At 48.0% G+C, this 52,394-nt stretch carries 54 protein-coding genes, 3 tRNA genes, 1 pseudogene, 3 riboswitches and 1 other annotated feature; of the genes and pseudogenes, 36 read left to right on the top strand and 22 right to left on the bottom strand.

All coding sequences use genetic code 11. The annotated features are described in order from the left end of the window. Positions 1 to 245 (bottom strand): transposase family protein (locus BLU12_RS09075; RefSeq protein ID WP_143270394.1); only part of this gene is annotated, 245 nt, incomplete at its 3' end. 321 nt (positions 246 to 566) lie between these two features. On the opposite strand from BLU12_RS09075, the gene BLU12_RS09070 reads away from it, so the two are divergent. The 11 genes from BLU12_RS09070 to pssA all read left to right on the top strand — a co-directional run bounded on the left by BLU12_RS09070 (position 567) and on the right by pssA (position 12,688). Beyond that, on the top strand, positions 567 to 1,676 hold the full coding sequence (locus BLU12_RS09070) for an ABC transporter ATP-binding protein (protein WP_091462240.1): 1,110 nt from the start codon (positions 567 to 569) through the stop codon (positions 1,674 to 1,676). A 14-nt stretch (positions 1,677 to 1,690) separates the two neighbouring features. Beyond that, positions 1,691 to 2,359, top strand: coding sequence for an ABC transporter permease (locus tag BLU12_RS09065; RefSeq protein WP_234945597.1), 669 nt, complete (start codon positions 1,691 to 1,693; stop codon positions 2,357 to 2,359). 14 nt (positions 2,360 to 2,373) lie between these two features. After that, a complete protein-coding gene (locus BLU12_RS09060; protein WP_234945596.1) occupies positions 2,374 to 3,291 on the top strand; it encodes a glycine betaine ABC transporter substrate-binding protein in 918 nt (305 codons plus the stop codon). A gap of 103 nt (positions 3,292 to 3,394) precedes the next feature. Beyond that, a riboswitch (cobalamin riboswitch) is annotated at positions 3,395 to 3,555 on the top strand. Between the two features lie 108 nt (positions 3,556 to 3,663). Continuing rightward, on the top strand, positions 3,664 to 5,523 hold the full coding sequence (locus tag BLU12_RS09055; RefSeq protein WP_091462237.1) for a TonB-dependent receptor plug domain-containing protein: 1,860 nt from the start codon (positions 3,664 to 3,666) through the stop codon (positions 5,521 to 5,523). A gap of 187 nt (positions 5,524 to 5,710) precedes the next feature. Then, positions 5,711 to 6,385 (top strand): L-serine ammonia-lyase, iron-sulfur-dependent subunit beta, encoded by a 675-nt coding sequence (gene sdaAB, locus BLU12_RS09050; protein ID WP_091462235.1) that lies wholly within the window; start codon positions 5,711 to 5,713, stop codon positions 6,383 to 6,385. Then, entirely contained in the window at positions 6,382 to 7,266 is an 885-nt protein-coding gene (sdaAA, locus tag BLU12_RS09045) for an L-serine ammonia-lyase, iron-sulfur-dependent, subunit alpha (RefSeq protein ID WP_091462234.1), read from the top strand. Before sdaAB ends, sdaAA begins: the two co-directional genes overlap by 4 nt. Before the next feature lie 54 nt (positions 7,267 to 7,320). Further along, on the top strand, positions 7,321 to 8,103 hold the full coding sequence (locus BLU12_RS09040) for an ATP-binding protein (RefSeq protein ID WP_091462232.1): 783 nt from the start codon (positions 7,321 to 7,323) through the stop codon (positions 8,101 to 8,103). Positions 8,104 to 8,211: 108 nt separating this feature from the next. After that, entirely contained in the window at positions 8,212 to 8,742 is a 531-nt protein-coding gene (locus BLU12_RS09035; protein ID WP_200778746.1) for a nitroreductase family protein, read from the top strand. Positions 8,743 to 8,867: 125 nt separating this feature from the next. Then, the gene (gyrA, locus tag BLU12_RS09030; protein WP_091462229.1) at positions 8,868 to 11,306 is read left to right on the top strand and encodes a DNA gyrase subunit A; all 2,439 of its coding nucleotides are present in this window, start codon (positions 8,868 to 8,870) and stop codon (positions 11,304 to 11,306) included. 1 nt (position 11,307) lies between these two features. Further along, the gene (locus BLU12_RS09025) at positions 11,308 to 11,964 is read left to right on the top strand and encodes a phosphatidylserine decarboxylase (RefSeq protein ID WP_091462227.1); all 657 of its coding nucleotides are present in this window, start codon (positions 11,308 to 11,310) and stop codon (positions 11,962 to 11,964) included. A 7-nt stretch (positions 11,965 to 11,971) separates the two neighbouring features. Then, the gene (gene pssA / locus BLU12_RS09020; RefSeq protein WP_091462244.1) at positions 11,972 to 12,688 is read left to right on the top strand and encodes a CDP-diacylglycerol--serine O-phosphatidyltransferase; all 717 of its coding nucleotides are present in this window, start codon (positions 11,972 to 11,974) and stop codon (positions 12,686 to 12,688) included. Positions 12,689 to 12,738: 50 nt separating this feature from the next. Here pssA and BLU12_RS09015 read toward each other — a convergent pair whose 3' ends face one another. The 13 genes from BLU12_RS09015 to BLU12_RS08955 form a co-directional block, all read right to left on the bottom strand. After that, positions 12,739 to 14,022 carry a dicarboxylate/amino acid:cation symporter gene (locus BLU12_RS09015; RefSeq protein ID WP_091462225.1) on the bottom strand — a complete coding sequence of 428 codons (1,284 nt, stop codon included), beginning with the start codon at positions 14,020 to 14,022 and terminating at the stop codon, positions 12,739 to 12,741. Positions 14,023 to 14,210: 188 nt separating this feature from the next. After that, entirely contained in the window at positions 14,211 to 15,002 is a 792-nt protein-coding gene (locus BLU12_RS09010; RefSeq protein WP_159428522.1) for an energy transducer TonB, read from the bottom strand. Beyond that, entirely contained in the window at positions 15,002 to 15,397 is a 396-nt protein-coding gene (locus tag BLU12_RS09005) for an ExbD/TolR family protein (RefSeq protein ID WP_009201772.1), read from the bottom strand. Before BLU12_RS09005 ends, BLU12_RS09010 begins: the two co-directional genes overlap by 1 nt. Further along, a complete protein-coding gene (locus tag BLU12_RS09000; RefSeq protein WP_091462221.1) occupies positions 15,394 to 16,281 on the bottom strand; it encodes an ABC transporter substrate-binding protein in 888 nt (295 codons plus the stop codon). The genes BLU12_RS09005 and BLU12_RS09000 overlap by 4 nt, the downstream gene beginning before the upstream one ends. Continuing rightward, positions 16,274 to 16,903, bottom strand: coding sequence for a MotA/TolQ/ExbB proton channel family protein (locus BLU12_RS08995; RefSeq protein ID WP_327020384.1), 630 nt, complete (start codon positions 16,901 to 16,903; stop codon positions 16,274 to 16,276). The genes BLU12_RS09000 and BLU12_RS08995 overlap by 8 nt, the downstream gene beginning before the upstream one ends. Before the next feature lie 42 nt (positions 16,904 to 16,945). Beyond that, the gene (thiW, locus tag BLU12_RS08990) at positions 16,946 to 17,458 is read right to left on the bottom strand and encodes an energy coupling factor transporter S component ThiW (RefSeq protein ID WP_057940785.1); all 513 of its coding nucleotides are present in this window, start codon (positions 17,456 to 17,458) and stop codon (positions 16,946 to 16,948) included. A gap of 30 nt (positions 17,459 to 17,488) precedes the next feature. Next, complete coding sequence (locus BLU12_RS08985; RefSeq protein ID WP_091462220.1) at positions 17,489 to 18,415, bottom strand: ABC transporter substrate-binding protein; 927 nt, start codon at positions 18,413 to 18,415, stop codon at positions 17,489 to 17,491. Positions 18,416 to 18,485: 70 nt separating this feature from the next. Continuing rightward, complete coding sequence (locus tag BLU12_RS08980) at positions 18,486 to 19,229, bottom strand: ABC transporter permease (protein ID WP_091462218.1); 744 nt, start codon at positions 19,227 to 19,229, stop codon at positions 18,486 to 18,488. Beyond that, the gene (locus BLU12_RS08975; protein ID WP_234945595.1) at positions 19,222 to 19,965 is read right to left on the bottom strand and encodes an ABC transporter ATP-binding protein; all 744 of its coding nucleotides are present in this window, start codon (positions 19,963 to 19,965) and stop codon (positions 19,222 to 19,224) included. The genes BLU12_RS08980 and BLU12_RS08975 overlap by 8 nt, the downstream gene beginning before the upstream one ends. A gap of 66 nt (positions 19,966 to 20,031) precedes the next feature. Beyond that, positions 20,032 to 20,141: riboswitch (TPP riboswitch) on the bottom strand. A gap of 72 nt (positions 20,142 to 20,213) precedes the next feature. After that, positions 20,214 to 21,308, bottom strand: coding sequence for an ABC transporter ATP-binding protein (locus BLU12_RS08970; protein ID WP_091462215.1), 1,095 nt, complete (start codon positions 21,306 to 21,308; stop codon positions 20,214 to 20,216). Continuing rightward, positions 21,305 to 21,934, bottom strand: coding sequence for a molybdate ABC transporter permease subunit (modB, locus tag BLU12_RS08965; protein ID WP_091462213.1), 630 nt, complete (start codon positions 21,932 to 21,934; stop codon positions 21,305 to 21,307). The genes BLU12_RS08970 and modB overlap by 4 nt, the downstream gene beginning before the upstream one ends. Continuing rightward, the gene (gene modA, locus BLU12_RS08960; protein WP_091462211.1) at positions 21,931 to 22,692 is read right to left on the bottom strand and encodes a molybdate ABC transporter substrate-binding protein; all 762 of its coding nucleotides are present in this window, start codon (positions 22,690 to 22,692) and stop codon (positions 21,931 to 21,933) included. The genes modB and modA overlap by 4 nt, the downstream gene beginning before the upstream one ends. A gap of 120 nt (positions 22,693 to 22,812) precedes the next feature. After that, on the bottom strand, positions 22,813 to 24,003 hold the full coding sequence (locus tag BLU12_RS08955; RefSeq protein WP_091462210.1) for a coenzyme F420-0:L-glutamate ligase: 1,191 nt from the start codon (positions 24,001 to 24,003) through the stop codon (positions 22,813 to 22,815). 234 nt (positions 24,004 to 24,237) lie between these two features. On the opposite strand from BLU12_RS08955, the gene BLU12_RS08950 reads away from it, so the two are divergent. The 5 genes from BLU12_RS08950 to BLU12_RS08930 all read left to right on the top strand — a co-directional run bounded on the left by BLU12_RS08950 (position 24,238) and on the right by BLU12_RS08930 (position 29,030). Then, positions 24,238 to 26,244, top strand: a complete 2,007-nt coding sequence (locus BLU12_RS08950) for an FAD-dependent oxidoreductase (RefSeq protein WP_091462207.1) — start codon at positions 24,238 to 24,240, stop codon at positions 26,242 to 26,244. A gap of 13 nt (positions 26,245 to 26,257) precedes the next feature. Then, positions 26,258 to 26,809: a hypothetical protein gene (locus BLU12_RS08945; protein ID WP_091462205.1), complete on the top strand. Its 552-nt coding sequence runs from the start codon at positions 26,258 to 26,260 to the stop codon at positions 26,807 to 26,809. Positions 26,810 to 27,203: 394 nt separating this feature from the next. After that, entirely contained in the window at positions 27,204 to 28,082 is an 879-nt protein-coding gene (locus tag BLU12_RS08940; protein WP_091462203.1) for a lysophospholipid acyltransferase family protein, read from the top strand. Then, the gene (locus BLU12_RS08935; protein ID WP_091462200.1) at positions 28,082 to 28,555 is read left to right on the top strand and encodes a pre-16S rRNA-processing nuclease YqgF; all 474 of its coding nucleotides are present in this window, start codon (positions 28,082 to 28,084) and stop codon (positions 28,553 to 28,555) included. The genes BLU12_RS08940 and BLU12_RS08935 overlap by 1 nt, the downstream gene beginning before the upstream one ends. Further along, the gene (locus BLU12_RS08930) at positions 28,545 to 29,030 is read left to right on the top strand and encodes a chemotaxis protein CheX (protein ID WP_091462199.1); all 486 of its coding nucleotides are present in this window, start codon (positions 28,545 to 28,547) and stop codon (positions 29,028 to 29,030) included. The genes BLU12_RS08935 and BLU12_RS08930 overlap by 11 nt, the downstream gene beginning before the upstream one ends. Positions 29,031 to 29,049: 19 nt before the next feature. On the opposite strand, the gene BLU12_RS08925 is transcribed toward BLU12_RS08930, so the two are convergent. Next, on the bottom strand, positions 29,050 to 29,598 hold the full coding sequence (locus BLU12_RS08925) for a chromate transporter (RefSeq protein ID WP_091462197.1): 549 nt from the start codon (positions 29,596 to 29,598) through the stop codon (positions 29,050 to 29,052). Further along, complete coding sequence (locus BLU12_RS08920) at positions 29,591 to 30,124, bottom strand: chromate transporter (RefSeq protein ID WP_009201753.1); 534 nt, start codon at positions 30,122 to 30,124, stop codon at positions 29,591 to 29,593. The genes BLU12_RS08925 and BLU12_RS08920 overlap by 8 nt, the downstream gene beginning before the upstream one ends. A 142-nt stretch (positions 30,125 to 30,266) precedes the next feature. Here BLU12_RS08920 and BLU12_RS08915 point away from each other — a divergent pair, with 142 nt between their 5' ends. Continuing rightward, positions 30,267 to 31,304, top strand: coding sequence for a hypothetical protein (locus BLU12_RS08915; protein ID WP_111089572.1), 1,038 nt, complete (start codon positions 30,267 to 30,269; stop codon positions 31,302 to 31,304). On the opposite strand, the gene cuyB is transcribed toward BLU12_RS08915, so the two are convergent. Both cuyB and BLU12_RS08905 read right to left on the bottom strand, forming a co-directional pair. Further along, the gene (gene cuyB / locus BLU12_RS08910; RefSeq protein WP_091462195.1) at positions 31,301 to 32,053 is read right to left on the bottom strand and encodes a cysteate racemase; all 753 of its coding nucleotides are present in this window, start codon (positions 32,051 to 32,053) and stop codon (positions 31,301 to 31,303) included. The genes BLU12_RS08915 and cuyB overlap by 4 nt on opposite strands. A gap of 59 nt (positions 32,054 to 32,112) precedes the next feature. Further along, positions 32,113 to 32,847: an SDR family NAD(P)-dependent oxidoreductase gene (locus BLU12_RS08905; protein WP_091462193.1), complete on the bottom strand. Its 735-nt coding sequence runs from the start codon at positions 32,845 to 32,847 to the stop codon at positions 32,113 to 32,115. Between the two features lie 103 nt (positions 32,848 to 32,950). Between BLU12_RS08905 and BLU12_RS08900 the strand changes: the two genes are divergently transcribed. From BLU12_RS08900 to BLU12_RS08875, 6 genes are all read left to right on the top strand, one after another. Then, positions 32,951 to 35,029 carry a patatin-like phospholipase family protein gene (locus BLU12_RS08900; RefSeq protein ID WP_091462192.1) on the top strand — a complete coding sequence of 693 codons (2,079 nt, stop codon included), beginning with the start codon at positions 32,951 to 32,953 and terminating at the stop codon, positions 35,027 to 35,029. Between the two features lie 87 nt (positions 35,030 to 35,116). Next, positions 35,117 to 35,202 (top strand) — tRNA-Tyr (locus BLU12_RS08895). A gap of 4 nt (positions 35,203 to 35,206) precedes the next feature. After that, positions 35,207 to 35,282: transfer RNA gene (locus tag BLU12_RS08890), tRNA-Thr, on the top strand. 174 nt (positions 35,283 to 35,456) lie between these two features. Beyond that, a complete protein-coding gene (tuf, locus tag BLU12_RS08885) occupies positions 35,457 to 36,662 on the top strand; it encodes an elongation factor Tu (RefSeq protein WP_091462190.1) in 1,206 nt (401 codons plus the stop codon). A gap of 30 nt (positions 36,663 to 36,692) precedes the next feature. Then, entirely contained in the window at positions 36,693 to 36,842 is a 150-nt protein-coding gene (gene rpmG / locus BLU12_RS08880) for a 50S ribosomal protein L33 (RefSeq protein ID WP_009201747.1), read from the top strand. Positions 36,843 to 36,863: 21 nt separating this feature from the next. Beyond that, positions 36,864 to 36,940, top strand: a tRNA-Trp gene (locus tag BLU12_RS08875). Positions 36,941 to 37,085: 145 nt separating this feature from the next. Here BLU12_RS08875 and BLU12_RS08870 read toward each other — a convergent pair. Together BLU12_RS08870 and BLU12_RS08865 are read right to left on the bottom strand one after the other, a co-directional pair. Then, positions 37,086 to 37,871 carry a hypothetical protein gene (locus BLU12_RS08870; RefSeq protein ID WP_091462187.1) on the bottom strand — a complete coding sequence of 262 codons (786 nt, stop codon included), beginning with the start codon at positions 37,869 to 37,871 and terminating at the stop codon, positions 37,086 to 37,088. 6 nt (positions 37,872 to 37,877) lie between these two features. After that, positions 37,878 to 39,158 carry an alkaline phosphatase family protein gene (locus tag BLU12_RS08865; RefSeq protein WP_159428521.1) on the bottom strand — a complete coding sequence of 427 codons (1,281 nt, stop codon included), beginning with the start codon at positions 39,156 to 39,158 and terminating at the stop codon, positions 37,878 to 37,880. Positions 39,159 to 39,491: 333 nt separating this feature from the next. Here BLU12_RS08865 and secE point away from each other — a divergent pair, with 333 nt between their 5' ends. The 7 genes from secE (at position 39,492) to nfi (ending at position 43,506) form a co-directional block, all read left to right on the top strand. Then, positions 39,492 to 39,674: a preprotein translocase subunit SecE gene (gene secE / locus BLU12_RS08860; protein WP_009201744.1), complete on the top strand. Its 183-nt coding sequence runs from the start codon at positions 39,492 to 39,494 to the stop codon at positions 39,672 to 39,674. 132 nt (positions 39,675 to 39,806) lie between these two features. After that, entirely contained in the window at positions 39,807 to 40,349 is a 543-nt protein-coding gene (nusG, locus tag BLU12_RS08855; RefSeq protein ID WP_009201743.1) for a transcription termination/antitermination protein NusG, read from the top strand. A gap of 32 nt (positions 40,350 to 40,381) precedes the next feature. Further along, complete coding sequence (rplK, locus tag BLU12_RS08850; RefSeq protein ID WP_091462183.1) at positions 40,382 to 40,807, top strand: 50S ribosomal protein L11; 426 nt, start codon at positions 40,382 to 40,384, stop codon at positions 40,805 to 40,807. A 52-nt stretch (positions 40,808 to 40,859) separates the two neighbouring features. Further along, positions 40,860 to 41,570 carry a 50S ribosomal protein L1 gene (gene rplA / locus BLU12_RS08845; RefSeq protein WP_009201741.1) on the top strand — a complete coding sequence of 237 codons (711 nt, stop codon included), beginning with the start codon at positions 40,860 to 40,862 and terminating at the stop codon, positions 41,568 to 41,570. A 79-nt stretch (positions 41,571 to 41,649) separates the two neighbouring features. Further along, positions 41,650 to 41,793, top strand: a sequence feature (ribosomal protein L10 leader region). Between the two features lie 14 nt (positions 41,794 to 41,807). Next, a complete protein-coding gene (rplJ, locus tag BLU12_RS08840) occupies positions 41,808 to 42,341 on the top strand; it encodes a 50S ribosomal protein L10 (protein WP_200778745.1) in 534 nt (177 codons plus the stop codon). A gap of 48 nt (positions 42,342 to 42,389) precedes the next feature. Further along, positions 42,390 to 42,773, top strand: a complete 384-nt coding sequence (gene rplL, locus BLU12_RS08835; protein ID WP_009201739.1) for a 50S ribosomal protein L7/L12 — start codon at positions 42,390 to 42,392, stop codon at positions 42,771 to 42,773. A gap of 55 nt (positions 42,774 to 42,828) precedes the next feature. Further along, positions 42,829 to 43,506 carry a deoxyribonuclease V gene (gene nfi / locus BLU12_RS08830; protein ID WP_234945598.1) on the top strand — a complete coding sequence of 226 codons (678 nt, stop codon included), beginning with the start codon at positions 42,829 to 42,831 and terminating at the stop codon, positions 43,504 to 43,506. On the opposite strand, the gene dcd is transcribed toward nfi, so the two are convergent. Further along, positions 43,503 to 44,099 (bottom strand): dCTP deaminase, encoded by a 597-nt coding sequence (gene dcd, locus BLU12_RS08825; RefSeq protein ID WP_009201737.1) that lies wholly within the window; start codon positions 44,097 to 44,099, stop codon positions 43,503 to 43,505. The genes nfi and dcd overlap by 4 nt on opposite strands. Before the next feature lie 23 nt (positions 44,100 to 44,122). Next, positions 44,123 to 45,001 carry a hypothetical protein gene (locus tag BLU12_RS08820; protein ID WP_234945594.1) on the bottom strand — a complete coding sequence of 293 codons (879 nt, stop codon included), beginning with the start codon at positions 44,999 to 45,001 and terminating at the stop codon, positions 44,123 to 44,125. Between the two features lie 93 nt (positions 45,002 to 45,094). Between BLU12_RS08820 and BLU12_RS08815 the strand changes: the two genes are divergently transcribed. The 6 genes and pseudogenes from BLU12_RS08815 to BLU12_RS09910 form a co-directional block, all read left to right on the top strand. Next, positions 45,095 to 47,503, top strand: a complete 2,409-nt coding sequence (locus tag BLU12_RS08815) for a homocysteine S-methyltransferase family protein (RefSeq protein WP_234945593.1) — start codon at positions 45,095 to 45,097, stop codon at positions 47,501 to 47,503. Between the two features lie 15 nt (positions 47,504 to 47,518). Next, positions 47,519 to 48,433: a methylenetetrahydrofolate reductase [NAD(P)H] gene (gene metF / locus BLU12_RS08810; protein WP_091462170.1), complete on the top strand. Its 915-nt coding sequence runs from the start codon at positions 47,519 to 47,521 to the stop codon at positions 48,431 to 48,433. Further along, a complete protein-coding gene (locus tag BLU12_RS08805) occupies positions 48,430 to 49,272 on the top strand; it encodes an amidohydrolase family protein (protein ID WP_091462169.1) in 843 nt (280 codons plus the stop codon). Before metF ends, BLU12_RS08805 begins: the two co-directional genes overlap by 4 nt. Before the next feature lie 60 nt (positions 49,273 to 49,332). Further along, positions 49,333 to 49,440, top strand: a riboswitch (SAM riboswitch). A 75-nt stretch (positions 49,441 to 49,515) separates the two neighbouring features. Then, on the top strand, positions 49,516 to 50,799 hold the full coding sequence (locus BLU12_RS08800; RefSeq protein WP_091462166.1) for an O-acetylhomoserine aminocarboxypropyltransferase/cysteine synthase family protein: 1,284 nt from the start codon (positions 49,516 to 49,518) through the stop codon (positions 50,797 to 50,799). Positions 50,800 to 50,824: 25 nt separating this feature from the next. Next, complete coding sequence (metX, locus tag BLU12_RS08795) at positions 50,825 to 51,928, top strand: homoserine O-acetyltransferase MetX (RefSeq protein ID WP_091462165.1); 1,104 nt, start codon at positions 50,825 to 50,827, stop codon at positions 51,926 to 51,928. A 293-nt stretch (positions 51,929 to 52,221) separates the two neighbouring features. Continuing rightward, a pseudogene (locus tag BLU12_RS09910) lies at positions 52,222 to 52,394 on the top strand (ISLre2 family transposase); the annotation flags it as partial.

Genomic DNA, 52,394 nt, shown 5'->3' with positions numbered 1-52,394 from the left:
CTCTGCCTGCCATGTATCTCAAGATATACTTTCTTTCCGTTGATTAACGTGTGCAGCACCTTCCTTGGTTTGGCTTTGCCGTGCCTGTAGAAATCTTTTGAGTTACACTCGGGACAAACTGCTGTCCTGTCGGGTCTAACTTGCACCTCAATCACAAAAGCATCCTCTTCTTCACGCGTATCCGATATCTTGAAGCCTTTAAGTCCGAGCATTTTGGTGATATTATTATTATGGCCATTGGCCATGGTGGTAAGAGCCTCCTTTCTTAATGGGTTTGGTTGGTTCTTACCACCATTATATTTTCAAAGCCAAATTCCACACTAAAGATTATAGAGCCCGCGGTCCAAACCCCGATATCTTTGACAAAGAGGCCTTTTTACGTATATATTTAAACTGACGTAAAAGTCGGAAGACGCCTCCTTTACTAGACAAATCACTGCGCAAGGCATATCTGTTTAATTGAAATTTATTGGGAAGAGAGTTTAAGATTCGAAATTAAAATCTTGCTTAAAAAGCACTTCTGTGCCTGAACTTATGTTTTGTCATTTCGGGAGTGTGATATCGATTTGATTAAATTCGAGAAGGTCACCAAAAAGTATGGGAATACGGAAGTTTTAAAGGAAATCGACCTTGAAATGCGCAAGGGCGAGATAACCATTCTTATAGGCCCAAGCGGCTGCGGCAAGACTACTACATTGAAGATGATAAACAGGCTGATAGAGCCCACAAGCGGAAAAATTTTTATAAACGGAGAGGACATAGGAAAGCTGAGTCCCATCGAGCTGAGAAGGAATATCGGATATGTGATACAGCAGATAGGACTCTTTCCTCACATGACCGTTGCCGAAAACGTCGGCTTGGTGCCCTACTTGAAGAAATGGCCAAAGGACAAAAGAATGAAAAGAGTGGAAGAGCTGCTCGAGCTTGTGGGATTGCCCCCCAGGGACTATATGAACAGATATCCCAGCGAACTCTCGGGAGGGCAGCAACAGCGCGTTGGCGTAGCGAGGGCTTTGGCTTCTGATCCTGAAATCATCCTAATGGACGAGCCTTTTAGCGCCTTGGACCCGATTACCAGAGAACAGCTCCAGGAGGAACTGTTCAACCTGCAACAGGAGCTTCAAAAAACCATTGTATTCGTTACACATGACATTGACGAAGCTCTTAAATTAGGGGATCGGATATGCATAATGAGAGATGGCATAGTTTTACAATTCGATGCTCCGGAGGTCTTGTTGAAAAATCCGGCTCACGGATTCGTCGAAGAGTTCATAGGAAAAAAGAGATTGATGCGCGCTCCTGATCTCATGACCGCAGAAGACGTCATGATAAAAGATCCCGTGAAGGCCCATCCCAGGAGGACGCTTGCCCAGGCAGTGGAGATAATGAAAAGCCATGCAGTAAACAGCATATTGGTTGTAGATGAAAGCGACAAACTTCTGGGTATCGTTACTGCTGGAGATATTGGGGAACATTTTGGCGAGAAGAAGTATTTAGATGCAATATATACCAAAGATGTAATTTCTGTTCGTCCAAATGAATCTTTATCATATATAATTAAGCTTATGGCCGAAAAAAATATAGGTTTTGTCCCGGTAACGGATGACAATGGTATTTTGGTAGGTTTAATAACGAGAAGTTCGTTGATAAACATATTTAGCGAAAGATATTTTTAAAAGGCGTGATGGGAATGAGTATTTTCAGTCAATATATCAGTTTCATGCTTGAAAGACAGGATCAAATTCTGGAATTGACAACCCAACACCTATATCTGACGTTCATCGCGGTCTTTTTCGCCGTTTTAGTCGCCGTTCCGCTGGGTATAACGATAACGAGGTTCGAGAAAGCTGCGGGCATAGTCGTCGGGATTGCCAACGCTGTGCAGGCTTTGCCGAGTTTGGCGCTGTTGGGTTTTTTAATTCCCATACTTGGGATAGGATCCAAGCCGTCCATAGTGATGATCTTCTTGTATTCGCTCCTTCCTATAATAAAGAACACCTACACGGGATTGATAAATGTGGATAGGGCCATTCTGGAAGCCGGCAGGGGCATGGGAATGACGAACTGGCAACTGATGAAGATGGTGCAGCTTCCGTTGGCCTTGCCTGTGATAATGGCAGGTATTAGAATATCGGCCGTCACTGCGGTAGGACTTACGACGATAGCCGCTTTGGTCGGGGCTGGAGGATTGGGTCAGCTGATCTATCGAGGAATTTCGATGGTCAACAACAGGATGATCATTGCCGGCGCAGTTCCGGCGATGGTTTTAACTCTGGTTATAGATTTTTTGTTAAATATTTTAGAAAAATTAGTAACGCCTAAGGGAATTAGGAGAAAAGTAAAAAAAGTAAAACGGTAAAGGAGGAGATGTATATGAGAAAGTTGGCCCTTGCAATTTTTGTGATCCTTTTTGCGATATCGCAAGTTTTTTCTTTTAGCAGCACGAGCTATGGAGCCGGTGAGTCAGCAGGGAAGGTTGTAGTTGGTTCCAAGAATTATACCGAGCAAATGGTAGTGGGGCATATGGTCGCTGAATTGATCGAGGCGCATACCGATTTGAAAGTCGAAAGAAAGCTGCATTTAGGGGGAACCAACGTCTGTTTTGAGGCCTTGAAGAGGGGTAGCGCTAATAACGGTATAGATATTTACGTGGAATACACGGGGACCGGATTGGTCAATATACTCCAGATGGAATCGAAGACTGATCCTCAGGAAGTGTATGAAATCGTAAAGAAAGAATTTGAGGACAGATGGAACTTGATATGGCTGGAACCGTGGGGATTCAACAATACCTATACCTTGGCAGTGAAGGAGGAGTTCGCCAAGGAAAATGGCATTGAAACTTTCTCCGACCTCGGCAAATTGGCCGATGAGCTCGTATTCGGGTGTACCATGGAGTTCGCCGAACGCCCCGACGGATACCCGGGATTTATAAAGGCCTACGGATATTCCTTCAAAGAAGTAAAGGCCATGGACCCGGGTCTCATGTACTCGGCAATAGACAACGATCTGGTTCAGGTCATAAGCGCCTTTGCTACCGATGGGTTGCTTGTGGCCCATAAGCTAAAGATATTGAAAGATGACAAAAAATTCTTTCCGCCCTATTTTGCTGCGCCCCTTGTCAACGGAGAGGTTTTAAATCGATATCCGCAGATAGGAGATGTCCTTAACAGGCTTGCCAATTCGATAACCGACGAGGACATGCAGCAGTTGAATTACATGGTAGACGGTGAGGGCAGGGACGTTGCCGAGGTGGCCAGGAGCTTCTTGAAGGAGAGAGGCTATATATAAGCTACATATAATCGGAAATATGTTGTTTGCCTGCACCAGCAACGAAAACCGGACCCCTGTTGATTTTTATAGGGGCAAGGGGTAAGATAGCAGACGAAAAAAAGAACAACACGATCGTTTCGGTGACGGGAAACCGGTGAAAATCCGGTGCGGCCCCGCCGCTGTAACCCTGACGAAATCGCATATTGCCACTGCCTTTTGGTGGGAAGGCGCGATAGTAGGATGAGGGGAAGCCAGAAGACCGGCCGAAGACGATGAGATGCTTGCATCATGCGGTGGCGTGATCTGGCAGGGAAAAGGGGTAACCTGTCTTACGTGGCAGGTTGCCCCTTTTGCTTTATATTACTAATATGTTGATTGGAGGGTAGATCTATGAAGTTGTTATTGAGTTTTTCAAAGGTCATCATGTTTTTAAGCTTTCTTTATCTGTGGTCTTTTTTAGGCGGGGAGGTTTTGGCTCAGGAAGGCCCCGTGACGGTTGCCCCGGAGCTTGTCACGGGAAGCAGGTTGGCAGAGTCGCTAGATGAGGTTCCGCAGGCAACATATGTGATCACAGCAGAGGAGATCGAAAGAAGCAGAGCTAAGACTTTAAGCGAGGTATTGGATAAGATCCCAGGCATATCCACTTTAAGGAAAAATTCGTGGGCACAAGATGATTCGTTGAGGATGAGGGGCGTTGCAACGGAAGTATTAATACTGGTCGATGGTGTTCCATATTACAACGCAAGCTATGGAGCAGATATGTTCAATGTTGACTTAAGGTCCATCCCCTTGGAATCGGTCGAACGGGTCGAAGTTATAAAAGGTGCCGGATCTGCACTTTACGGTTCAATGGCTGCAGCGGGTGTAATTAACATCATCACCAAGACGCCTGATAAGTACAAGACGTCAATCATAGCCGAAGGCGGCAGCAACGACTGGCGCAGGTATTCCGTCTCGGCAGGGATTAAAGGCGACGTCTTTGATGTCGGGATTCGCTACAATCACAGAGAAGAAGGCGAAGTGCCCATCAGGTATTATAATGATGAAGTTTATAAAGCGCTTGACTATGACGAAGATTCGGCGAGCATTGCACTTTCTTGGGGGAACTGGCGTTTTGGCGCCGATTTCGGCTCATACGATTCAAAATGGGAACCTTATAAAGATGCAGTTGATAGATATGAAGATGATTATAAAAGATTTTATCTGAAATATGCCGATCTAAAAAATGAAGTAATAGCTTATGCTCATTTAATTGACAGAAAGTATAAAGGAAGTGATGATAGTAATAATTATGACGGAGATATTTGGGGATTAGAGTTTACTCAAAGGACTTCAATGGGAGATATCCCGCTTGCCTGGGGAGTTGCCTATCGCTTTGAAGATCTGTCGGTTGATGATTTAGTAATTTACGATAATTCTTTCAAGGCCGAACGGCACAACATTGCTCCCTTCGTTCAATTTTCGTTTTTGTTGGGCGACACATTTATGGATATAGGTTTGAGATATGAGAATTGGGATGTCGACAACGGTAAAGACGAGTCTGAGTTCGCACCCAAGATCTCATTTTATCGCCAGGATGCTAGTGGAAAGTTATGGTATTTAACCGCGGGCAGGTCCTTTGCGATGCCAAGTTTGTACCAGTTATATTCAAAATCTTCTTGGCACGATCCAAATCCTAATTTATTACCAGAAAAAGGCTGGGCTTACGATTTTGGGATTAAAGACCCAGTCAGCAAGTGGAATATAAACTTATTTTATCTGGAGATGGACGACAAAATTAAATGGGAAACGATTGATTCTGAAAATTTCAGGGGAAGATACAATAACCTAGCAGAATTTCGTTCCTGGGGCATCGAAGGGCAACTCGAAAAACCATTCACCACTAACCTAAGTTGGATTAATGGAATGACCTGGCAAAAGGCGGAAGAAAAACAAACTTCAAGTGACCCTTGGAGGAAGGGTGGCACTCCTCAATTGGAGCTTTACAGCGAGCTTAATTACGACAACGGCCCCTGGTTTGGCAGCTTGAGCGCCCACTATTACGGAAAACGCGAGAAAGACAATCTTAGTGGCGATGATAGAGCCGATGATGATTTCGTTACTGTCGATGCTATTTTGGCTTACGATATGGAAAACTATAAAATAACTCTGGCTGCTTACAACATATTCGATGAAGAGTACATTATTGACACTTCAGGATACATCGGCCCAGAAAGAAGGGTATATCTGACCTTTGAACATCTCTTTTAATGGATCTTTGAATGGAATTTTTCCCTAACGGCAGGAAATATTGAAGTTTAGCAAAGGACCGCCCTGGTGCGGTCCTTTGCCTTCGATGTAGTTGTTGGTCCGGTAGGGTTTTAGCTCTTTAATTTTTATGATAAAATTCACAATACGGAATAGGGGTTGAACAGTATTTAAGCGGAAGGTGAAAAATATGGCGTTGTTGGACATAATAGGACCTGTAATGGTTGGGCCTTCTTCGAGCCATACGGCGGGTGCGGCCAAGCTGGGCAGGCTTGCCAGAAGAGCATGGAACGAAGAGGTCAATAAAGTCGACATATTTTTAAGAGGCAGTTTTGCCTCCACATATTGGGGACACGGCACTGATAAAGCGCTGATCGGCGGGCTTCTCGGATTTATGCCCGATGACGAAAGGATAAGAGATGCCCTTGAGATCGCCCGACAGAGGGGATTGGAATATCGCTTTTTTGCCGAATCCATCGATGGAGCCCATCCCAATTCTGTAAGGTTCGTCATATATAAAGAAGACAGGGCAATGGAATTGGTGGGAGCTTCCCTGGGCGGTGGCGTGATAGAGCTTCAGGAGATAGATGGCTTTTCCATCTCCTTAAGTGGAGATTTGGCTGCTATAATAACCTTTCATAGAGATCAGCCGGGAGTAGTTGCTGCCGTTGCAGGCGTAATGGCAGAAAAGGGCCTTAATATAGCTACAATGCGGTTGCATCGACAGGGGCGCGGAGGCAAGGCTGCAATGGTAATAGAAATTGACGGCGAATTGAAAGAGAACACGAAAGATGAGATCTTAAATTCCCATTCGGCCTTGATGCGCGTGATCTTTATCCCCTCTCCGGAGAGTGATGTCAGATGAGGTCTTTCGAAGAGATACTGAAACTTTGTGAAGTCGACCTTGAATTCCACGAAGCCGTAGTGGAACTGGAAAGTCGTGAAAGCGGAAAGAGCGAGGATCTCATATACACAAATATGTCGCACATGCTCGATGCTATGGAACAATCGGTAAATTCAGCGATAAATGCGGATTTCAAAGGACGTATGATGGAAGATGAGGCACGCAGGTTCGAACGGTACATTGCTCAAAGGGATGTTCCCCTTTCAGGCAAATTCATAGCCAAGGCCTCTCGCATAGCGCTTTCCGTGTCTCAGTACAACGCGAATATGGGGCGCATAGTGGCTGCTCCTACTGCCGGAAGCTGCGGTATATTGCCAGGCTTGTTATTTGCCTATCGAGATTTGTATGGGCCTTCCAGAGATATGCTGATAAAAGCCCTGATCGTTGCAGGCGGTGTTGGCGAGGTCATTCAGAAGAGAGCCACCCTGGCAGGGGCGGAGGGCGGCTGTCAGGCAGAGTGCGGCGCTGCTGCAGCCATGGGATCGGCAGCTTTGGTTTATCTTGAGGGAGGAAGTCCTGAGGCCTCGGCTCATGCTGCAGTTTTGACGATTAAATCCTTGATGGGTTTGGTGTGCGATCCCGTGGCGGGGTTGGTGGAGGTGCCTTGTATAAAAAGAAACGGCACTTTGGTTTCCCTGGCATCGCTTTGTGCCGACATGGCCTTGGCCGGGATCAGGTCCGTAATCCCCCCCGACGAGGTCATCGATGCAATGCGGAGAGTTGGGAGGGCTTTGCCGGAAAGCTTAAAGGAGACTTCTAAGGGAGGGTTGGCGGCAACGCCGAAGGGCAGGGAATTAGAGAAGAAGATATTCAGTGAAGTTCCGCCCATGGCCGAAATTTAAAGAAAATTTGATCGAGCCCGGAGATAAAAGAGAAACGGGGGTGTCACTTCAATCATGACGAAGGTTTTTATATGCGGTCGCGGTGGGAGCGGGAAGAGCACGATAACCGCAATGTTTGCCAAATTTTTGGCCTCGGAAGGGATGCGAGTGTTGGTAATAGATGCCGACGAAAGCAACCGCAGCCTCTATAGGATGCTTGGGCTCAGTGCCCCCAAGAGCACGTTGATGGACGATCTGGGAGGAAGGGTTGCCGTAAAAAAAGTCGTCTTCGACAACAAAAAGGGTGGGTTCGACGAGGATGCCAAGATCCACGTTGACGATTTGCCGCGAACCTGCGTTAGCAGGAGGGACGATTATGCCTTTTTGGCCATAGGCAAAATTCGCCAACCCGACGAGGGATGCGCCTGTCCCATGGGAGCGCTGGAGAAGGGGTTTCTTGCGAGGCTGCATGCTCCCGGATGGTGGATTTTGGTGGACTGCGAGGCAGGCATAGAGCATATTGGGCGCGGCATCTGGCGAAGCGCCGATATTTTTCTTGTAGTTCTTGAGCCCTCCCACGAATCATTGGAAATGGTCAAGTTTATGAGCGATTTGGCAAAGGAAGTGGATCGTCCGATGGTGGCGGTTGTCAATATGGCCGATGATGATGTAATTGAAAACGTCAAGGCATCACTTGAGTCCATAGGGGTAGAAGCCGCAGCATTTTTTCCTCGAGACAAAAGGGTTGCCGCCTCTAACTTGAAAGGCGATACCGTTCCTTTGCTTCCGGAATTTGCGCCTTTTCTGCGATCTTGTTTCGAGGCGATATCGGAAAAGGCCAATGCAATTAGATACTGAGACTGTTGCTTTGCCTTGAAAGTTGATTCTTAAAAAAAGTGCAGTATAATTATCATCTGTTGTAGCTCATTCGAGGATCGACAAAATTTTGTTCAGGAGGTGTTTACGATGTCTTTGCGAGAGGATCGCGCTATAAAGGTAATATTGGACAGAAGGAGCATAAGGAAGTTTCAAAAGGATAGAAAGGTTGAACCGGAAAAATTGGAGATAATTTTGGAATGCGCACAGGCAGCCCCTACGGCGGGAGGTACGAGGCCCTGGCATTTTGTCGTCGTGGACGAAAGATCGTTGCTCGATGCATTGGCTGAGGCTCATCCTTACGGAAAGATGCTTCATGAAGCGGGATTTGCCGTCGTCGTCTGTGGCGATCCTTCCATCAGCGATTTTGCAAAACGGTATTGGGAGGAGGATTGTTCAGCTGCTATGCAAAACATCCTGCTGGCATCTCAGGCATTGGGGCTTGGATCGGTGTGGCTTGGCGTCAATAACTCCCCTGGTCGTCCCGAAGCTATAAGGAAGGTTTTGGGGATACCTCAACATATCAACGTGTTAGGCATAGCTGCCATAGGATATCCTGCAGAAAGCAAGGAACCCCATAGCGGTTACGACAACCAGAGGGTTCATCACAACAAATGGTAAAATACCATTCCTCGAGGTAAAAAAGGTAAAAATATGTTAAAATATGATTCATAAGCGACGGACTTTTAGCTACGCCGTCGCTTCTTTGTTGTTGACAGTCTCATCTTTTCGTTGGAGGTATCGAAATGGCAGAAAGCAGCAATATAGGTAAAGTGCTTAGATTACCGATAGAAGAAGAAATAAAGCTGAGTTATCTCGATTATGCCATGAGCGTAATCGTGGGCAGGGCTTTGCCCGATGCGAAGGATGGCCTGAAACCCGTGCAGCGAAGGATACTTTACGCGATGATGGAACTGGGCTTGAGGTCAAACCAACCCTACAGAAAATCGGCCAGGATCGTCGGAGAGACCATGGGAAAATATCATCCCCATGGAGACGCGGCCATATACGATGCCATGGTCAGAATGGCCCAAGATTTTTCCATGCGCTATCCACTGGTGGACGGACAGGGCAACTTCGGTTCGATAGATGGCGATCCCCCCGCGGCTATGCGTTATACTGAAGCCAGGCTTTCTCCACTGGGAGAAGAGATGCTGAGAGACATAAACGAAGACACGGTAGACTGGGGCCCGAACTTCGACGAAACCTTGCAGGAACCGCTCGTCTTGCCGTCGCTGCTTCCAAATCTTCTGGTCAATGGCAGCTCGGGAATTGCCGTAGGCATGGCTACAAACATCCCTCCCCATAATTTATCGGAAGTGGTGGATGCCCTCTGCCTTTTGATAGACAGAGGAGAGGATGTCGAGCTCGGAGACATAATTGAAGTCATGCCGGGGCCTGATTTCCCGACGGGAGGAACGATAACCGGAAGGGAAGGCATCATAAACGCTTACAGGACGGGAAGGGGCAAGATCGTCTTGCGCGGAAGAGTCTCCATCGAGCAGATGAAGCGCGGAAAGACGAGCCTGATAGTGACAGAGATCCCATATATGGTCAACAAAGTCACGCTAATCGAAATAATAGCAAGGGGCGTACAGGAGGGCTATCTGACCGGTATAGCTGACCTAAGAGACGAATCGGACAGAGACGGAATAAGGGTCGTCATAGAACTTCAAAGAGATGCAGATCCCCATTTGGTTTTGAAGCAGCTTTACAGCAGAACGCCTCTTCAAACCACCTTTGGCGTCATTAACCTGGCCCTTGTGGACGGGGTGCCGAGGGAGCTCGGATTAATAGAACTTCTCAAAATATTTCTGGATCACAGGAGAGATGTCGTTCGTCGCAGAACAAATTATCGCCTCAGGAAGGCGGAGGAAAGGGCCCATATAGTGGAGGGACTGGTAAAGGCCCTGGATATGATAGACGAGATTATTGCTCTTATCAAAAGATCCAAGGATGCTCAGGAAGCAAGGGTAGGGCTCATGGATAATTTTGGCTTCACGGAATTACAGGCACAGGCAATACTCGACATGAGATTGCAGCGTCTTACCAACCTGGAACGGAGCAAATTGGAAGAAGAGTTGAGACATCTTCTTAAGGATATAGAGATGTACCACTCTATCCTTGAAAATCCCAGTGTGTTGGATTCTGTAGTCAAAGAGGAGCTGACGGAGCTTAAGAGACAATACGGCGATATCAGGAAGACCGAAATTGTAGACGAATTAGTCGAAGTGGCAGACGACGAACTGATACCTGAGGAGGATATAGTCGTAGTTTTGAGCAAGGACGGTTATTTAAGGCGCGCCTCTTTAGGAGACTATCATCTGCAGGGACGGGGCGGCAAAGGCATCAAAGGGTTAAAACAAAAAGATGATGAAGTGGAGATGTTCGCTGCTACTACAACTCATCATGACATATTCCTTTTCACGAGCAAGGGGCGCGTCTTTGCCATAAAGGGATATTTGCTCCCCGAACCGAAAAACGGGAAAGGCAAACATGTGAGCTCCTTTTTTACCCTGGAGGAAAATGAGCGCGTTGTGGCAATAAAAGAGGATACGATGCACGGAGCCAGGTTCGTATTCTTTGCGACCGAGAGGGGAATTGCCAAGAGGCTCGATGTTAGGGAATTGGCCAACCTGACCCGTGCCGGCCGGCGGGTCATTACCTTGGACGACGGAGATTTTATAGCCAGGGTACGGTTTACATCCGGCGAAGACGAGCTTTTGTTCGTTTCTGCCCAGGGCCAGGCACTGAGGACGAGCGAGCAGGAATTTCGTCCAATGGGCCGACAGGCCAGGGGCGTGCGCGCCATACGGCTGTCGGAAAGCGATGTATTGGTTGGATGCGAACCCCTGCAGGAGGGAATGGCGATATTGTTTATTAGCGAAAAGGGCGTTGGCAAGCGCACTTCCTTCGACGAATTTCCTCTGCATCACCGAGGTGGCTCGGGGGTGAGAGCTATGCGGCTGTCGAACCGCACGGGATCGCTTGTAGGCGCCTGGAGCGTGACTGAAGATGATGAGGTCATGATAGTTACCAGCAAAGGGCGTGTGACGCGGATAGCGGTTAAGAATGTTCCCGTGCTTTCCCGAACGGCGACGGGAAGTATTTTGGTAAGGCTTGACCAAGGTGATAGCGTGGCAGATATTACGATAGTTCGAGACGATGCTATGGAGGAAGTCTAGCATGAAGATAGCTTCAGAGGGGGTAGTCCCGATCGCAGCAGCTGTTTTTATGGCCTGCGGCGCTTGGCTTATATCTCCTGTCTTGGGAGGTTTCATGGGGTTGTGTGCGTTATTTTTGGCGTGGTTTTACAGGGAGCCCCATGTCGAAGTTCCAAGTGACCCCTTAGCCTTTGTAAGTCCAGCGGATGGGAAGGTCGTAGAGGTTGAAAGCACTGACATTCCCTTCGTCGGTAATTCTATCAAGATAGGCATATTCATGACGGTGGCCGACGTGCACGTGAATCGCATTCCCTATGAAGGGAAGATATCCTTTTTGAAGTATCGGAAGGGTAAACATTTGGTGGCCTTTGCTCCCAAGTCCTCGGAGATCAACGAAAGGTTATATACCGGTCTCGAGACAAAACATGGTAATGTTTTGCTTGTGCAGATTGCAGGCTTGCTGGCAAGGAGAATAGCGTGTAGAGTGAAGGTGGATCAATTCATGGCCAAGGGACAAGCCTATGGCATGATAAAATTTGGTTCAAAAGTCGATGTTTATCTTCCGCCTTGCGTAAAGCCAATCGTAAAGATTGGCGATAGGGTCAAGGCCGGAAGCAGCGTTATAGGCATGGTTTTAGAGGATGAAGGGAGTGATATCGTTGAACAGAAAAGTTCATAGAAAGAGAATGTTAAAAAAACCCATCTCTCTGCGCAAATTGTTTCCCAACATGATCACGAGCGGAAATATTTTATGTGGCATCATGTCATTGATTTTGGTGTTTCATGATCACCTGATGCCGGCCGCCTGGTTGATCCTCATGGCCGCATTTTTCGATTTGATGGACGGAAAGGTGGCAAGGTCGTTGGGAGGAGACAGCGCGTTTGGGATGGAATTTGACAGCTTGGCCGATGTGGTCAGCTTCGGAGTTGTGCCCGGCCTGATTTTTTATGTCTCATATTTATACCCGTCAAGCGGTATCCTGGGCGCCCTTGGAACTGCCTTTTTCGTATTGTGCGGGGCACTGCGGTTAGCCAGATTTAATGTGGTACATACAAGCGGAAGTTTTCAGGGGCTTCCAATCCCTGCTGCGGGTTTGTTTTTGACCTCCTTCGTTATTTCGGGCGTGATCTTGCCCTCCCTCGGGGCTGCAATAATAGCAACGGGGACCGGGGCCCTGATGATCTCGAACATATCCTACTCAAGCTTGAAGCAGTTGAGCAGGGATAACATAAATGTTTTCAGGCTCCTGTTTTTGCTTAGTTGTTTTATAAGCCTTTCGATATTGCTGAAGGAAAAGTCTCCTTTGGCTTACATGCTGATATACGTCTGCAGCGGTCCTGTAGGGATCGATTGGGGTAAGTGGCTTTCTTTGAAGGGAGACGAAGTTACGGACCATCGATAAATAAACAAATAAGAGGGAGATTCTTTTCTCCCTCTTATTATTTGTTGAGCTTAAGACCATTTAGATATATCCAGGTCACCTTCGCTTTTTGCGACGACGCTCGTTCCAACGAGGTCTCCCGTTACGTTAATACAGGTCCTTCCCATGTCAAATATGGCGTCAACACCCAATATCATTGCGTAAGCAGCAGCTACGGGCGTTCCGGGTTCTACGGGCAAACCTACGGAATTTAACACCAAAAGCAGCATAATAGCACCTGCACCCGGCACTCCGGCTGTGCCTATGGAGGCAAGCAGGGCTGTTACTATTACTATCAACTGATCCGAAAGGGGCAATTGATGACCAACGGCAAAAGCTATAAAGAGAGCGCAAACTCCCTGATAAATAGACGTACCGTCCATATTGATGGTGGCTCCAAGGGGGAGCGTAAAGGAGTAGGTGCCTTTGGATATGCCCATATTTTCAGCGCAGGCCATGGATACCGGCAATGTTCCGCTACTGCTTCTCGTTACAAAGGCTGTTATAATGGCTTCCTTTGCGTGAGCCAGAAACTTGCTGAGGCGCAATCCAAAAAACCGGAGTATTAGCCCGTAAACTACCGCTACGTGGACTACAATAGCTAGATATTCCGCGCCCACTGCCGTCGCTAAGGGTCCTATGACCCTCGGGCCCTCCTTCGCCAGGACTACAGCTACTAAAGCAAACACGCCAATGGGAGCGTATTCCATTATCCCCCTTACGATCTTGTACATTACCTCTGCAGCTCCGTTGGCGAAATTATATACGATGTTAGCCGATGTTCTGAGCTCTTCCTTTTCGCTTTCCCGTAACAGGGAAAGGCCTATTCCAAAAAGCAGGGCGAAGAAGATTATGGGCAACACATCTCCCTTGGACAAGGCCTCGACGGGATTTGTCGGCACTATGTTCAAGAAAGTATTCACCAGGGAAGGTCTTTTCAGTTCAAATCCTCCCGCTTCGGCGCCCGCCAAATCTAACCCCAGACCCGGTTTAAACAAGTTGGCGAAGATCAAGCCTATGGCAACGGCAAAGACTGTGGTTATCAAATAATAGATGATTATTTTTATTCCTACCCTGCCCAGGCGATAGGGGCTTATGCTCGCCGTTCCGACGATAAGGCTAAAGAGTATTACTGGAACGACTATCATTTTAAGGAGTCTAATGAATAAATCCCCGAAGGGTTGCACCCAAAGTATCTTGTCCTTAAGAAGCAATCCTGCCGCTATACCTAATATGAGTCCCAGCAATATTCGAATGAGCAAATTCGATCCAAAGTACCAACCCATAAAGCCCCTCTTTTTTTCTCCCTCTGACATAAGATCACCCTCCCTCTATTGAAGTGGATTTTATGGATTGTTTTAATTATACTGCATGTTGCCTGATCTTGCTGTTACATTTCGATAAAAATTTCTTTTTATCGAAAAAACTAGCGGTTATTGATTTAAAATAAAAACTATTTTAATAATCTATGAATGAGGAACAGTTCGATCGATTTGTCTGGTACTTAGGGATTTAACTTGAAGACGACCGGCACTAGAACCTCTTTTTCTTCCGAAGATTTAAATATCCACTGCTTGACGGCCTTTAGGGCGCTTTCATCGAGCAAATCAAAACCGCTGGAACGATGTATCCTGGCTTCCTTTACCTTGCCGTCGGAAGAAAGTCGCACATATACGATGACAGTTCCCTCTTCCCCTCGTCTTCTGGATATAAGAGGATAGATGGGTTTGACGCTTCGAAGGATGTCAAGTTCGCTGGCCACTGCAATAGGTTGTTGGGGATTGTCGGAAAAAGTTGAAGGGATTTCGGGTTGGCCTTTAAGGTCTTCTTGAAGTGGCGAAGGTTGAGAATTGCTGCCGTCACTTTCCCTTGGGAGGGGCTTTGCCACCTCTGCAGGCGATGCAGTCGAGTCTGCGGCCTTTACGTCGATATTCTCTGGAGAACGTTCCTTTGCCGGAGCCTTCTTTTCTTTTTCAGCCAAAGGCTTCTTGGACGCAGGTTTCTTTGTTAGCTTTGTAGTCCCTTTGTCTTCCTTTGCTTTGTCTTCCTTTGCCTTGTAGTCCTTCGTCTCTGCGGGCTTGTCAGGCAAGGAAGGTTTTGTTGGGCCAGGATCTTTATCCTCTGCAATCCTTGAGGTCTTTTCGGCCTCGTTCGTATTTGCAAGCCTGATGGCAATGACACTATCCGTCCTTTGTGGCAGAGCTTGAGGCTTTGGGATTTCCAGGTGCCAGAAAAGTGCCAAATGAATTAAAAAACTTAAGGTCAATGGTCCTATCCATTTCCCGATATTGCCCATCATGGGGTCCCCTTGTCGCCTCCTCCCACCGCAAGGGATATTTCGTCGATTCCTCCTTCTTTAAGGGCGTTCAATACACGGACAATGGCTTCGTAGGGCGTCCTTTTGTCCCCTGCAAGGAGGATCGGCCTGCCTTTGCTTACCACTTCTCTTGCAAGGTCTACCGCTTCCGGGATTTCTGCCTTTTCGTCGTTGACAAAGATTTCTCCATTTTGATCGACGTTTATAACGAGAGGCGTCTGAGACACCGGCTGACCAGTACCCTCAGGTAACGATACAGTAATGCTTCCCTGGACGAAGGCTGCCGTCAGGACGAAAAAAATTATCAATTGGAACACCACGTCCACCAAAGGCGTCAGTTCTATTTCCGGGGAAGATCTCCTTTTCGATCTCATTTAAGCTCTCCCTCCCGGAGGCCCAGCTTCAGGGCTTTTAAAAGAATGTCCGCGCTTTCAAGCACTCTGGGTCCAGGATGAAGGAGGACCTCGGCTTCCAGGGAGACAACGCCCCCTTCCTTTGCCTTTATCGGGAGGCCCTCTATCGTTTTTATGAAGTCTTCAACAGTCGTGGACATTCCTATTTTTGATCTGACCAGAAATATAACATCGGGATCGTAGGAAAGAAGCTCCTCCCTGCTTATGGCGGGGAAGGAATATTCTTTGCTTTCGGCAGCATTTTTTATGCCTATAGCTTTCATGATGTCTCCTATGTAGCTCCACCCGCCGGCGACAATAAGAGGATCGTGCCATACGACCACCAACATCGATGCCTCTTTTTGCGATTTATTTGTCGTATGGCGTCTTTTGTCCGTTAATCCCCTTTCGATGTCCTTCCACACTTCTTCGGCCCTATCGGTTCTCCCTACCTTTTTTGCTATCTCGAAAAATGCCTCTTTTACGTCATCCAGTCTGTGGTGTAGTGTGAGTTCCAAGGTATCTATTCCAAAGCTTTCAATGTGTTCCAGCAAATCGTGGTGAAAATTCCTCTCTCCTATGACCAGGTCCGGCTTGAGGTAGAGGATCTTCTCGAGGGAAGGGTCGACGCTGCCTCCGACGCTGTTTACGGACGATACCTCCGGGGGATAGGTGTCGTAATCCGTAACCCCTACCACGCGATCGAAATAATCCAGTGCATAAAGCGACTCCGTTATACTGGGAGAGAGAGAGACTATCCTTTTGTAGCCCTCCTTTGCGTCAGCCTCTGCATGAGGAGTCAATGTCTGTATTGATAAGATACACAGGAAGAACAAAAAAAACGAAATTTTTTTGACGTCAATCATGTTCTGTCCTTCCTCTTAACATCTTTTCCCGCAAAATGAAATCGGATCCCCTCCAAAGGGACTCCTCGAGAGCATCGATTTTGGAGGAAAACCAGGAATAGCACAAGACGGCAGGTATCGCTACCGCAAGGCCCGCGACGGTTGTCAGCAGGGCTTCCCATATGCCTGAGGCAAGCAGGGCCATATTGGTGGGGCCCTCCGATTCGGCGACGGAGCGGAAGACGTCGACAATTCCCAGCACGGTGCCTAAAAGCCCCAATAAAGGCGTTACTCTGGCCACCGTGGAAAGAAGGGTTAATCCCTTTTCCCATCTGTAAAGCTCATGGCGAACCTCTTGTTCCAGCAACATCTTCAATGCCTCTGGCGGCGCCAGCCAGTGATCTATAGCTGCCCTAAAAAGACGGTGCAAGGAGCTCTCCTTTTCGCGTACCAAAGAAGCAGCTGCCTCGGCATCTCCCTTGTACAGAAGTTCCCCCAATTTGCGTTCCAATAATTCCGGGTTCGTCCAAGACTTGGCGTAAAACCAAATCCGCTCCAATACCACGGCAAGCCCGACGATAGAGACTGCCAGGATGGCGTACATGCTGGGACCGCCCATCTTTATGACGTCGATGAATTCCAAAGATTACCACCTCTGCGTTCTCGTATATAGAGAAGGTTAGCATTACGTAAGCGTTTTGCCAATGTTTTTTTGAAACCATCTCGTCCTGTCCAAAGCGACGAGGAGAGCGAAGCCCAACAGTGAACCCGGAACGCTGCTTAAGAGAAAAGCCGGCATCACTAACCATAAAGTAGCTTCTTTGCCGATCGATGGGGCTAAGATGTAGACGCTTAAAATCGCTCCGATGATGCCGGTACCGACGGGCTCTGTTAAAGCTGCGTACAGTTTCTTGTCCTTGAAGACCTTTGCCGTTATGCCAACTACCAAAGCGCCGGGTATGCTCCCAGGAAAGGCAAAAAGGGTCCCCGTACCCAAAGCGTTTCGTATTATGCTCGTAGTCAACGCTGCGCCTCCTGCCCACCAGGGGCCGAGAAGCACTCCCGCTATGGCATTTATGGCATGCTGAAAGGGGAAACAGCGTGTCGGACCGACGGGAATGCTCAATCCCGAAAGGAGAACGGCCATTGCGGCGAACAAGGCCGCTAAAATTAGATTTCTTAGCGCGGTCTTTGTCATTTTACATTCCTGCTTTCTTCTCCAGAATCTTTAATCCTTCCACAGGAGAGGCTCCACATCTACGGGGCGCTCGATGAGGCCGACTTTATGCGCAAAGTCGGCAAAGGTCCTCCAGCGTTCTGCATCCAAAATTTGGCTTTCAGCATAGAAGGGCAGTGTCTTCTCGAAGGCCAGCTTTTCGAGCTTCTCATCGGATTCCGGGACGGCCTTCAAGTATACCGCAAGTGCCTCCTTCGGATTTTTTAAGGTGTATTCAGTTGCTCTTGAAAGGGCTTTTCTGATGGATCTTATAGCTTCCGGATTTTTCTTTGCGAAAGTGGGGTTGGCAACGACGACCAATTCGTCATAATCGGGAAAGCCGTGTTCTTCCAGGGCAAAATAACCGGGTTTGTAGCCTTTTAATTCCAGTTCCACCACTTCGTAGTTTCTAAAGCCGCCCATGACTGAGTCAACTCTTCCCGATACGAGGGAAGGCACAATAGCAAATTCTACGTGCACCAGGTCGTAATCTGTCACTTCGTTGAGCTCGCAAAATGCCTTAGCCAACACGTCCTCCATTCCGGCAACAGTATATCCCATGGGTTTGCCATTCAAATCCTGCGGTTTATTGATGCCGCGTCCTTCGATATACAATACTGTGGAAAGAGGATGGCCAATAAGTCTGCCCACGACAAGCAGGGGTATTCCCTCCGATGCAGCTACCAATGCCTGCGGTTCGTAGCTTATGCCCAATTCCGCTCTGCCTGCTGCTGCAAGCTTGAGAGCATCGGCGCTTTCGGATGGGGGTATTATCTTTACCTCTAAGCCCTCTTCGTCGAAATATCCTTTCTGTTGTGCGACATATAGCGGAATGTGGTCCACGTTGGGAAACCAGTCCAGGATCAGGGTAATTTCCTTTCCCATCGCCGGGACCGCAAGAGCCAGGATCAACAAAAATGTCAAACACATCCGTTTCATTTTTACAACCTCCTATTCATGAATAATTATGTATTTACAGTTACCCAATGGAGCTTATGTCTCGAATCAGTCATTCCTTGTTGTTGAGCCAGAAGAGAAAGCGTTTCTCCAATCTGCTGACCAACAGCCAAAGCCCCATGCCCATTAAACTTAGCCAAACCAGTGCGGCGAAAAGCATATCGGTCCGCAACCTTGCGTTCATTTGAATCATCAAATATCCTAACCCCCTTTGAGCTCCCACCCATTCTCCCAGAACCGCTCCGATGGTGGCCACTGCCACTGCAACCTTAAGTCCTGAAAAAAAGGACGGCAGAGCAGCGGGCCAGTAGAGAAGCCTCATCTTTTTTCGGAAGGGGGCATCGAGGAGGTCGAAGATGATCTCCAGATCGGAATCGACCTGTTTAAAGCCAGAATATGTGGAGACCGTAAGGGGGAAAAAGATCACTATCGTTGCCATGACTATTTTGCTCAAAAGACCATAACCGAACCAAACGACCAAAAGAGGTGCCACGGCAAACACGGGGATCGCCTGAGAGGCGACCAGGAATGGCGTTAAGGCGGCATCTATGGAGGGATGTTTGAACATGATTATCGAAAGCGGCAGTGAGATGGCAAGGCTTAAACATAAGCCCAGGCCAATCTCCAGGGCTGTTACGAGGGCATGGCCGGCTAAAAGAGGAGTCTGCAATAAAGTTGTCTGTAGGACGATTGTGGGAGGGGGAAGTATGAATTTGGGTACGTCGAGAAGGCGTACCACAAGTTCCCATATGACCAAGATGGAGGTCATCAAAAGAAAGGGAGCCTTCCTATGCATCTACCAGCTCACCTCTCAGTATGGAGAATATTTCCTCTTCCATAGCGGCCAACTTTGGCCCCAGGCTTTGCCTGGGTTTAGGCATATCTCTCATGTCTATTTCTTTGATGATTCCTGTGGGCAGATGAGACAGCAAAAATATCCTGTCGGCGAGGAGGAGGGCCTCTTTGATGTCGTGAGTAATCATCAGGACGGTCTTTTCAAACTCTAGCTGGATGCGAAGGATTTCTTTCTGCAGCAACCTCCTGGTGAGGGCATCCAGGGCAGATAGAGGCTCATCGAGGAGCAGTATTTCTCTGTCGAAGAGAAGAGTTCTCACCAGTGCCGCCCTTTGGCGCATTCCTCCCGAGACTTGATAGGGAAAGTAATCTTCAAATCCCGACAGGCCGAAACGGGACAGGAGGCCGATGGCCTTATTGCGTTCCCTTTGAAGGTCTTTGCCCAGGACTTTTGCAGGGATCAAGACGTTATCCAAAAGGGTGGACCAAGGCAAAAGCAGGTCCTTTTGCAGCATCATAGCGGCTTCGTCCTTCAGATCGCTAACCTTCTCGCCCTTCCATTCGATATGGCCGCTGTCTCTTCCTTCTATCCCGGCTATGACTCTGAATAGAGTGCTTTTACCGCACCCCGAGGGGCCAAGAAAGACGACAAAGCTTCCGCGTTCGGTGGAAAAATTTATATTCCTGAACACCGTCAGGTTAGGATAGATCTTTGTGATACCGCAAACCTTCAACAAAAATTGCCGACCTCCTCTTTTAGGATCAGTCGGCATGCAGGGAAAGGCTGCACTTTAAATTGATATTGCAAAATTTTTTACCTTCCCTCCGCCGGCATGACCCGGATCAGGTTCTAAGGGTCGAAGCTGTCAAAAGCTTCCTCTCAGTCGGTTACCCGACTCCCCCGGGACTTGTGTTTTCATTCTATCACAAACTTTGCATTTGAGAAGGGCCATGTATCTTAAGGCACTTCACGAGGGGCTATCGATCAGTTCGCAGAACAACCCTCCTCATCCGTCAATACCGTTATGCTCGACGGTTTGATGCTGAAAAATATGGGATGCCCCTCCCGCAGGTTTAGGGTTAGGTATGAATCTTTAGAGTACTCCGCATGCCACTCTACATCGGCTCCGAAGATATAGAGTCTGACGGATCCGTTTAACTCCATTTTCTCCACTATCGTTCCCTCCTGTGTGTTAGGTTGCAGTTCATGATCCACGGGAAGATTGGGATAAATGAGTTTTATCTGGTCGGGAGGGATGAAAACCGTCGCCTTACCTGCGGTCAACTCTTTAGAGGGCGAGAGCCTCAACCTCCCCTTTTGCCATGTGAACCAGTGATAGCCGTCATTTATTGCTATTTCGCCTCGTATTAAAGTTCCCCATCCCAGGGAATGCCAAATGTTAGCCTGACTTAAAGGGTCCCAGAGCTTGCTTGCCTCGAGGTCGGCCATTATCGATCCGTCGCGCATGATAAAGACCCTATTAGCCAGAGAGCAGACGTCCTCGATGTCGTGGGTCACGTATAGAATTGGAGTTTTGACCCTTTCGAAAAGCTTTTTCAGCTCTCTTCTCAACGCCCGACGCAACGGTCCTTCGAGGGCGCTGAAGGGTTCATCTAAGAGCAAAAGATCAGGTTTTGGCGCCAAGGCCCTTGCCAGCGCAACGCGTTGCCTCTGTCCACCGGATAGTTGATCGGGCATTCTGTCGTAAAATCCTTCGAGCCTCATGGCGTCTAGCCAACTTTTTGCTAAGCGCCACCTATTCGGCCCCTTTAGGCCATATGCGACATTTTCCAAGACCGTCAGATGGGGAAATAGGGCAAGCTCCTGAAATACCAACCCGATCTTTCTCTTTGCCGCCCTTATAAAGACGGAAGAGGAAGAGTCGTATAAAAGGCGATCCATGAGGTTTATGCGCCCTTTGTCGGGCTTTACTATGCCTGCCAGTATTTTCAGGGTTTGACTCTTTCCGGCACCGCTGGGGCCGAAGAGCACTCCTATCTCCTCTTTGAGTCCGAGTGAAACGTCAAGACTAAAATTGCCTAATCTTTTGAAGAATGTAGCCTCTAAACAATCTTTCACGCCTTACCTCCCATCCTCTTTACAATCAATAGGCTGGCAATTCCCAATGCCGTCAGCAAGATGGCAGCAATATTTGCCTCAAAAAAACTCATGGATTCTACGCTGCTGTATATGAAAAGCGGCAAAGTCTGGGTTCTGCCGGGTATGTTCCCCGCTATCATTAAGGTTACGCCGAATTCCCCAAGGGCTCTCATGGAGGATAAGGCAAGTCCTCCGATGATGTAAGGTTTAGCCAGGGGGAAGGTCACCCTCCGAAACACCTTGAATTCGCTGTCGCCAAGAGTGCGGGCTGCCGCTTCCAGCTTTTCGTCTACAGCGCTGAAACCCGATTTAGCGGCCTGTATCATTATCGGAAGGGCGGGAAAAAGAGGAGCTATGACGGCAGCGGTAAAGGAAAAAAGTATATTTGCCTCTTTCAGATACGGGATACGTCCCAGCGCCATGAGAAGGTATAAACCTACAACGGAAGGAGGAAGAGCGATCGGCAATATAATGAGGTTGTAAACCAAGTTCTTCCCCCTGAAGTTCTTTTTTGCCAAGATCCAGCCAATCGACGTTCCTAAAAAAAGTAGCAGGGGAATGTCGGCCGCTAATACCTTTAAGCTTACGAAAAGAGACGGAATCATTTCCCTTGCACTGGCTCAAAACCCCATTTGATCCATGTTTCGTTGGCCCTTTCGGATCTTATGTATTCCCAGAAGGCCTTGAGGTTCTCCGAATATCTTTCCTTGACCAGGCCACCGCTGTTTTGCAACGGTTCCACGGGCAGCACGGTATATCTTCCTTTGTTCAGCTTTTTTGCTATCGATAAGGAGAACATTCCTATATCTGCTCCTCCGCTTTTGACGGCCAGCGCAGCCTGTTCGACATTGCCCGTTATCACAAGTCTTTTTTCCTCTAACAGCTCATCGTAAATGCCCTGAGATTGCAGATAATGTGCAGCGGCTTTGCCGAAGGGCGCAGCTTTAGTGTCGGCGATGGATAAGCGGACATCCTTTTCCTTGAAAGCTTCGGTAGAAATAGGCTCGTCCTTCGCCCACCATGCCACAAGGAAAGATAAAGCCATGGGAAATACATCGAACAAAAAGCCTTCTTTTCGAAGCTTTTCAGTCCATTCCGGACTCGCGGATAGATATAAGCCAAAAGGAGCCCCTGCCATTATTTGAGACGCGAGCTTGCCCGAGGCGCCGGCAACTATTTTAGGGGCCCTTCCTATCTTTGCGGATTCGAATTCGGACGCCAACTCCTTGATACACTCATGAATGCTCGAGGCAACGGCTACTATGTCTTCTTGGGCGGCCGGAGCGGCATTGACGGCATTAAAGGACAGAATAAGGGTTGCTCCGATCACGATTGCAAGCAATTGTCTGATTCTTTGCGACATAGAAATACCTCCCACGGAATATATTAGGATGCCCGGGTTGATCTAGCCATGCGATTAGGGATGCATCCATGTCAAGTATAGATATCTTCTAAAAAAACGCAACATTGTTGCAAAATTGTATTACCATTCGGCCGTATAATCGTCGAAGTATCCCTGCACTAACACTATGGGCGTTCCCTTGTCTCCGCTTCCGCTGGTCAGGTCGCACAAGCTTCCGAGAAGATCGGTGTACATGCGGGGAGTGGTGCCCAAAGTCTCGTTTGTATCTATGTCAAGCTCTTTCTTCTTAAGAATACGCTCTTTGACGGATTCTTCGAGGGCGCTTCTACTTCCCTCCAGCTCTTTGTCGATTACATATTTTAATTTGATCTCTTTAGGTGTTCCCGTCAGGCCTTTGGTGAAGCCGGGAGAGACCACGGGATCGGCAAGCTCCCATATGCCGGTCTTGGGGTCCTTGAAAGCTCCATCGCCGTAAATCATTACTTCCACTTCTACGCCAAAGATGTTTTTAAGCCTGGACTGTATTTTCTCGCAGATTTCCTGGCAGTTTCGTGGAAAAAGTTTGACCTTGTCTTCAGAGGCCATGTTAGATCCGAGCAAGCCGTACTCGGGGTTATAGCCGCTCCCGTTCACGGGTTCGGTAAGCAGGTCGTCCAATCCGAGAACCCTCTTGGCGCCGGCTTTGGAAAGGATTTTTTTCGTCCAAGATCTTTCATGGATGTTTGCGAGCAAGATTTCGCTTGAGTAGTTCAAAGCCACCTTTGGATCGTTTGAAAAATATATATTCACTTTGCCTTTAGGGGCCAGGCTTTTGTAAAGCTCTACGTAATCTACTCCTGTAAAGGGATGAACAATGGCGAGCCCTGGTATGGTTCGATAGTCTTTTTCGTCTAATAAATCGATGTAGGGATTTATGTCTTGATCGTAAAGGACGTCCCTGTCCATTACGGGATTGCCAACCTCGTCGTTGGGATAATTTAAAAAAAGATGTATAGTTTTTCCGGTCAAAGCAATGCCTTTTAGGATTAAAGAGAACCTGTTCCGACTTATTATGGGAAAAAGAACTGCTATTTCCTCAGCAGATGTCTTTTGTGAAATGTCGGCAGCTATGTGGTATATAGAGGCATAGTTTCCCTGCGTTCTGGCGACTAATGATTCGGTAATGCCTATGACATCCCTGCTTCGCAGCGAAAAGCCCTCATCTTTGCACGCCCTCTTTATGGAATCTATCACTAACGAGATCACGTCATCTCCAGCTTTGGCCAAGGGTGCCCTGATCCCTCTAGCTATCGTGCCAACTCTACGTGCCATGTTAAATTACGCCCCCCTCGCGCTTTGTGTGGGTTTCTTTGCGACCGTTCGATAATATAACATAAATTTGTTTTTATCGATATCTTACCAAAGCAGTCGGCCTCTTTGTTATTTTAAGCCCAAAGTGATGGTTAATATACCATGGCGTATAAATAACGCGGCTTTCAGGGCATGATATAATATATTACAGCTAGCGCATGAGGAGATTGACATAAATAAGGAGGTGTCTCGAAAATGCAGAAGGGTCAAGAAAAGCTGTTTGAGCCCATCAGAATAGGAAGTGCGGTAATACCAAATAGAATTGCCATGGCTCCCATGGGAATCATTGGCATGGTTACTGAGGATGGCTGTTTTGCAGACAGAGCCGTCGAATACTACGTCGAACGGGCTCGTGGCGGTACCGGGCTTATCATAACGGGAGCAGTTAAGGTCGAAAACGAGATAGAAAAGCTGAAAATGCCTACCTTTCCGTGTATAACGTTAAATCCGCTTCATTTCATCACTAGGGCTTCGGAACTTACGGAAAGAGTTCATGCCTACGGATCGAAGATATTCGTCCAAGTTACAGCCGGTCTGGGCCATAATGCTCATCCAATCATGCTCGACTGTCAACCGGTAGCTCCTTCGGCCATTCCAAACTACTGGGAACCCAACGTAACATGCAGGGAGCTTAAGACCGAGGAAGTGGAACGCCTGGTCGAGAGGTTTGCAGAAGCAGCAGAGATCGCCGTGGCTTGCGGCTTCGATGGCATCGAGATACACGCCATGCATGAAGGCTACCTTCTGGATCAGTTCACCATGAGCTTCTTCAATAGGAGGACCGACAAATACGGCGGAGACCTGGAAGGAAGGCTTACGTTTCCCATCGAGATAATTAAGGCCATTAAGTCCAAGGTGGGCAAGACCTTTCCGGTCATCCTTAGGTTTAGCGTAAAAAGCTACATAAAGGGATGGAATAAGGGAGGTTTGCCCGGAGAGCAGTTCGAGGAAAGAGGAAGGGACTTAAAGGAAGGCCTCATAGCAGCCAAGATACTGGAAGAAGCAGGTTACGACGGCTTTAATGCCGATGCAGGTTCGTACGAAGCCTGGTACTGGGCCCATCCGCCGAACTATATGAAACACGGCTGTTACATAGACCTGATTCGAGAGCTAAAAAAGGTGATAAGCGTTCCCGTGCTCATGGCCGGCAGGATGGAGCTGCCTGACCTTGCCGCTCAAGCTTTGGAAGAAAAAACTGCCGATGTGATCGTCTTGGGAAGAGGGTTGCTCGCGGATCCCGAGTGGCCAAACAAGGTAAAGTCAGGCCAGGAAGAAAGGATCAGGCCCTGCTTGGGATGTCAAGATGGCTGTCTGGGCAGGATATTTGAGGGCAAACCACTTTCGTGCGCCGTTAATCCTGCCTGCGGAAGAGAAAGAGAGATGATTCTTACTCCTGCTCAAGAGCCGAAAAAGATTTGCGTTATTGGGGGAGGCCTGGCAGGCATGGAGGCTGCAAGGGTTGCCGCTTTGCGGGGACACGATGTGACTCTTTACGAGAAGGGCAGTCGACTGGGAGGACACCTGCTCGAGGCTTCGGTACCTGAATTCAAAAAGGACGAAGTTAGATTGTTGGAGTGGTATGAGGCGGAACTTGCTAATGCAGGTGTAAAGGTCAAACTTAATACTGAAATCACCTTAGAGCAGTTAAAAAAGGACAATCCTGACGTCGTAATTGTGGCTACCGGATCTGTGCCGAAGGATTTAGATGTGCCCGGCTTAGAGAAGAATAACGTCATAAAAGCAGAAGAGCTGCTGCTCGGCAGAGGCAAGGCAGGTCAAGATATTCTCGTAGTCGGCGGAGGCCTGGTCGGTTGCGAGACGGCTCTGTGGCTGGCTCAGCAGGGTAAATCCGTAACAATAGTCGAGATGCTCGATGAACTGATGTCAGCAGGCGTGCCGCAATGTCACGCAAATAAGATGATGTTACTCGACTTGTTGGATTTTTACAAAGTAAAGAGCATAACGGGAGCTATCGTTAGCGAAGTGACTCCCGAAGGAGTGATCTTAACGGATAAGAGCTTTAGGCGTAAAGAGGTGAAGGCAGATACAATAGTCATAGCCATTGGTCTCAGGGAAGAGAAGGGCTTATACGATTCGGTGCGCAAGGAATTTCCCAATACATATTTGATCGGAGATGCCATGAAGGTGCGTAACTTCATGTTCACCATATGGGATGCCTTCGAGGTGGCGAAAAACATTTAACGGCGAAGGATTTATGTCGGGAAAGCTGGCTTTTTTGTGCGAAGGCGCAAATGACGTTCTGGTCGTAAAAAGCATCGTTAGACAGCTTGTCCCGGACCGTGTAATAACAAAGGTAAGACAACTTGGGGGAGTCAACAGGCTTCTGAAGGAAGCGGATCGTCATGCGCGAATCTTGAATGCCAAGGGATACTTCGTGATAGCCATATACGACGAAGCAGACGATAAGGATGAAAACCTCATATTGGAATCGGAAAGTCCGGGGTTAATCTTCGTTCCCGCTAGGCGGAAAATTGAAGCCTGGCTTTTGGCGGATGATGATGCCGTTAAAAGGGCCTCGGGGTTAGCCTTTCGAGGCCCTTTTCCTACGGATCGGATAGAAGATCCCAAGGCAGTTTTGTTGCATCATTTTTACAGGGCGGTTCGTGAGAGGAAGAGGTCTTATATATTTAAAGAAAGGGATTTTTTTAAGGCTATTTTATTGAATTGGGATTTAGAGCGGGCGAGAAGGAAAAATATTTCCTTGAATGTACTGTACGAGAGTATAAACCGTAAAAGGAGGGCCTAGGCCCTCCTTTTACGGTTTTGAATTTCCAGTCCAGATTCGTATAAAAGTGTTCAAAAGAGGCTATAGCCAATTGAGTGGGAAGGTTCAATGATATATAGAAAATTTTACTAAGTTAGGAGTGCAAGAAATGAAAACCTATCCCATTGGTTTGGTGCCCGGGCCTGTTTCAGTGCCTAGGGACATAAGGGGGTCTATACCGTCGATTTTGGGAAAGTCCTGAATGTTTTGCAGGAAATTTTGAACAATTAGGAAGTTTTTAGGTTATACTTTTCAGTATGTCTACGGAAGCTTTCAAGTCACTCCTTTGTGAAAATACCGATATGCCGAAGGACACGTTTTGAGATAATTCATACATGTCACGGACAACATAACTATGGATGGTGATTAAATTTTCATGACTCAAGAGCTTATATGGTTAGGCATACAGTATTTGAGCATGCAATCACACCTGTTGCCCCATTCTGCAGCCCTGTCTTTGGGCGGCAGCTTGGGGCGCATGGTCTTTAGCTTAAATAAGGACAAATCCTCAAAGGCCATTATCAGGTGTTCAAAATTTCTGGGCTGTAGCCTCGAAGTTGCCAGAGAGGTCGTCGCAAAATCGTATATAAATTTGGGCAGAAGCGTCGTAGAATTTCTGAATTTGGCGAAGATAGGCAAAAAAATAGACGAAATAGTTTCTGTCCATGACATAGAAAATCTTAACGATGCCCTAGCTTGCGGCAGGGGAGTGATATTGCTCACAGCACATTTGGGCAATTGGGAGCTCGCAGCGGCCTATCTGGGCATCAAGGATTATCCAATGAGGGCTATAGGAGCCGAACAGCGGGATGCTCGTATCACTAAGTTGATAACCGATATCAGGGCCTCCTGTGGTGTCGAGACTATTGGTAAGGGTTTCGACCTGAGGGGTGCCATAAAGTGTCTTCAGGAAGGAAATATCTTGGGTGTTTTGCTCGATCAAGACGCAAAGGACAAGGGAATAATCGCTCCCTTTTTAGGACAACCGGCAAGCACTCCCTATGGGCCCGTAAAGCTTGCCATGAAGATGCGATCGCCAATAGTTCCCCTGTTTATAGTACGGAGGAAGGATAACATTCATCACGACCTTTACTTTTTGCCCTCTTTGGAGGAAAGGGTGAAAGATTTTTTCGACAGACCTATTGAAGAAAACGTTCGATTGTGCAACGATATCCTGTCCGAATGGATTTCAAGGCATCCCGAACAGTGGCTTTGGCTGTATCCCCGATGGGCCTCTACTTTGGGTGACAGGTGATGTACCTCGGCTTGGATCCAGGAAGGGATAAAATTGGCTTTGCCTTTGTAGACGAAAAGGGCGAGCTGCTTTATTCGGGAATTATCCCCAAAAAATTATTTGAAAGCTTTTTGATTGCCTTGTCTGAAGGCAATTGGGTTGAATTAGCTCCCTACGGGTGCGAGGGGGATACGTCACTGCTCGTCGACAAAAACGTGGAGTTGGTGTTGTTGGGCGGCGGCACTGCTTCGGAGGAGCTAGAGCGCGGGTTGCTCAGGAAGAAAATCGAATACGAAGTTGTAGATGAATCCTTCTCAACGTTGCAAGCCAGAAAGATGTATTATAGAATCCATCCGCCCAAGGGTTTTCGCAGGCTTTGGCCTTTGTCGCTTTTAGTCCCCGGAAGGGACATAGATGACCTGGCTGCCTGGGCGCTGACCAGAAGGTGGATGGAGAAGAAGATCGTCGATGGAGGGGTAACGCATGGATCCTAAATTTTTTTCGGTAGTCGTCAACGGATTTGCCGGGGCTCTGGTATCGGTATGCAAAAGTATGGGCGTAGACATAACCCTCGATAAAGCTGCTATCACCTCCGAAGTGAGCGTTTCGGGAAGCAGGGCAGCGGCCTTGGTTGGGTTTGTTGCATCCAAGGCAAGGGGCACCGTAGCAATTATGGTAGATGAGGCAAGCTTTAACGAAATAGTGTCTGCCATGTCAGGCGGAGCTATAACGCCAAAGCTGGGCGATGCGCTGTCCATGAGTGTGCTGGGGGAGCTGGCGAACATGGCAAGCGGGCAAGCATTTATAAAGCTAAATGAGATGGGAAGCGTAGATTTGACCCCGCCGCAGCTGTTGGTGGGAGAGCGTATAAGATCCATTCCGTCAGCAGGAGATTCGACCAGATATTTTACTCTGCCCTTCAGGTTGAAAGATGGAGGCACTTTGTATATGGTCCTTGCTATAAGCTAGGCTCTTTATTTTAGACATTTCATAACGCTCTGGCAGCTAATGCCGTCGCGACCGCCAATGCACCGCAAAGTATGATTGCCAGAGAGGGTTGGTCCTTTGCCTTTGACTTAAGCAGCAAGAACAGAGCCAGCGGTGTCAATAGTATATATATCGGTTCCCCCAGGGATGACGATAAGAGCCGCAGGGCACTCGCTGTAAGAAGGGCTGCAACTCCCGGACGCAGGGATTGAGTTATTTTATGTTTGGCTTTTGTGCTGATGGAAAAGAATTTAATAGTGTAAGTTATTGTTATAAGCAAAATAATGGGCGTTCCAACCATGAAAGCCGTTGCAACTGCAGCTCCCGGCAGGCCGGCAAGTCTTTTTCCGATATAAGTTGCTGCGTTGACTGCGATTGGACCGGGTGACATCTGTGCCAAACTTATCATTTGTTCGAATTCCTCGGGAGAGAGCCAGTGGTAGTGTATTACTACTTCGTGATATATCAGTGCGATGGAAGCCAATCCTCCGGCAAAACTGCCCAAGGAAATCCTGCCAAAGGCCAGAGCAAGAAGTAACAGTTCATTCAATGTCCCTTTTCCCTCCCCATGATATATTTACGATAAACCCGATGCTTAAAGCAAAAAGGGGGTGAATCCCCATGAGCATTAGGGCGGTCATGAGGATGTAGCTTATAAAGCTAACTGCACCCATCTTGTAGACAGAGTAGATCCATCGGGAAGCGGTTAAAAGGACGAAGACCATTACGCCTATTATCCCTCCCCGCAAAAAGGTTGCCACAAAGTAATTCGAAGCTCCTTGATTCATTAATAGGGGGGCCAGAAAATAGATTATCAGGAAAGGTGGTAGTATCGCCCCCAATATTGCCGTCAGTCCTCCGATGCTGCCCTTTAAGCTTTTGCCTATCAAGTATGATAGGTTCGTTATTATTGGTCCGGGGAGGGATGTGCTGACGGCAATAAGGGAAGGGATGTCGCACAGCGAATCCCAGGATTTCTTTTTTATCTCCAGCTCTATAAAGCCTATGAAAACGAAACCTCCCCCTAGGGCAAGCAAACTTAACTTCAGGAAGAGAAAGAAAATGTCTTTAATCATGACAGAGCCGCCTTTATAAATTTATAAGTTAAGGATCCTTTATCGTTGCCAAATACGATGTATTTGGTCTAATCTTAATAACAATTGAACTGTTAGGCAAAGGCTTTATGCTTAAATATTTCAAATAACGGAGAAGATGAAAATGACCGAATGGTATGTCAAGGGGCTGTTGGCCTATATGTTAGGCCTTAAAGAAGAAGAAATAGAGGAGCTGATCGATAGATACCTCCAGGAGGTGGGCGAAGAGGATCCGCGGACTTTGTTCGTATACTTGATGAAGGAATGCAAAGACTATATGGCTATATGGACATCGATGTCCTTTAGCAATCAAATCACTATTTTGGCAGCAGCGATTGTAGGACCGGACAGCCAGGTGATATGGACATCTCAAACCGCCTTGCCCTATTCGGCAAAGGATATTACCCTTGAAAAATGGTCGACAGTGGCCAATATATTGTCCAAAGGGGCGGGAACTTTGCCTGCTTCCGTTAACGAAGCGGAATTCATAGCGGCACAACATGCGAGTCAGCAACTGCGAAAGGTGTGGCCGGAGGTGGCTAGCGATGCCTATAACGTATTTTTGCAAAGCAACGAAAATGCCTCGGTAAGCGAAAGCTTTCTACCCAAGGAAAAATTGATAGAATACGAGAAAAAGATTCGCGAAGCTACAGGAAGGACGATTCCCATCATTTCCTTCAAGATCGCCAAATTATCCTTGCCCGAGCTGAGGGAAAAGAGCGTAAACCTGACCTCGCTGGATCCTGCGATAACGAGGTATTTAAATCGCGTTACCAAAAATGTAGACGAAACGGGTTCATATGCAGTTGATGCTTCTTCAGATGAGAATGCGTCTCTTTTGGAGATCGACCCTGTCATAGATGCTGTTAACGGGACGCCATTATCGGAGCTTCGTCCCGGAGACGTGATATTTCTCGCAAAAGATGAGAGCGAAGCTATAGGCCAGATCTTCATGGTGCGATTGCTTAAGAACGGCCAATACGAAATTCACGGCATACTTGAAGACGACGATAGGGAGGATTATTTCAGATTCATTGCGCCGGGAGACATTAAAGTCAAGACACCGCAATCCCATGCGAAGGTCGGTTTAGATCTGCGCCTGATACTTGCCTTGATATTCGTGGTCATTTTATTCGTTGCCCTTCTTTTTTTGCCCTTCTAAGAGCAAAGACTCTTTTGATCGTAAATAACGGAAATACATTTTAAAGCAAGGGCATTGAGGCTGGAAATCATCAGGCTTTCTTTGCCTATTGCCTTGAAAGCCAGGGGAATCTCAGTACAGGCTGCAATAAAGGGGAGATCCCTTTCCCTGCTCAGCGAGGACAGGATATCCTTTAACAGAGAGCCCGCGCCTTGCAAATCGTTTTTCTTTACCAGTTCGATACAATTTTGGATTTGTTCCTGCGAACTTTTTTCGGGCAGCAAAAGCTGCACTCCCATTCGTGGGGCGTGTTTTTGGTAAAGCTCCGTCTTTATCGTTCCGGAGGTGGCGAGTAGCCATGCTCCACCGGACGTGCGTCTTTTTGTTTCTTCAAGAGTTGCCTCCACTATGTGGATTAACGGTTTCGGCAAATCAGCCTCCATTCTATCTATAAAATAATGGGCTGTATTGCAGGGGATGGCCAACAGGTCAGCGCCCCAGGAGGCAAGCTTGCTCAATCCTTCGAGCAAGTAGGGCGAAGGATCTTCTCCTCCCCTCAATATGGCTTTGGTCCTGTCCGGTATTTGTGGCCAAGAAAGCAAAATTACCTTTGGGTGTTCCTGATCGCATTCGGCAGGGGCCAATTTGGCCAGCAGCGTCATGAATTCCGCGGAGGCAAGAGGTCCCATACCGCCTAATACTCCTAGAGTCTTTTTGGGAAACATGGCTATGGTCAGGTCTCCTTTGTGTTTTTTATTTTTTTCATCCAACTCATGACCAACAGTGGGATTCGATATCTTTGATATTTTCCCACATGATCTTGCTTTTATTAGTCCATATATCTGCCTGCATTGATGTCCAACACTTCGCCGTTTACGTAATCATTTTCTATCAAAAACCTTACCCCATGGGCAATTTCCTCTGGATAGGCCAATCTGCCGTTTGGAGAAAGGGCGGCCAATCGGGATTTATCTTCGGGCGTCAAAAGGTCTGTATCCACAGGCCCTGGCGCTACGGCGTTGACCTCGATATTGTGTTCGATTAATTCTCTCGCCAGATGAAAGGTCATGCCGATCAGCCCCGCCTTGCTCGCTGCATAATGGACGCCCATGGTCCCTCCGTTTTTCCCCGCCAGGCTGCTTATATTAACTATTTTACCCATCCTGTTGCCGATCATATAGGGTAACACGCATTGAGTGAGCAAAAATACGCCTTTCAAGTTCAAGTTCAACACCCTGTCCCACTCTTCCTCGCCGATTTCCAGTAGTATCGTGTTTTCCCCTATTATACCTGCATTGTTTACAAGTATGTTGATAGTATCGAAGTCCTCGACGATTTGCTGAACGACAGCGCTTATTTCTGCCCTGTCATAGAGATTTGCTCTGTAATGACGTGCCTTTCTTCCCGTTTTTTCGATTTCTCTGACGGTCTCCAGGGCCAGTTCTTCCTTTGCGTTGTATGTTAAAGCAATATGTGCTCCATGGGCTGCCAGATCCATGCAAATTGCTTTGCCTATACCCTTGCTTCCACCAGTGACCAAGGCAACCTTGTCTTTTAAATCCATCTTAACTCCCCCTTCACTCTGTGGTTTTTGTGTTTATAGGGTATTAGTTGCACCATAAAGTTATAATAATACAGAAAATCTACTTTTCCTGGAGGTTAACATTATGTTCATAAAAAATAAAGCCAGGCCGTTGATGATCTTTTTGCTATCTGTGATGTTATTCTGTATCCAATCTGACGCTTCAGCTGATGAGGGAGTTGTCTTGGCCCTCTCGGGAGGGGGAGCTAAGGGATTGGCCCATATAGGTGTTATCAAAGTCCTGCAAGACGAGGGAGTGCAAATAGTCGGAATTGTGGGAACGAGCATGGGAGCGATAATTGGAGGTTTAGCAGCCGCGGGATACGATGGAGACGAACTGGCAAATATTTTTCAGGAATTGGACATATACGAATTGTTCTCCGATTCAAGGGACGGCAAAACGCCATCGTCTCAGAGCAAGTCGATAATCAGAATTGGTTACGATAAGGAAGGGCGAATTGTTGGAAGAAAGGGGCTCATGGAAGGTAAGGGTCTTTACGAGGAGATGTTGAAATATACGGCTAAAGCGGAAACCTACGATTTCATGAAATTGCCAATACCCTTCGCAGCTGTCGCCACGGACCTTGAAACCGGAGACATGGTTGTAATAACCAAGGGAAATCTCGCTTCTGCGATGAGGGCATCGATGGCCCTGCCGGGTATATTTTCCCCGTGGCCTTACGAGGGCAAGCTCCTCATCGACGGCGGTATGGTGGCAAATTTGCCCGTTAGAGTGGCAAAAGAGCTTTTTCCCGATTATCCAGTGGTAGCTGTAGATGTCACTGGAAAGTTGGTGACCAAAGAGGAGATACGTTCGATAGTGGACGTGTTAGGCCAAACGGTCGGCATAGTGACGGCAAAAAATGTCCAAGAGGACCTGCAATACTCGGATTTTGTGATAAGACCCTCCGTAGACGATATATCTTTGATGAACTTCTCCAATGCGTCTCAAATAATCGAGCGCGGCGCAGTTGCCGCCGCTCAAGAGATAGAGAATATAAAGCTGCTTGTGGCCAATAAAGTCGATGAAACTTACACCTCAGCCGAAAGGCCCGTCGTCAAAAACGTGATCTTGACCGGATTGCCCGATATAGAAAAACCCTTTATTGCCGAAAAGAGATGGTGGATAGGCAGGCCGCTGAATATGGCACTAGTTAATGAAGCCCTTTTGGAACTTTTGAGGCATGATCGTGTGGCATCAGCCGACTACAAACTTTTAGAAGATGACGAAGAGGTCACCGTCGAGTTCGTGGTACAAAGGAAACCTCCTAAAGAATATAAATTCTATGGCTACAGCACAAACCTGTCCCCCTACAACAGGTGGGTTAGCCTCGAATATACGGGAAGAGATGTACTGGACATAGGCGATGAGGCAAACTTGAAATTATGGTTGGGTGAGAACACTCTTGCGAGGGCTAGCTATATGGGGAAAGAGGGAGGGGCGTGGCGTTTCGAATCGGATCTGGCTTTTCAAGATTGGGAGATTTCTCCTGAAAACAGTGGAAAAGTAGATTGGAAGAGGTCTTTTTTGTATTTGGGATTCAGCAAGGTCGACGAAGACTTACTGCCCTTTAGCGGAGGGTTCGCCTTCGATTACATAGATGGTGATGGAAGCGATCATCATTGGGGCCCAATGGTCAAACTTTTTTATAAGAATAAATCAACAGATAAGTCAAAGGGATATTTTGAAGCCAAAGGAGTGCTATGGTATCCTGAAGGAGAAACGTTGCTTGGGCATTTGGACTTTTATTCTTCTTTTTCCGTTGGGGATAAGTTGAGCCTGAATTTTTCCGGAGGTTTGGAGAAAGGGGATGCGAGCACTCCTGCTTGGGCATCTTACCTTGGAGGTCACGGAGAACTGTTAAGTCGTTACGGACATCCTGTTATGGCGGATAACACGGCCTGGGCCAGAGTAGGCCTAAAAAGCGCCCTGATAAGAGGCTGGTTTGCAAGGTTTGAACCCGAATTCTTCGGCGCTGTAGGTTACGCCATGGATGACGATTGGAATAGCTTTGATGATATTTGGGAAGTTGGGATAAGGCTTAATATTCCCAACAGGCTTATTGACTTGAACGTATTTGCTTTATATGATGATCGTAGCGATTGGACTTTTGGCTTTTCTGTGGGGATGCCGCCCCTTTCCTTTGAACCGGTTATGCCGTAATTTCGCCCATGTAGAGGTTTTGAAGTTGACAAACCACGAGGTCCTTGTATAATCATTTTCGCGAGCCGGTTTATTTGGTTGGCTTTTGGGGGGATAGCCAAGTGGCCAAAGGCAGCAGACTGTAAATCTGCCGGCGGACGCCTTCGCAGGTTCAAATCCTGCTCCCCCCACCATTAAGCCGACTTAGCTCAGCAGGCAGAGCACTTCCATGGTAAGGAAGGGGTCGCCGGTTCGATTCCGGCAGTCGGCTCCAGAATGCTAGAGGTCCGAGACGCATGGGTTGTTTCGGATCTCTTTTAGTATGTTGCCGGGAAATTATTTGCAAACGTGCAAGAAAAGGGCAGCAGGAGAAGGTAACGGCCGTCTTCTTGAAGTCGTTAAGGGTTAGCAATGCACGATCAGGTTAGTTTAAGGGAGGCTGACAAGCATGGCAAAGGCAAAGTTTGAGAGGATGAAACCACATTTAAACATAGGAACCATAGGGCACATCGACCACGGCAAGACAACCTTGACCGCCGCTATAACCAGGACCCTTTCCACCCAGGGATTTGCTGACTTCACCCCCTTCGACGAGATAGACAAGGCCCCTGAGGAGAGGGAACGGGGCATAACGATAAGCATATCCCACGTGGAGTACCAGACCGACCACAGACACTACGCCCACATAGACTGCCCCGGACACGCCGACTACATAAAGAACATGATCACCGGAGCAGCCCAGATGGACGGAGCCATATTAGTCGTATCCGCTGCCGACGGGCCCATGCCGCAGACGAGGGAACATGTCCTTTTGGCAAGGCAGGTCAACGTCCCCTCCATGGTGGTCTTCATGAACAAGGTGGACATGGTGGACGACGAGGAATTGTTGGACCTTGTCGAGATGGAAGTGAGAGATCTCCTTTCAAGCTACGACTTCCCGGGAGACGAAGTCCCCGTGATAAGAGGCTCCGCCTTGAAGGCCCTGGAGTGCGGCTGCGGCAAGAGGGAGTGTCAGTGGTGCGGCAGGATATGGGAGCTCATGGACGCCTGCGACAGCTACATACCCCTTCCGGAGCGTCCCGTGGATCAGCCCTTCCTCATGCCCATTGAGGACGTCTTCTCCATAACGGGACGCGGTACCGTCGTCACCGGCAGGGTCGAAAGAGGAAAGATAAACTCAGGCGAGGAAGTGGAGATCGTAGGCATGAGGGAGGACAAGATAAAGACTGTGGCCACCTCCCTTGAGATGTTCAGAAAGATCTTAGACGAGGCCATAGCGGGAGACAACATTGGAATACTCCTTCGGGGCGTGGGCAAAGACGACGTGGAAAGGGGCCAGGTAGTGGCAAAACCCGGCACCATAACTCCCCATAAACACTTCAAAGCCGAGATATACGTCCTGAAGAAGGAAGAAGGCGGAAGACATACCCCCTTCTTCAACGGCTACAAACCTCAGTTTTACTTCAGGACCACCGACGTCACCGGTGAGATAACCCTGCCCGAGGGCGTAGAGATGGTAATGCCCGGAGACAACGCCAACATAGAAGTGAAGCTCATAGTTCCCGTAGCCTTGGAGAAGGGCTTGAGGTTTGCCATAAGGGAAGGCGGACGTACAGTAGGTGCCGGCGTAGTAACGGACATACTGGACAAGTAAGTCCCCTTAAAAGTGAAAGGGGGGATATGAATGGCCGATGTAGTTGGATTGGAGTGCACCGAGTGCAAGCGCCGAAATTACGTGACAACTGTTAACAAGAAGAAACAGTCCAAGAAACTCGAGAAGAAGAAATTTTGCCGGTGGTGTAATAAACACACCTTGCACAAGGAGACGAAGTAGTATAAAATAGCTCTTGCAAGCAGGTCCGTAGCTCGAATTGGCAGAGCACCGGACTCCAAATCCGGGGGTTGCAGGTTCGAATCCTGCCGGGCCTGCCAGAATATACACCCTGACTGAGAATATTCTCAGTCAGGGTTTTTTATTGCAAATTTAGGAGCGTCGGACTGGATTTTATGCGACAGCGATTTGAATGGCGCAATAAAACTTACTCCTTTCGAAATGGGAATTTATTATTTCGTTTGACTAACCCGAGGTTAAGATTTTATCGATCATCTCCTTTGCCTTGGGCAGTAATTCGGCATGTAGGTATTCCTCGATCGGTAGTTCGCGAATTTTACTCAGGTCTTTATAGTTGCCTGACATAACGCAGCCAAGTTGTTCGAGATTTTTTCCTTCTTCAGGGCCTGCGATTTTTGCCATTTCCTCGTTTGAGGCAATATTTTTAAGGGGCTGCATAAGCTCGATCCCATAACTTGCAAAAAAATCCTTGAATGATTCAAGGACGTAGGGAAGCTGGTTGAGCTTAATCACACCTTCGTGGGAACTTCTTTCTCCGGTGACAATTCTTGAGATTTTGAGTTTAATGGCTAGAAGAGCTCTCATGATGTGAAGGTAGAGGTGGCAGGCTATGCAGGGGGTGTAAAACCCCCATCTTTCTATTGAGATTTCGAAGGAGCTAGCGCAAAGTTGCATCCATAATTTCGGAGAACCGTGAATTACCGGCTCAAAGGTGTGAGCGTCCCTTTTGGCGAGCTCTTTCTTTACAAAATCGAGCCTTTTTATCATAATTTCAGGGTTTCCGTACTCAGTTCCCGTGTAAACGATGGAAGGCAGAAGAAAAGAAAAATGGTGAAGTTCGTGGGCTTTTAGGATAGCCACAATGCTGTCCCTACCGGCTATCTCTCCTATTACGGCAGATCCCCTTGAATGAATATTCATTACTTTTTCTAAGGAAAGCATCCATTCCGGAAATTCAGTTATTATATCAGGTTTTGTGGCAAAAATCTCAAGTAGCTTTTCTCTTTTCATAATTAATCACCCTAACGATTTGTCACGGCTAATGCGTAAGGGACATTGTCCGTATTGCATTCCGTAAAGATCTGCCCTGTCCATGAAATTTAGGATCATGGGCATAATTTCATTTCCTCTGACTTCGCCAAGGGAGCCGTAGAGGCATGATATCTCGTCGAAATTGACGACTTTATCTCTTCGAAGGTATTTGCCAACTATCAATAGCGGCACGCTTTCTCCGGAATGTATCATGTCACCAACGCTTGGAGTGGAGTGGTCGGCAGTTATCACCAGCAGGGTTTCGTTGAAGTCCAATTCCGGCAAGATCTTTCCAAGAGCACTATCAAGTGATTCGATGACCTTTACCTTATTTTCCGGGATGCGGGTGTGAGCTGCGACGTCCGGAGCCTTCGTATGGACGAAGCAAAAATCTTTTTCGGATTCGACTGCCTGTTTTAGTTTTGCAAGCAGGTCTTCATAAGGATCTTTTATGTTAAATCTATGAACTTTCATGTCAAATATTTTGCCTATGCCTGTATATAAAGCCGAAGACACGAAAGCTTCCGATCTAAGTTTCCATTTTTCCTCAAAGCTTTTTATCTTTTTTAATTTTCCAGCTCTTTGGGTTGCCGCAGCATTTATGGGCGGCAAGCCCAAGTCTTTTCTTTTGCTGTTTAGGGGATTTGAGGCTAATTTTAAATGAGCCCACAGAATATATTTGTTCAACACCTCTGCAGTTTGATTTGCTGCGTCGAGGTTTTCGGCTCCCTCCAGGGATTCAATTTGCAAAAGGGGGCGACCGTTAAAAATAGGATTAGAGTCAGAAATTTGGGAGGATACATTGCCAGACAGTTTTAGGATGCCGTCTATGCCGTGCGTTGGCTTAAATTCGACCTCTATGCCTTTATGTCTAAAATATCGTATATCATCTATCAATGACATTATCGTTTCTTCGTCTGCAGGTGGCTTTTCCTCTGCAAGATAAAGAGTGTCGTCAATTTCTTTTACGGACAACAGTTTCACGAGAACGAAAACTTCGTCGAAGCTGACTTCGAAATCGTAACCCAAGGCTTCTATGACTCCCCTTCCGGGGAAATCTTCAATGGCATAACCAAATATTAAAAAGTGAGCAATTTCGCTGGGCAGGGGCGCACCTTTGCAGAGGGCAGTCAAAGATCCGTTAGCTCCGACACTTGCTAAATAATCAAGTGTCGGTGTATGGGCTTTTTGCAGGGGAGTGTTCTGGTTCCAGTCGGATATGCCTCTGTCTCCCAAACCATCCAATATGATAAATAGGCATTTCAAGATGATGCCTCCCTTCGAAAGGGTATATTTGTTTCAATAACCTCTTTGTTGTTGTTATCTGTTATTATATAGTTTAGGTTAAATTTACACATCAAAGATCACGAAGCCGATTCGCTTGACTTATAAAATATGTGCATGATAATATACTTCGGCAAGTGCCAATATGTCTTATGTTGGTTGCTGTCCTGTGTGTCTGTTCAATAGGGTTTTCATGAGTCTGTTGTATTGAATTTCATTTGGTTTACAGGTAGGTTCTATATTAGGGATAGGATTGCGGTTCCGCATTTATAGAGCTTTTCGTTTTCTTACCTCATATAGCAGGAGGAAAAGAATTTGGGAAAGGTTATGAATTTTTTGAGAGAAGCGCGGGCAGAGCTTAGGAGGGTTACGTGGCCAAACAGAAAGCAAGTTTGGATATCTACGTTGCTGGTTATAGGTGTTACCCTGTTGGTCTCGGCCTATTTAGGCGTTCTGGATTTGATATTTACTGCAGTTTTCTCAAAAGTTGTAGGGTAGTGTTTTTCGAGGAGTTATTAACTGCCGTAGAATTTTTGAAGGATCTCTAAGGGATCGACATTAAAGAGCCCTTGTATCATAAAAATAGAGCATTAGGGGGGTGAGGGGGCCCAAACGGCCCCCTTTTCGGTGATGAGTGACAAAAACGAGCGTCGGTGGTATGTTATCCAAACATATGCAGGATATGAAAACAAGGTCAAAGCCAATCTTGAACAGCGTATAGCTACCATGGGCATGGAGGATAAAATATTTAGAGTGCTCGTGCCGATGGAAGAGAGAGTATATGTCAAGGACGGGAAACAGAAGAAAGTAAAGAGAAAAGTATTTCCCGGCTATATCCTCGTGGAGATGATCCTTGACGACCAATCTTGGTATGTAGTGAGACATACGCCGGGCGTTACGGGTTTTGTTGGAGCCGGAAATAACCCTATACCTTTATCCGATAGAGAGGTACAGGATGTATTCGCCAAGATTGGCAGGGAACAAATGAAGCCGAAGGTGGAAATCGATCTCAAGCCGGGAGACGTGATTCGCGTGAAGAGCGGGCCCTTTGAAGGGCAGGCTGGTACGGTTGTCGAGGTCATTCCGGAGAAGGGAAAGGTCAAATTTTCGGTCACGCTTTTCGGTCGCGAGACTATTGTCGAGGCCGATTACAATGATTTGACCAAAATATAAAAGCAATGAAGGTCGCATAGGAGGGAATTTAAATGGCAAAAAAGGTGGTAGCACAGATAAAGCTGCAGTTGCCGGCGGGCAAGGCCACTCCAGCACCGCCAGTGGGTCCTGCCCTTGGCCAGCACGGCGTAAATATTATGGAATTTTGCAAACAGTTCAACGCAAAGACCGCAGACGATGCAGGCATGATAATTCCTGTCGTGCTGACCGTTTATGCCGACAGAAGCTTTACCTTCGAACTTAAAACGCCGCCAGCCAGTATACTGCTCAAGAAAGCTGCCGGGGTCGAGAAGGGTTCGGGCGAACCAAACAGGAACAAGGTCGGCAAGGTCACGAGGGAACAGGTAAGGGAAATAGCCAAGACCAAGATGCAGGATTTAAATGCCAACGACATCGAGGCAGCTATGCGCATGATCGAGGGAACGGCCCGATCTATGGGCATAGAAGTGGTAGGTTAGGGGATATTAGTGGCAGGGGAGACCCGCTATTGACCACAGGGAGGAATGCGATATGGCAAAACGATCGAAACGTTATTTAGCAATGTTGGAGAAGGTCGATAAGGTAAAATTTTATGGCCTTAGAGAGGCGCTCGAGCTTTTGGCGGAATTCCCAAAGGCTAAGTTTGATGAGACTGTCGAGGTGCACATACGTTTGGGCGTAGACCCCCGTCATGCCGATCAGCAAGTTAGGGGTACGGTAAGCTTGCCCCATGGGACTGGTCAGGAGAAGAGAGTGCTCGTCATAGCTTCAGGAGAGAAGATCAAGGAAGCCGAAGAAGCCGGTGCCGATTTTGTCGGCGGGGAGGACATGGTTCAGAAGATCGAAGGTGGATGGCTGGATTTCGATGCAGTTATCGCTACGCCCGACATGATGCGCGTAGTAGGTCGTCTCGGACGAATCCTGGGCCCTCGCGGTTTGATGCCAAGCGCCAAGACAGGGACCGTTACCTTCGATGTGGGCGAAGCTGTTAGGGAAATCAAGGCAGGACGAATCGAGTTCCGTGTCGACAGGTACGGAATCATTCATGTGGGAATCGGCAAGATGAGCTTTACACCGGACATGTTATTCGATAATGCAAAAACGCTTTTGCGTGCAGTGCTCCGTGCCCGCCCCGCTGCCGTTAAGGGACAGTACGTACGAAGTATTACCGTAGCTCCAACTATGGGCGTTGGGATCAAGGTCGATCCTGCAAGAGCTCAAAAGGAGTTGGTAGAAGAATAGGTTTGCTAAGGGTGGCTTGGCCGCCCTTGAAGATAGATTTTTAAAAGTCTGCTTGATATGCATCGGTAGTGTAAGTATAATATGTTGTGCTATTGGGCTTAAGACAGCAGGTGGATTACCTTAATCGGCCAGAAGAGGCCGGCCTGCCGAGGTCCAGGAGATCGTCGTTATGTCATGATGATAAGGCTCCTGGGGAACGCCCGGGAGCCTTATTTTTTTAAAAAAGGAGGTGAAGGAATGCCTTCAAAGGCGAACGTTCAGGAGTTACAAGAGTTGATCGGATTGCTTCAGGGATCTCAGGCGGTATTTTTCTGCGAGTACAAGGGGCTAACGGTGGAGCAGATAGGACAAATCAGGGCGAAGATCAGAGAAGCCCAGGGTTTGATGAGGATAGCGAAAAACACTCTCTTCAGCCTGGCCCTGAAGGAAGTCGGATTGCCGGTACCCGAGGAGATGCTCTCCGGCCCTAACGTTTTCACGATTGCCTATGGAGATCCGGTAGTAGTAGCTAAGACCTTAACGGATTACATTAAAACGACCAAGAGCGAGGCCTTGAAAATAAAGGGAGCTTTGCTTGAACAAAGGCTCTTAGGTCCGGAAGATGTCAGCGTTTTGGCCACCTTGCCATCGAGGGATGTGCTGTTGGCTCAGGTTTTGGGCACTATGGAAGCTCCGATAAGAGGACTTGTCACAGTGTTGTCCGGAAACATCCGAGGTTTGGTGACCTGTTTAGATCAGATCGCAAAGGCAAAGGAGAAAGAAGCAGCTTAAAGACATTTTTGGTACAACCGTTAAAATTTAAAAGGGAGGAATCGAGAAATGACGAAAGAAGAAATCATAAAGGCAGTTGAGGAGATGACTGTTCTAGAACTTTCAGAATTGGTGAAAGCCCTTGAGGATCGATTTGGAGTATCCGCTGCAGCTCCTGTTGCAATGATGGCTGCTGCTCCTGCTGCCGGCGGAGCCGGCGCTGCTGCCGAAGAGGAAGAGAAGACGGAGTTCGACGTAATTCTCAAATCCATAGGAGCGAACAAGATAAACGTCATAAAAGTAGTTCGCGAGATCACCAGCCTGGGCCTCAAGGAGGCCAAGGATTTGGTAGATGGCGCACCAAAGCCAGTAAAGGAAGGCGTTTCCAAGGAGGAAGCCGAAGAGATCAAGAAAAAACTGGAAGAGGCCGGCGCAGAAGTAGAAGTAAAGTAACTGAGAGGCTAAAGTGCGAGATGACGTCAAAGACATCTCGCACTTTTATTTAGGAGTGAAGGATTTGTTTGAATTCCCCCGAGACCCAAAAGAGGCTATCGAATTACAGAAGAAAATATGTGGCTTCGTGATAACAGAAGATTATTGCAATATTGAGAAGGTTAGGCTAATAGGCGGCATAGATGTAGCCTACAAGGGCAGGGGAGCAAAAGAGGGATGTGCCGTAGCCCTTGTATGGGATCGTCACACCGGCGAGACAGTGGAAGCTGTTTACGTCGAAGAAAGTATCAACTTTCCCTACATACCGGGCTTGCTTTCCTTCAGGGAACTGCCTATTGCAATAAAGGCTTTCGACAAATTATCACTGAAGGCAGACCTGTGGATGATAGACGGAGCCGGAATCGCACACCCCAGAAGATTGGGCATAGCTGCTCATTTCGGCGTAGTTTTGGACTTGCCTGCTATTGGAGTTGCTAAAAGTCGTTTGATAGGAAGCCACCTGCCTGTGCCACGGACAAAGGGGTCGTGGGTGCCGCTGCGACAGAATGGCGAAGTTATCGGACATGTCCTGCGAACGAGAAGTGACGTTCGACCCCTCTATGTGAGTCCTGGCCATAAAGTATCATTATTGCAATCTGCTAATTTGGTTTTAGCGTGTTGCAGTCGTTATCGCTTGCCTGAGCCCACCCGCCTGGCCCATCAGTTGGTAACTGCCAAGGTCCGTTCCAATTAATTTTCCCTTCGAGTGAGCCTCAGCACTTCTTCGTCCTCATAGGCCTTGCTGGCCGTGGCCTTGGTGTCAAAGGCGTACTTGCCCTTGTATGCTTGCACTTCGCCGTCGAGCCTGTGAAAAACAAGCTGAGCTATCCTCGTTCCGGGATACAGGGAAAGAGGCACCTCTCCTTCGTTGACCAGCTCTAAAGTTATAACTCCTTGAAATCCTGGATCGACGAAGGTTGCCGTAGCAATTACGAGACCTGCCCTTCCCCAGGAAGACCTGCCTATGACATAAGCCATGACATTTCGAGGCAATCGAAGGAATTCCAACGTCGAGCTCAGAACGAATTGGCCGGGATGCAATATAAAGGGCTGGCCATAATCAGTCCTTATATGGTCGTAATAATCTACCCAAGCTGTGTTGTCGAAAGCTCTTTTTACGTCCATCACCGGAATCTGACCCTTTCTAAAGAGCACGAAGTCCTGCCCGAGCCTTACATCGAGCGATGCCCTTCCGATCTGGCGATTTAAATCCAACAAAGGTGTAACGATTAAATCGCCCCTATCCAACATGTTTTTGATTTCATTTGAACCAAGCACGTTCGCCATGTATCGTCGCCCTCCTTCGAAATTCAAGACATTTGATATCGCGATAAGAACAGACTGCCGTCGCATGCAAAGGCGATCAGCCTTTCCAGGGAAGTTAATTCCTCAAGCGATGCTCCGCTATGAACTTTGTAGGAGGCCACGATGGAACCGGCGATGAGGATATTTTTTATGTCCAGTGCTTTTTCCTTGTTTTGACAGGGGGGGATATTGTCGAGGAACAAGGATGTGGCATAGACTATCTCATCCCATTGCCAATCCCATACATGGGATGAGACGGCATTCTCGGCAGTATAATGAGACAAAAGGGCAAACCATTCTTTTATCTTCTCCGGCCAATCGAAGGCCTCTAGGTCTTTCCAGGCGAACCTCTCATAGCTGTATGTCAAAAGCGAAAGGGCAGGCGAGAAGATAAGAGCAAAACGGTTATAAGCCTTGTTTTCATACATGGCCCACGCTCTATCCAGATGTTTGGACAAAAATTGAAGGTTTAAGGGGGAATCCTGTTCCTCTAAATCAAAGGGCAGTAAGTACCATTCACAGGGTTGTTCCCAGTTGGGGAAGAACTTCTGCATGTCGCTTAAGGGGAAATCTTCCTCTATAAAAGGCGTGACGTAACATTTAACGGGAGGACCGTACAGGTCCAGGAGTTTATTAGGCCATTCCGGCGCTCCAAAATTTATGCCCAAAATGATCTTATCTACAACAGATAGGGCTTTCGATAGACCTTCGATAGGGGGAGTTATGGCTTCGTCGGTATTAAGCCCTCTTAAGTTGCGATCTATTATTTCAAGTATTTCCCTGCCCCTTGGCTGCGTCGAAGGTTTTTCAAGTGCGATCTTGAGTTTTTTCATGGTGTAAAAGATGTGCCATCGAGTGTCATTTTTGAAATTTGGATATTTCACGTGAAATTTTCCCTCCCTTTGAGTAGAATACATCTCATTATAGTGTATATATTTGTGACAATATATCATAGCAGGGAAAGGTGTGATTTTGACTTGCCGCTGAAATTTGTTGACTTGATTACCTCCCTCGATAGGGTATTGGTGCTGGATGGCGGAATGGGCACTATGCTCTCCGAGAAGGGATGGCGGCCGCCAATGTTGCCGGAGGAGATGAATCTGATCGCCCCCGATGTAGTGCTCGATATCCACAAAGAGTACCTCAGATCCGGCGCTTCCGTCGTTGAGACCAACTCCTTTGGTGCGAGCCCGATAAAGCTGAGCTATAGGGGGATGGGCGAAAAGGCACGGCGGATAAATGAGGAGGCTGCACGCATTGCCAGACGAGCTGCAGAAGGATGGGACGCCTATGTGGCGGGTTCCATGGGTCCCTTGGGCGAACTTATAAGGCCTCTTGGAAACTTAAGTTTCGAAGAGGCCTACGAAGCATACAAAGAGCAGGCTATCGGGTTGAGAGACGGCGGAGTGGACTTTTTTCTGATCGAAACGCAGATGGACATAAAAGAGGCGAAGGCCGCTGTATTAGCCATTAAAGATGTAGCAGCCCATATTCCTTTCGTGGTTTCCTTCACCTTCGAACGCAATGGGCGTACCATAACTGGAAGTCCGCCGGAGGTGGTTGCCCACTGGGCGAGGATGATAGGAGCCTGTGCTGTGGGCGTTAACTGCGGCTTTGGACCGGATCTCGCAAGAGAAATAGTCAAGAAACTCTACCTTAATGCAGGAATCCCAATCTTTGCCTATCCGAACGCAGGTACCCCCGGAAAGGAGGACTTCGATCCAAGGGAATTTGCCGAGGAAGGGCGCGAATTAATTCGGGCGGGAGCTTCCGTCGTAGGCGGTTGCTGCGGCACAACCCCTGAACATATAGCTCATTTGAAAGGCGTTGCTTCGCAAGAAAAACCCCTACGTCCCCGGAAAGTCGAAAAGGCGGCCTTGGCAAGCAGGAGCAGGTTGGTTTTTGCGGGAGCCGGTGAGCCTATAGTCGTCGTAGGTGAAAGGATAAACGTATCGAGAAAGTCGCCCATAAGGGATGAGGTGGCTCAGTACAAGTGGGATGCCCTCTCGGAGGAGGCGAGAAGACAAAGCAGTTCAGGATCCCAGGTGATAGACGTCAATATCAGTCTGCCCGGCATCGACAGAAAAAGGGCGATCCGAGAGGCGGTCGAGGCCGTAGAAAGCGCCTGCACCCTCCCCATCTCCATTGATGCCGACGAAGCTGACGTCCTTGAGGAGGGGTTGATTCACGTTGCAGGAATTCCCTTGATTAATTCCGTGACTGCCGAAAGGGAAAAGTTAATTAAGGGCATAGAACTTGCAAAGAGGTACGGCGCTTGCCTGGTCGTGCTTGCCATAGACGAGGATGGTATATCGGAGACGGTGGAAGGGAGAATAAAGGCCGTAGAAAAGGTTTGCGCTCTTGCCGACGAGATGAGTTTTTCGAAATCGAGACTGTTCGTAGATCCCCTTACCATGTCAGTGGCCGCAGATGGGAGAGCCGGAGTTGTCACGCTAGAGGCACTCAGGGCGTTTAAAAAGCTTGACCTTTTTACCATAATGGGTGTCAGCAACGTATCGCACGGTTTGCCCAACAGGCCTCTTTTGAACAATGCTTTTCTCACCATGGCAGCAGGCGCTGGATTGGATTCGGTGATAGCAAACCCGTTGGACGAAAGCTTCGCTTCCCTGATGATGGCTTGCAATCTTTTGGTCGGACGGGATAAAGGGGCATCAGGCTATATAACTTGGGCGAGGTCTTTAAAGTCAGAGGAAAAAGACACCTCTTCCCCTGAGAAGAAGGAAGGCGCCTCGAGCCCGATAGAACAGATGAAGGGCATGATCGTACAGGGTGACAGGGGGGGCGTTTTGGCCGTCGCCAGGAGGTTTTTGAGCGAGGGAGGAGAGCCTTTGGCTCTGATAAATGACGTTGTCCTCCCCGCTTTGGAGGAGGTGGGCAGATTGTACGAATGTGGCGACTACTTCTTGCCCCAACTCATTTCTTCTGCCGAGGCGGCACAAGGCGTGTGCGATCTCGTGGAGCAAGCAGTATTAAGCAGAGGAGGAACCCTGAAAGACCGGGGATGCATCCTAATGGCCACGGTGGCGGGCGATATTCATGACATAGGAAAAAATATAGTATCCATGGTTTTGAAAAGCCATGGATACAAAGTTATAGATCTTGGCAAAGACGTGGCGCTGGAGAAGATACTCGAAGAGGCAAGGAAGGGAGAAGCCCAAATAGTAGGGTTGTCGGCCCTCATGACCACGACGATGAGTGAAATGGAGAGGGTAACAAGGAAAATCAAAGGAGAAAATCTGTCGGTCAAAGTTATAATAGGCGGAGCGGCGGTTTCGCAAAACTATGCCGACCATATAGGCGCAGACGGTTATGCTCCCGACGCCTTGAGCGCCGTTCGTCTGGTCGAAAAACTGCTTGGTCGATAAGGGGGTATACATAAATTGAAAATCAAAGATATTTTTGAGAGGAATAAGTTCGTATTTTCTTTCGAGATTTTTCCTCCAAAGCCTACGACGCCTCTGGATAGGATTTACAGCACTTTGGATGACCTCAAAGGTCTGTCGCCCGACTTTATAAGTGTAACTTACGGCGCAGGCGGGTCAACCCGGGATAGGTCACCGCAGATAGCCATAGATGTTAAAAACGTCTATGACATCGAATCCCTAGCCCATTTGACATGCATCGGCTCTACGCGGGATGAGGTGGTGGGGGTGGTTGATCTTCTTCTAGAGAGTGGTGTTCATAACATTTTAGCCTTAAGAGGGGATCCTCCGCAGGAAGCCGTAAGCCCCTTTGTTGGAGGAGACTTTAGTCATGCTATCGATTTGGTTAAATTTTTACGAGAGAGGTACGGAGAGAAGATAGCGATTGGCGGGGCCGCCTATCCGGAAGGGCACATAGAGTGCGATGATCCGATTAAGGACCTGCACTATTTGAAGCAAAAAGTTGATGCCGGCGTGGATTTTTTGGTAACTCAACTGTTTTTCGACAACGAGCTCTTTTATCGTTTTGTTGAGCGGACGAGCATTGCGGGCATAGAAGTGCCCATATCGGCAGGAATTATGCCGGTGGTGAACAAAAATCAAATCGAAAGGATAGTAACCCTTTGCGGCGCCTCGCTGCCGAAGAAGTTCGTCAGGATTCTTCACAGGTACGCCGACGATCCTCGTTCACTGGAAGAAGCAGGCATTGCCTACGCGACGGACCAGATAGTGGATCTGATAGCCTCTGGAGTGAGAGGGATACATTTATATACGATGAATAAGGCACATGTTGCAAGAAAAATAACCTCTAACATAGAAACCCTGCGAGAGGGGTTCGTAAATGACAAAAATAATGAGGAGGCTCTTTTGTGAGGATCGTTGATTGTCATGTCCACGTATATCCTCCGGAGGTCATACGCGATTGGGAGAGGATCGCTGAAAGTGAGCCCTATTTCGGAATGCTCGCCAGAGGCAAGGTGCACAGATGGGCAACTGCGGATGACGTGATCGCTCAAATGGATGCCGATGGCATCGCCCAAAGCCTTATATTCGGTTTTTCCTTCAGCGATCTGGCTTTATGTAAGCTCTGCAACGATTACGTAATCCGAGCAGTGAAAGAGCACCCCGACCGTTTTAAGGGAATGGCGGTGGTGCCCCCCCTAGTGAAAGGCGCCGTAAAGGAGATAGAAAGATGCAGGGAGGAAGGGCTGATAGGGGTAGGCGAGATCTTTCCTCAAGGGCAGGATTTCGACATCACCGATCCCAGGGAAACGTGGAGGCTTGCTGCTGCGTGCTACGAGATGAACATGTTTGTGATGATTCATACCGCGGAACCCGTCGGCCATGATTACCCCGGAAAGGGTAATGTGGGTCCTAAGGAAGCGGCGGCCTTTTGTCTCAATCACCCTGAAGTAAAAGTGATCTTTGCACACTTCGGCGGCGGGCTTTGGATTTACGAGATGATGCCCGAGATGAAGCTCGCCCTAAAAAACGCATATTACGATACGGCAGCTGCTCCCTTTCTTTATGGCCCGACTATTTTTAAAGCCATCGAAGCGGCGGGATTGGCCGGAAAGTTCCTTTACGGGAGCGATTATCCCATTCTTTCGTTAGAGCGATATAAGAGGCTTTTAGCCCAACTTGATATGAGTGACGACTTTTTAAAGTCCATATTTGGCTGCAACTTTGAAAAGTTTGCAGCCTCCGATTGAAAATTGACGGAAAAATGGTATCATTAGGCAACGCGTAAATACTGATAAAATATTTTGGAACTCTTATCCAGAGCGGCGGAGGGACTGGCCCTGCGAAGCCCGGCAACCTGCTTACCCTTTGGGGAGCGTGGTGCCAAAACCTGCAACCGAAAGGTTGAATGATGAGAGGGACGAGCGAAAAGCCTTCTTCCCTCTTGAGGGAGAAGGCTTTTTAATTAAACTTCACCAAAGGAGGCTAATCAGTTGGAAAAAGATTTAAAAGGATTTTCGACCAGGGCGCTTCACTCGGGGTGGGATCATGATCCGAGCACGGGATCCTTTGGACTTCCCATATATTTGACGGCGGGTTACAAGTTCGGTTCCGCCGAGGAGGCCGCGTCTCTGTTTGAGCTAAAAAAGGAAGGTTTCATATATTCTCGAATCGGAAACCCTACGGTGGCAGCTTTTGAAGAGGTAATTGCAGACCTTGAAAGTGGTTCGGCTGCCGTTGCCACTTCGTCGGGGCAGGCGGCCTTCAATCAATTGCTTTCTTTAATCTGCAAAAAGGACGACCACGTGATATTGGGACGCAAGGTATATGGCGGGACTTTGACTTTGCTTTCGAATATCTTTTCTAAATTCGGCGTGGAAGTAAGTGTCGTTGATACGGACGATCCGGAGGAAGTGGCAAAAGCTGTATCTCCGAAAACTCGTTGCATAATAACCGAGACAGTGGGAAATCCAAGCCTGAACGTAGCTCCCCTTGAGGAGCTTGCTGTCATAGCGAGAGATAACGAAGCCTTGCTGATAGTGGACAATACTTTCATGTCTCCTGCCCTCTGTCGGCCGGTGGAATGGGGCGCAAATGTAGTGGTCCATTCGGCTACTAAATATCTCAGCGGTTTTGGCAACATCATAGGGGGAGTAGTTGTAGACGGTGGTAACGTTGATTGGGGAAGTATGAAGAAATGGCCGGAATTTACCGAGCCGGAGGAGGCATATCACGGGGTGGTGTTTTCCGAGGCCTTCGGTACAAAAGCGCTGGCGACCAAGCTGCGTGCCTGCGCTCTGAGGGATATTGGAGGGTGCATGTCCCCCTTCGATGCCTATCTTCTTTGGATGAGCATCGGCACCTTGTCTCTCAGGATGAAAAAGCACAGCGAAAACGCCCTTGCCGTTGCCAGATTCCTGGAAGAACGCGAGGAAGTAGCTTGGGTATCCTATCCCGGCTTGGAGAGCCACCCCCATCACGAGAGGGCGAAAAAGTACTTCCGAGAGGGATATGGCGGCATGATAGCTTTCTGCTTGAAGGGAGGAATTGAGGCGGGGAGGAAGTTTCTGAACAGCTTGAACCTCTTTTCGATCATAGCGAACATAGGGGATGCCCGGAGCATGGCCATTCATCCTGCCTCAACCACCCACAGCCAACTAAGCAGAGAGGAGCTGGAAAAGGCGGGAATAGAGGACGGATTGGTGCGATTGAGCATAGGGCTTGAGGATGTAGAGGACATTATCGACGACCTCGATCGCGCCTTAAGTTCAATTTAAAAAAAAGAAGGCGGGTAAACTGTCCGTGGTAAGTAAGTTTCTGGAAGAAACCATTGGAATGGTCGAGATACCAGAGCTTCATTTGGAGTCCGGCAGGGTATTAAAAAAGGTCAGGCAGGCCTATGCCGTGTACGGGTCTTTAGATGCCAGAGGAGTGGTACTGGTATGTCATGCCCTTACCGGGAGCCATCATGTCGCCGGCCCTGATGTCCCCGGATTGCCTGAGGCGTGGTGGGATCCTTTGGTTGGCCCTGGCAAGGCCATCGATACAGAGAGGTTCTGCGTTCTTTGCTTCAACGTCTTGGGGAGCCCCTACGGGAGCACTTCGCCCTTGAGCCCTTGCGATGACGACGGGCGTCCCTACGGTATGCGTTTTCCTGTATTCTCCGTTAGGGATATGGTGAAAGCGCAGCATGAAGCCTTAAAGATCATTGGCATCGAGAAACTCGAATGTGTAATCGGAGGTTCTTTGGGCGGGATGCAAGCTTTGGAGTGGGCCGTGATGTTTCCTGAAGCCGTAAAACGTTCAGTAGTGATAGCAGCTCCCGCCTTTACGTATCCTCAGGCGATTGCATTCAACGAGGTTCAGCGCCAGGCGATAATGGCAGATCCCCAATGGCGAGGAGGAGATTATTACGATTCGGCTCCTCCGGAACGAGGACTCGCCATCGCGAGGATGTTGGCCATGATCACCTACAGGAGCGAGGAAACTTTTGTCAAAAGATACATGAGGGAGCTGGCCTTCGGCGCTCCCTGGGATTGGGACGGCAAATTCAAGATCGAGACCTATATTCACCATCATGGCGAAAAGTTGGTGCAAAGGTTTGATGCGAATTGCTATCTATACTTGACCAGGGCTATGGATTTGCACGATATAGGAGAGGGCAGGGGAGGGGTTAAGAAAGCGCTTTCAATGATTGGCGGCCAGCTTTTGGCCGTGGGCATATCGAGCGATCTTCTCTTTCCCAATTGGCAGGTTGAAGGGATAGTCTCCGAAGCCAGGGAAGCTGGCGTCGAAGCCTTTTACGACGAAATAGAGAGCGATAACGGGCATGACGCCTTTCTTATAGACTTGGATCAACTGGACGACATTTTGCGGGGTTTCTGGAAGAGGACTATGCTGTACTAAAAACAATGCTCATTCTGAAGAAGGCGTTGGCTCTGGAAGCGGCCTAATGCTTCCCTACCATGGAAAGTTACGCCTGCGGAGCTGGTCTGCTAGGGCCACTATGAAGTAGGAAGCCTTTTTTGTAAGGAAGGGGTAGTTCACGTTACGAGATTATTTTCAATTGGTATTTTTGAAAAATGCCGTCCCGATCGCGTAAAATATTTGTAGGAGATTTTCAGAGGTAAAAAGAAAGGGACCCCTCCTTTTGGTAGAATCTTTGTAGCACACAAAAACTCATAAAGGAGGGTCCCAACTTGAACAAGGATATTTTACTACAAATAGCAATAAACTTCATCAAGGAGTTGCTTGAATTCTTCGGTGATTCCGAGGTCAGGACATTAGCGGAAATTGAAGACGAAATCTCTCGGATCATGAAGGCCTTCATCCGAGAACTGATAAAGGCTTACTTCGAGCTTGCAGATGAGGC

This window comes from Acetomicrobium thermoterrenum DSM 13490 (assembly GCF_900107215.1).
Taxonomy (GTDB): domain Bacteria; phylum Synergistota; class Synergistia; order Synergistales; family Acetomicrobiaceae; genus Acetomicrobium; species Acetomicrobium thermoterrenum.
This window is presented reverse-complemented; position numbering and strand designations above follow the sequence as displayed.

Coding starts and splice junctions, on each gene's coding strand:
- BLU12_RS09065 (WP_234945597.1), top strand. CDS start 1,691: ATGAGTATTTTCAGTCAATATATCAGTTTCATGCTTGAAAGACAGGAT.
- BLU12_RS09060 (WP_234945596.1), top strand. CDS start 2,374: ATGAGAAAGTTGGCCCTTGCAATTTTTGTGATCCTTTTTGCGATATCG.
- BLU12_RS09055 (WP_091462237.1), top strand. CDS start 3,664: ATGAAGTTGTTATTGAGTTTTTCAAAGGTCATCATGTTTTTAAGCTTT.
- sdaAB (WP_091462235.1), top strand. CDS start 5,711: ATGGCGTTGTTGGACATAATAGGACCTGTAATGGTTGGGCCTTCTTCG.
- sdaAA (WP_091462234.1), top strand. CDS start 6,382: ATGAGGTCTTTCGAAGAGATACTGAAACTTTGTGAAGTCGACCTTGAA.
- BLU12_RS09040 (WP_091462232.1), top strand. CDS start 7,321: ATGACGAAGGTTTTTATATGCGGTCGCGGTGGGAGCGGGAAGAGCACG.
- BLU12_RS09035 (WP_200778746.1), top strand. CDS start 8,212: ATGTCTTTGCGAGAGGATCGCGCTATAAAGGTAATATTGGACAGAAGG.
- gyrA (WP_091462229.1), top strand. CDS start 8,868: ATGGCAGAAAGCAGCAATATAGGTAAAGTGCTTAGATTACCGATAGAA.
- BLU12_RS09025 (WP_091462227.1), top strand. CDS start 11,308: ATGAAGATAGCTTCAGAGGGGGTAGTCCCGATCGCAGCAGCTGTTTTT.
- pssA (WP_091462244.1), top strand. CDS start 11,972: ATGTTAAAAAAACCCATCTCTCTGCGCAAATTGTTTCCCAACATGATC.
- BLU12_RS09015 (WP_091462225.1), bottom strand. CDS start 14,022: ATGTCAGAGGGAGAAAAAAAGAGGGGCTTTATGGGTTGGTACTTTGGA.
- BLU12_RS09010 (WP_159428522.1), bottom strand. CDS start 15,002: ATGGGCAATATCGGGAAATGGATAGGACCATTGACCTTAAGTTTTTTA.
- BLU12_RS09005 (WP_009201772.1), bottom strand. CDS start 15,397: ATGAGATCGAAAAGGAGATCTTCCCCGGAAATAGAACTGACGCCTTTG.
- BLU12_RS09000 (WP_091462221.1), bottom strand. CDS start 16,281: ATGATTGACGTCAAAAAAATTTCGTTTTTTTTGTTCTTCCTGTGTATC.
- thiW (WP_057940785.1), bottom strand. CDS start 17,458: ATGACAAAGACCGCGCTAAGAAATCTAATTTTAGCGGCCTTGTTCGCC.
- BLU12_RS08985 (WP_091462220.1), bottom strand. CDS start 18,415: ATGAAACGGATGTGTTTGACATTTTTGTTGATCCTGGCTCTTGCGGTC.
- BLU12_RS08980 (WP_091462218.1), bottom strand. CDS start 19,229: ATGCATAGGAAGGCTCCCTTTCTTTTGATGACCTCCATCTTGGTCATA.
- modB (WP_091462213.1), bottom strand. CDS start 21,934: ATGATTCCGTCTCTTTTCGTAAGCTTAAAGGTATTAGCGGCCGACATT.
- modA (WP_091462211.1), bottom strand. CDS start 22,692: ATGTCGCAAAGAATCAGACAATTGCTTGCAATCGTGATCGGAGCAACC.
- BLU12_RS08955 (WP_091462210.1), bottom strand. CDS start 24,003: ATGGCACGTAGAGTTGGCACGATAGCTAGAGGGATCAGGGCACCCTTG.
- BLU12_RS08950 (WP_091462207.1), top strand. CDS start 24,238: ATGCAGAAGGGTCAAGAAAAGCTGTTTGAGCCCATCAGAATAGGAAGT.
- BLU12_RS08945 (WP_091462205.1), top strand. CDS start 26,258: ATGTCGGGAAAGCTGGCTTTTTTGTGCGAAGGCGCAAATGACGTTCTG.
- BLU12_RS08940 (WP_091462203.1), top strand. CDS start 27,204: ATGACTCAAGAGCTTATATGGTTAGGCATACAGTATTTGAGCATGCAA.
- BLU12_RS08935 (WP_091462200.1), top strand. CDS start 28,082: ATGTACCTCGGCTTGGATCCAGGAAGGGATAAAATTGGCTTTGCCTTT.
- BLU12_RS08930 (WP_091462199.1), top strand. CDS start 28,545: ATGGATCCTAAATTTTTTTCGGTAGTCGTCAACGGATTTGCCGGGGCT.
- BLU12_RS08920 (WP_009201753.1), bottom strand. CDS start 30,124: ATGATTAAAGACATTTTCTTTCTCTTCCTGAAGTTAAGTTTGCTTGCC.
- BLU12_RS08915 (WP_111089572.1), top strand. CDS start 30,267: ATGACCGAATGGTATGTCAAGGGGCTGTTGGCCTATATGTTAGGCCTT.
- BLU12_RS08905 (WP_091462193.1), bottom strand. CDS start 32,847: ATGGATTTAAAAGACAAGGTTGCCTTGGTCACTGGTGGAAGCAAGGGT.
- BLU12_RS08900 (WP_091462192.1), top strand. CDS start 32,951: ATGTTCATAAAAAATAAAGCCAGGCCGTTGATGATCTTTTTGCTATCT.
- tuf (WP_091462190.1), top strand. CDS start 35,457: ATGGCAAAGGCAAAGTTTGAGAGGATGAAACCACATTTAAACATAGGA.
- rpmG (WP_009201747.1), top strand. CDS start 36,693: ATGGCCGATGTAGTTGGATTGGAGTGCACCGAGTGCAAGCGCCGAAAT.
- BLU12_RS08870 (WP_091462187.1), bottom strand. CDS start 37,871: ATGAAAAGAGAAAAGCTACTTGAGATTTTTGCCACAAAACCTGATATA.
- nusG (WP_009201743.1), top strand. CDS start 39,807: ATGAGTGACAAAAACGAGCGTCGGTGGTATGTTATCCAAACATATGCA.
- rplK (WP_091462183.1), top strand. CDS start 40,382: ATGGCAAAAAAGGTGGTAGCACAGATAAAGCTGCAGTTGCCGGCGGGC.
- rplA (WP_009201741.1), top strand. CDS start 40,860: ATGGCAAAACGATCGAAACGTTATTTAGCAATGTTGGAGAAGGTCGAT.
- rplJ (WP_200778745.1), top strand. CDS start 41,808: ATGCCTTCAAAGGCGAACGTTCAGGAGTTACAAGAGTTGATCGGATTG.
- rplL (WP_009201739.1), top strand. CDS start 42,390: ATGACGAAAGAAGAAATCATAAAGGCAGTTGAGGAGATGACTGTTCTA.
- dcd (WP_009201737.1), bottom strand. CDS start 44,099: ATGGCGAACGTGCTTGGTTCAAATGAAATCAAAAACATGTTGGATAGG.